Raw genomic sequence first — 57671 nt, forward strand, 5'->3', positions numbered from 1 at the left:
AATAGAAGTTGGGTTAGAAGTTGACTGTGATTGGATCTTTTTCATTGCACCAATGATTTTTGCTGGACCGGCTGCATAGCCAATACGCCAACCTGTCATTGCGTATGCTTTAGAAACACCGTTTAAAACGATTGTGCGATCATATAAATCAGGAGCAACAGTTGCGATGTTGTAGAACTCATCTTCCCAACGAATCGGTTCATACATATCGTCAGATGCAACAAATACTTGTGGATGACGACGTAAAACTTCAGCTAAAGCTTCTAATTCAGCTTTGCTATAAATCATGCCTGTTGGGTTAGATGGGCTGTTTAATACAACTAAACGAGTGTTAGGTGTAATAGCAGCTTCTAATTGTTCAGGAGTGATTTTGAAGCGTTGGTCTTCGCCACATTTCACAATGACTGGAGTCCCTTCAGCAATAATGACCATATCTGGATAGCTTACCCAGAAAGGTGCTGGAATGATTACTTCATCGCCTTTGTTTAATAGAGCAAGTGCCAAGTTAAAGAAGCTTTGCTTACCACCACAAGAAACCAAAATCTGGTTCGCTTGATAATCAAGATTATTATCACGCTTAAACTTAGCAATAATTGCTTTTTTTAACCCAGGAGTACCATCTACAGCCGTATATTTGGTGAAACCATTATTAATCGCTTCAATTGCAGCATCTTTGATGTGTTGAGGGGTATCAAAATCTGGCTCGCCAGCACCTAAACCAATCACGTTCTTGCCAGCAGCTTTAAGTTCAGCAGCTTTGTTTGTTACAGCAAGTGTAGGGGACGGTTTGATAGCATTGACACGATCAGAAAGACGTACGTCCACGGCAATATTCCTCTTATGGGATTAAAAAATAAAAAGCATACTATCTTATCGCAAAAATTAAGCAATTTGCGGATACGGGTATTTTTAGATGTAAAAAAGTTTAATTTAAGAAGGTTCTTGTTGCTGTTTTACTCAATTGAAGCTTTTTTGAAAAGAAATGATAAAAATCATTTATAATAGGTCGCAATCGAAATTTCGAGAATGAATCATGACTGAGCAACAGCCAAAACAGAAAAAGGCTTTGGTGAAATTGCCATTCCCAATGCCGAATGAAAGCAATCAAGCAGATGATGCGGTACACAACCAAGTGCGTCCAAAACCAGAGCAATACGCGGATAGAACATGGATGCCTCCACGTGGTACGCGTCGTTCTATGGGAAAACGCTAATTTTGAAAAACAGGCAATATGCCTGTTTTTTATTGATTGAATAAAATTTCTTGATAATAACTTTTTTTCTTTTGATACATGTGATGGTCTGCTCGTTTTAACATGTCCTCAATTTGTTCATTTGTTTGAGTGGTTGCATGTCCAATTGCAATACTAACTGGATGGCTTGAATAGTATTGATTGTCGATATTAAAAAGCTCCTGAATCGTTTGAAGCATAATTTGAACGTTCGCTTCATCTGCGCCTGGCATTAAGATCACGAATTCATCACCACCGATTCTGGATGCAGTATATGCTGTATTTGAAATAGCCTGACTTAAAATATTTCCAACACGGCGTAATAAACCATCTCCAATATCATGCCCAAACTGGTCATTGGTTTCTTTTAATCCATTCATATCTAAAAAAATTGAAGAAACTGGTCGAATAATACTTCGGTTTAAGCGATTAAGTTCCTCTGTAAAAAAAGCACGGTTATATAGTTTAGTAAGAACATCGTGTTGCCCTAAATATTCAAGATAGTTTTCCGCTTTTTTCCGGGCAGTAATATCTGTCAGCGCAACTTGCACTAATCCCCAAGTCTCTTCATATCCCGGAAAAACGGTAAATTGAAGCAAGACATTTCTTATTTGGCCATCTAAAGCGTAGTTAACGGCTTCACGTTTATGATGGATATTACCTTGCCATAACTCGATGAGTTGTTCTCGAAAGGTTTCAACCATTTCTTCAGCAAAAATCTTATGTGTATTCCTTAAAAGTGTCGACTTATCAGGAGCTTTAAATAAATCTATCGTGGCCTGATTAACATCTAAAATTAAAATATCTTCTACACACTGGCGGACAAACTCAGGATGAACATCTAGAAAAGTTCTGAAGTCTTCAATTCCCAATAGCCTAAGTTGATCAATTCTATTTTTTATACGGCTGAAATCCTCGACCCACAGCGAAGTAGGCGAGTAGATAAACATAGATTCAGCCAGTCGACGGTTTTTTTCTTCCTGACGGAGTGCATTTTGATAAGGGGTAATATCTTCGGTAGTAATTAATACCCGCTCAAAAGTAGATTCAGAACCAGGTAAAATAGACCCTCTTAACTGAACATCAATACGTTTGCCTGATAAGGTGTAATTCACGGTAGTGCTTGAAAAATGGGTTTTGCCATTCCATAACGCTTCAAGTTCATAAATATGTGATTCGAACATTTCCTTTTTAAAAATAAGATTCAAATTCGAATAGAGTTCCTCGCGCGTTGTTGCTTCAAAAAGTTCTAAAGTTTTTTGGTTAACACGAATAATTTTAATTTTATGAGCACATTCAATAACTAAGTGTTTATTTTGATTTAAAAATTCATGGAGGTTTTCAATGCCTTGCTTTCTCCATAAATCAAATTGTTGTTTAACTTCACTGAAATCCTCAATCCACATTGGAATTGGGCTAAGGTCAAAAATCGAAGAATCTAAAGTTTCCATATGTTTCTTTAAGTATTCAGTTTGCCTTAAAGTATAATGAGAAAAATTAAGATTTGGGAGGATAAAGAGTTTAAATATATTAGAATAATTAAAAATAAAAGGATTAAATGTAAGGAAAAATAAAATAATGAGAAAGCAGAGATTATCTGCTTAACTCATAAATTCATAAGAAAACTTAACGATTAATCGGGTGATCAATGTTTTTTTCACCACGCCATAACTTAATAAAATCTTGCTCATCAAAATCGTAAAGTTCCATCAGTGCAACAACAGCACTCACAAAAATCATGGCACCTTCAGAGTTTCCATGAAGATTGAAAATTTTACCGTTTAACTTCCCTAAAATATCACTAAGCTCATGATCACGGCCTCGTCCATAACGATCTCGTGGATACAACTCTTCATTTAAGACAATAAGAGCTATTGCTTTTTCAGCATCTGATAAATCAGTTTTATCTAAAGCTTCTTCAAATGATTCACTGCCATGATTAAAGTAAAAAATAACTTCATCATTAATGAAACTTTGTACCATCTTTTGAGTTAAAGTCGGAAATTGAGATACTGCATTATCTTCTACATAGGGTTTAAAAGATTCCGGAAAGATAACGTTGTGATAAATACCTTTAAAAAGAGGAGCGATTTCAGAAACTTTATAGCCTGCGATGCCACAACCTAATGCAGTAATGAAATATTTCATTTTAGGATGATTTTTTGTGTATATCTTAAAGTCTTCAACATAATGCTGAATTTGTGAAAGTGGCATTTGTTGAATGTGTTCATTTAAAGTTGGAATTGCAAAGCTTTGACCAGCCCAGCCACGACCTACACCTTCAACTGCTCCGAAGTGCTGACTTGCAACGCGCGCTGCACCACTACCGTGTTGTCCAGCAAGATTACTTCCAAATACAAAAACTGTATCTTCGGGAAGTTCAGTTACAATACTTTCATCATGATATTGATAGGTCATGGTTATACTTTTTGTTTAATGGATAGCTTCATGTTGCAACCGATTAGGGTATTGGTCAAGTGTTAAGATGCTTAATCTTTTACATTGAATTTCCAGCTCAATTTAGACTTTAAATTAAGATAAAAATCCCCATTAAAAGGGGAGACGTTAAATTCAATTTTTCATAAAGAGAGATAACTTTGAACGAAAATCAACCTTTTGATTTGGTCACTCATTATCAGCCAGCAGGTGATCAGCCACAGGCCATTGAAAAGCTGGTAAATGGTATCGAGCATGGTTTTCGTAATCAGTTATTGCTGGGTGTAACTGGCTCGGGTAAAACCTATACCATGGCGAATGTGATCGCTCAAACACAGCGACCTACAATTGTGATGGCTCATAACAAAACTTTGGCTGCCCAGCTTTATGGAGAGTTTAAAGCGTTCTTCCCTAATAATGCAGTTGAGTATTTCGTAAGTTACTATGATTACTATCAACCCGAGGCTTACGTTCCATCCTCAGATACTTTTATTGAAAAAGATGCTGCCATTAACGATCACATTGACCAGATGCGACTATCAGCAACACGTGCTTTATTAGAGCGTCGTGATGCAATTATTGTGGCCTCGGTTTCTGCAATTTATGGTTTGGGTGATCCAAATGCTTATATGCAAATGTTACTGCATGTGGTTGAGGGCGACCGTGTAAGTCGTGATGAAATTATCCGCCGTTTGGTTGAAATGCAATATACGCGTAATGAACTTGAGTTCTTACGTGGTACATATCGAATTCGCGGCGAAATTATTGATATTTTCCCTGCCGAATCTGATCAACATGCGATTCGTATTGAACTATTTGATGACGAGGTCGATTCGATCCGTTGGTTTGATCCGTTAACGGGTAAAATGGTTCGTAAAGTTCCACGTGTTACGATTTATCCAAAAAGCCACTATGTAACCCCGAAAGATCATCTGACTCGTGCAATTGATACAATTAAAGATGAATTACAAGATCAACTTAAATTCTTCCGTGAACATGACAAATTGCTGGAAGCCCAGCGTATTGAGCAGCGTACCCGTTATGATTTAGAGATGATGCAACAGTTGGGCTATACCAATGGTATTGAAAACTATTCAAGACATTTGTCTGGTCGTCCAGCTGGTGAAGCGCCTCCAACTTTATTTGATTATGTACCAGAAGATGCATTGCTGATAATTGATGAGTCACACGTTACAGTTCCGCAAATTGGGGCGATGTATAAAGGCGACCGATCACGTAAAGAAAATTTAGTGAATTACGGGTTCCGTTTACCAAGCGCACTTGATAATCGACCAATGAAATTTGAAGAGTGGGAACGCATTGTGCCGACGACTATTTTTGTCAGTGCAACACCTGCTAAATATGAGCTAGAAAAGTCTGACCAAGTGGTTGAACAAGTGGTACGTCCAACAGGACTAATCGATCCAGAAATTGAAGTTCGCCCAGTACTTACTCAAGTCGATGATGTTCTTTCTGAGATCAATATTCGTAAGAACCTAAATGAACGTGTGTTGGTGACCACTTTAACAAAGCGTATGGCGGAAGATCTGACTTCTTATTTAAAAGAATACGGGGTTAAAGTCGCTTATTTACACTCTGATATTGATACTGTTGAACGTGTCAAAATTATTCATGAGTTACGTACAGGTGTATTCGACGTTTTAGTCGGTATTAACTTGTTGCGTGAAGGTCTCGACATGCCAGAAGTTTCTTTAGTTGCTATTTTAGATGCAGATAAAGAAGGTTTTTTACGTTCAGAACGTTCACTCATTCAGACAATTGGTCGTGCCGCGCGTAACGTGAAAGGTAAAGCAATTTTATATGCTGACCGAATTACTGATTCTATGCAAAAAGCAATAGATGAGACTGAACGCCGTAGAGCTAAACAAATCGAGTTCAACGAGTTGCATGGTATTACTCCGCGTAGTGCTGTTCGTCAGGTCATCAAAGAAATTGATTCAGGCGAAGTGCTTTCAGACGACGAAATTGATGAGAAGGTGCTTGAACAAGCACAAGCTTTAAGTGCTGACGAAAGACATATTCTCTCTGATCCAAAATTGTTTAGTAAGCATATTACTAAGCTTGAAAAAGAGATGTTAAAAGCTTCGAAAGATTTACAGTTTGAGCAAGCAGCACGGATACGTGATGAAATCATTCGTCTGAAAGCGCAAATGTTGCAATAAACGAATACATAACGCTACATAATGTGTTTAAAAAACAAGCTACTGTAGATATTTGAGTTCTTTTGTATTCACAACTAATCGTTGAGGGCAACAATGGCATTTCGAAATAATGTTCCGCAAGCCAGCTGGCGTTTGGCTAAAATTGCGTTGGGCGGTGTCGTTCTGGCTGGTTTGGCTGTTGGAACCTATGTCTATGCCCAGCCGAAACCCTTACAAACTGTCTATAAAGTTGAACTAGACCGATATTTAGGTGTTTGGTATGAAGTCGCGCGTAAGCCTGCATTTTTCCAGAAAAAATGTGCTTATAATGTATCTGCAACCTACACCTTAAACGAAAATGGAAATGTAGTAGTAGATAATCGCTGCTACGATAATAGAAAACAATTACAGCAATCTATCGGGGAGGCCTTTGTGGTTAACCCGCCATATAACACCAAATTGAAGGTAAGTTTTTTACCGGAAGCTGTAAGATGGATTCCGGTAATCCGTGGGGATTACTGGATTTTAAAGCTAGATGAAGACTATCAGACTGTTTTGGTTGGGGAACCTTCACGTAAATACCTTTGGGTGTTATCAAGAGACCCTCATCCAGAGCAAGAGGTGGTAGATGAATATTTAAATTATGCAAAAACATTAGGTTTTGATATTCGAGATATTATTCGTACAGAACATAAAGAATAGTGGTATATGTCTGTTTAAGAAAAAACCATGTTTTTACATGGTTTTTTCTTTTTTATAGTGGATAAATCAAGTATTGTAGTGAGTTGTTTTTACTAAAGTCTAAGAGGTTTATGATGTTTAAGGGCGTGATCTTGTCTGTCATGGCATCATTCACTTTTGGTGTACTTTATTTTTATACTCAATTATTAAGCCAGCTAGATAGTGAGCAAACTTTTGGATGGCGGATTATTGCAACACTACCGTTCCTTACTTTATTTATGTGGTGGAGTGGTGATTTAGCTTATATCAAAAATATCTATCAACGTATTTTGGCTAAGCCTTCTTTACTATTATTATTAATCACAACCTCTATTTTAACCTCAGTACAACTTTGGCTTTTTTTATGGGGGCCGATGCATGGGCGTGGGTTACAAGTCTCTTTGGGATATTTCTTATTACCGCTGGTTCTTGTCTTAGCTGGAAGTGTGTTGTATGGCGAAAAAATATCAAAATTTCAATGGGTAGCAATTATTCTTGCAGTCATTGGTGTTAGCCATGAGATATGGCGTTTAGGAAGTATTGCGTGGGAAACTGCATTGGTAGCAGTTGGATATTCTGCCTACTTTTTATTACGTAAAAAAATTAAAACAGATAATTTAGGGGGCTTTTGGTGGGATTTGGTCATTATTATGCCCGTTGCGATTTATTTAACTCATACAGGTTTGCTGCCATACAGTAAATTTATAGACCAACCAAGTCTTTCTTTGATCATTATTGGGCTTGGAATTTTAAGTGCTATTGGTCTGGGAAGTTATATTCTGGCAAGTCGCTTTCTACCTTTGGTTGTGTTTGGACTCTTGGGGTATTTGGAACCTGTATTACTTGCTTTAGCTTCTTTAGTTTTAGGGGAGAGCATTGGTCAAGAAGAATGGTTCACTTATATTCCGATTTGGTGTGCTGTTTTTGTACTCGTTTTAGAAGGGGCAATTCATCTTTATCAACAACGGCAAAAAGCCCAAAATCTGCAACTTAATATCACGAAATATCAAAAAAGATTAAAAAATGATGAGTTCAATTAGCTCGTCAGAACCTAAAAAGTAAGAAAAAGCAAAAATTTAGCTGCTTTAAACAATAAGATAATAAAAAATAATTATAGGTATTTTATGAATTTATGATGAATTTTAGGAAAATCTAGTCACTAACGTCAGCTTTTGATTCATTCTTGCCAATAATTCCATTACAATTACGGGGTTTTAAAAATCACGCCTAGATATAATTAATTAGAGGACGTATCTGTGAGCAAAGACACTATCATCGCCCTGCACGCTGAACACCAAGGCCGTTGGAAAAACCGTGAAGAAATCGCGGAACGTATGATTGCATTAATCGGTCAATTATACCGTGAAAAAAATATTGTCGTATCTGTTTACGGTCGCTCTTTAATTAACCGTTCTGTTATCCAAATTTTGAAAACTCACCGTCGTACACGTGTTGTAGACGTTGAACTTTCTGTTGTAAACACATTCCCAATTTTAGAAGCTTTAGCAAAAGTTGAAAATATTGGTTCTGCAGAAGTTGATATCGGTAAACTTGCTGTTGAATATAAAGAAAAAGGCGGTGATGTTGATGCTTTTGTTGCTCAATCAGTTGAGTCAATCAAAGGTAGCGCAACTTCTGAACAACCTAAAGATGTAGTTCTTTACGGTTTTGGTCGTATTGGTCGTATCTTGGCTCGTTTAATCATTAGCCAATCAGGTTTAGGTCGTGGTTTAAGCCTTAAAGCAATCGTTGTACGTAAGTCTTCTGACGGTGACTTGGCAAAACGTGCTTCTTTACTTCGTCGTGACTCTATTCACGGTACTTTCGCTGGTACAATTTCTGTTGATGAAGAAAACGAAGCAATCATTGCTAACGGTAACTTCATTAAAGTGATTTATGCGTCTAGCCCAAGTGAAGTTGACTATACTGAATACGGTATTGAAAACGCACTTTTAATCGACAACACTGGTAAATGGCGTGATGCTGAAGGTCTAAGCCAACACTTGAAATGCCCAGGCGTTGCACGTGTTGTATTGACTGCACCAAGTAAAGGCGAAATGAAAAACGTTGTATTTGGCGTAAACAACACAGATATCTTAGATGAAGACAAAATCATCTCTGCTGCAAGTTGTACAACAAATGCAATTACTCCAATTCTTAAAGTATTGGATGACAAATATAAAGTTCTTAACGGTCATGTTGAAACTGTTCACTCATTTACAAATGACCAGAACTTAATCGATAACTACCATAAAGCAGATCGTCGTGGCCGTGCTGCTACTTTGAACATGGTAATTACAGAGACTGGCGCAGCTAAAGCAGTTGCTAAAGCATTACCTGCATTGAAAGGTAAATTAACTGGTAACTCTGTACGTGTTCCTACACCAAACGTATCTCTTGCAATCTTGAACTTAACGCTTGATAAAGAAGTTGATCGTGAAGAAGTGAACGAATACATTCGTCAAATTTCGATTAACTCTAACCTTCAAGGTCAAATTGGTTATACCAACTCGACTGAAGTTGTATCGAGTGACTTTATCGGTTCTCGTACAGCAGGTGTATACGATGCTCAAGCAACGATTACTTCTGGTAACCGCTTAACTGCTTACGTTTGGTACGATAACGAAGTTGGTTATAGCTGTCAGGTATTACGTATTGCTGAACAAATGTGCGGCGTAAGCTACAAAAAAATCCCAGCAGAATTGAATGCTTAAGATCATTTAACGATCTATAAAATATTTTCACAAAAAGACCCAGTTTAGACTGGGTTTTTTTACAACCGTACAAAATATATGCTGACTATTTTTTGTAAATAAATGAGAATACAAATTAAGGAAAAAAAGAAAATAGTAAGGGATAGGAATTGTCGCAGTTTAAACGTTTGTTGGTCGTTTTTGTATTCATCATTATTGCCAATTTATGTGGTGTACTCATTGCAATATGGGTATTTAAGCACTTTAATATTTATATTCCACTGAAAAATCAGGCAGTTGCTATTGATTTGCAAGAGCCTCTACAGGTTAAGGTTAAAGTACAAGATGCTTTAAATGTGGATGTAAAGGGGCGCGTAAATGCCAGTATTCCAATTGATGAGAAACTGAATATCCCTTTAACACAAACATTAACTCCGCGTGTTTACTTCGATAATATGGTGCCGATTAGCACAACCATCCCGGTCAAAGAAACATTAAAAGTTGAGCAAAATCTACCAATTGATACCAAGGTTCAGGTGCGTGTTTTGGGGCGTGATATTACGTTACCATTGAAAGGGACAATTCCACTAAAACTTGATGTGCCAATTGATATTAATGTTCCGCTTGAGCAAAAGGTTCATTTAAAATTTGACGCCCCAGTACGCACGGTATTAAAAGAAAATCTACATATTCCTTTAAAAGCAAGATTAGACACGAATATCCCAATTGAGGGTAATTTAAATGTACCTGTTAAAACTGCATTAAATGCTTCAGTTGATGTGAAAAATACTTTGCCTGTTAAGATTGCAAATGGTGAGTTAAAGATTCCTCTGTCCACTATGCGATTAAATCGAGTATTAGGTTCAGAAGCATCACAAAAGACAGCTGATCAATAGGGTGGATGCCAATGTTTCGTTCACTCAAGAGTATGGTAATCAGTTTCTTTTTAATGATGATTCTTGCGGCTATTATGTTTTGGGTGTATCTCAACATTCAGGCAAATTTAGTCGTTTCGGCTCATAATGCTGATATTAGTTTACCTGACTCTCTAGAAACAAAAATCCAAGTTGGCAATACTTTACAAGTTCAGTCTATTGGTAAACTTGATACAAGTTTAGATATAGACCGCCAATTAACTTTACCTTTAAAAGGCAAATATTTAGCAGATTTAAATTTTGCCGTAGAAACACCTATTACGGTAAGTGTCGATTATTCAACGACTCTAAAAATTGATCAGGTTATGCCTTTAGAAACCACCACAGATTTGGTTTATCAAAGTAAGTTTTTACCAAAATTTCCACTTAAATTAGATATCCCTATTAAATTAGATGTGCCTTTTAATTTAAAACGTAGTTATACCGTTCCCGTTAAAATTGTTTTTGATGGTCCTGTTTATTTTGAATTCGATGAACCTGTAAATTTATCGGTGAAACATCAGTTTAAACCAAGCCTAAACGTAAATGATCCTATGGAAATGGGGAATGTCTCGTCATTTAATGCCATCATGTATAATTCTGTGCCAAAAACAAAAGCAAATCTTGATATGCAAATGACCTTACCTCTGCGCAATGTTCATCCTTGATAATTAAATAAATTGGCTAAATTTTATTTTTTATAAGGATCCTATTTGCAAAACTAAAAGCATCTGCTGGATTAAAGATAAAACAGATCGTTATAAATGGAATTGTTCCATTTTCTATTCGAGAATTTTATGAAAATATGGCAGAATAGGCGGTTTTAGAGTTTTTAGAGGATTGGCAGATGCGCTTTGTTGATGAAGCAGTCATTACCGTAGAGGCTGGCGACGGTGGCAATGGCGTAGCCAGTTTTCGCCGTGAAAAATTTGTACCATTTGGTGGCCCAGATGGTGGTGATGGCGGACGTGGTGGAAGTATCTATATTCAAGCTGATGACGATACAAGTACGCTAGTCGATTACCGTTACACACGTAAATTCCGTGCTGAGCGTGGAAAAAACGGTGCAGGTGCTAACTGTACTGGACGTGGTGGTGAAGATGTGGTTTTAAAAGTACCCGTTGGTACAACAATTGTTGATACAGATTCAGGCGATATTATTGGCGATTTGGTTGAAGACGGCCAAAGAATTCTGGTTGCTGGTGGTGGTGAAGGTGGTTTAGGTAACACTCACTTTAAATCATCAACTAACCGAGCACCGCGTAAATGTACGACTGGTACAAAAGGTGAGTTCCGCGAAATTCGTCTTGAATTAAAAGTATTGGCAGATGTTGGTTTGCTGGGTATGCCAAATGCCGGTAAATCTACTTTCATTCGTGCTGTAAGTGCTGCAAAACCAAAAGTGGCAGATTATCCATTTACAACCATGGTTCCAAACTTGGGTGTAGTCGATGCTGATCGCCATCGTTCATTTGTAATGGCCGATATTCCTGGGTTAATCGAGGGTGCAGCAGAAGGTGCAGGTTTAGGAATTCGTTTCCTTAAACATTTGGCACGTACTCGTATTCTTTTACACATTATTGATGTACAACCAATTGATGGTTCAGATCCAGCGCATAATGCAAAAGCGATTATGAATGAGTTGGCTAAGTTCTCACCAACTTTGGCTAAATTACCAGTTGTTTTAGTACTCAATAAACTTGATCAGATTGCTGAAGAAAGCCGCGAAGAGTGGTGTCAGCACATTCTAGATGAACTAGAGTGGACTGGACCTGTCTTTAAGACATCGGGCTTATTAAGCGAAGGTACAAAAGAAGTTGTGTATTACCTGATGGACCAAATTGAACAACAACGTGAACGCGAAGTTGAAGATCCTGAATACGCAGCAGAAGTAAGAGCTTTCCGTGAACAACTAGAAGTTGAAACACGTGAACAAACCATTGCGGCAAAAGAAGCATATCGTGCAATGCGTCGAGCACAACGTCTCGAAAGCATGATGGACGATGATGATGATTTTGACGATGATGAAGACGACAATGATGTAGAAGTCATCTACGTTCGTGACTAGAAAACCGAGGGAAACATGATAGAAGTGGTCGATGGGCAACGTCAGCTCAGTGAGTGTAAACGAATCGTTGTTAAAATCGGATCATCTTTACTTACAGCTAATGGGCAAGGTTTAGATCTAGATGCTATTTCGCATTGGGCGAAACAGATTGCAGATCTACACAATGCCGGACACGAGATTATTTTAGTGTCATCAGGAGCTGTAGCAGAAGGTATGGTTCGTATGAAGCTTGCGAGTCGACCCACCGATCTACCCAGTCTACAAGCCTGTGCTGCGATTGGGCAGATGGGCTTAATTCATACTTGGTCTAGTGTGCTTGAAAATCACGGTATTCGTACTGCTCAGGTTTTATTGACTCATGATGATTTGGCAGATCGTCGTCGTTATTTGAACTCGTGTGATGCTTTGCAAAACTTGATTGATTGGCGTGTGATTCCTGTCATTAATGAAAATGACACGGTGTCTACCGATGAGATCCGTTTTGGTGATAATGATACCTTAGCTGCTATGGTGGCAGGTCAGGTTCACGCAGAATTACTGATCATTTTAACGGATCAGCAAGGCATGTTTGACTCAGATCCGCGTCATAATCCTGATGCTAAATTACTCTCTACTGTTCGTGCTATGGATGATGATTTATTCGATATGGCTGGCGGTGGTGGTGTGCTCGGGCGAGGTGGCATGGTCACTAAAGTTCGTGCTGCACGTTTAGCTGCTAAGTCAGGCTGTCCAACCCTCATCGCGAGTGGTGAAAGTGATAATGTCCTGTCACGTGCGATGGCTGGTGAGATGCTAGGTACTTTGTTTACCACAGATAAAGACCGCATGACTGCTCATCAACAGTGGCTTGCTGCTCATTTACAAACAGCAGGTCGTCTTGTGATTGATGATGGTGCCGTTGAAGCGATTAAATTGAAGCATCGCAGTTTGCTCCCTGTGGGAGTTAAAAATGTTGAAGGACATTTTGATCGGGGTGATGTGGTTGAATGTGTCGATAAACAAGGTAAACGTATTGCGGTAGGTCGAGTGAACTTTAGCTCACGATCAGCCGAAATTATTAAAGGCTTAGCCTCAGATAAGGTTTATCAAGTGTTAGGTGAAGCTCGTTCACTTGAAATGATTCATCGTGACCATATGGCAATTTATTAAGTTTTACTTAAATAAAAAAGCTCGCTTTATGCGAGCTTTTTTTCTGGCGTTAAACGAGGTAAAACACGGTCTTCACCTACCATATATGGATGTGTGGCAAGACTAAGCATATCTAGGTCTTCTGAACTATTACCATACGCATAAATCTGGTGGTAATGCTGTAGCGTATATTGCTGATGTATTCTTAACTTCTTTTGTTCACTACTACAGTCTGGAGTGGAATAGTAACCCGTCATCATGCCGTTTTTAATTTGAGTTTCGGTACAAATCAACTCGATATCTAGTAACTTGCAAAGTGGAGCAAGATAGACATCAATTGAAGCTGAAACTAATACGACCTGATCACCACGCAATTGATGGTGTTGTAACTGATTAAAAATTTCAGGCGAAAGCGCAGAGACTAACTCTTGTGCGTATTCTTCACCTAATTTTTGTAATTCAATTGCAGGCGTATTTTTAAACATGCTACGGAATAACTTGGCACGCATAGCATGGGCAGGATAAAAGTTAAGATAGTAGGCTTGAATCCATGGCAGAATTTTCAAGCCTTGCTTAACAATGTGACGCTTAGATAAAGCATAAAAGATAAACCCTGTAAAACTATCTTTACTACACAAGGTTCCATCAAAATCGAACAGGGCGAGACTTTTTATAGTCTTATTCGTTTCGCTCGTTGCATACATGTTTCATATCGTCCGTTTACGCGGGTTGCATACCAATTGGTATTATAATCACGACTTAATTTAGGCCCAGAAATCACCACTTGAGGCATAATTGCATAGAGCGGTTCTTTGCCAGTTTTTGTTTTATAAAGTTTAGTCAGCGCAATATAAGTTTGAGTACTTTCAAACTTTTTCTCTTTTTCTGATTTAAGATCATCACGAATTTGTCGTGGGGTAACCAATACATTGTTTTTTGCAAATACCGTAATCAGCTCTTTTTCTGACTCACTTTGAGTTGCGCGTGGATCACCATCTTTTGTATAAAGAAGTAGATCGCCATCAAGGCTTATATCTTTATCGGTAAGTTCTCGTAGCATTTTTTGAAAAGCTGCATTACGGCTAGAGTACATACCAGAGTTATAATCTGCAAAACGATAAATGGCTTTATCATAGTCTGCCGGATAAACCATTAAACGATGTATACCGTAATATAGCCCACCATATTCAGTATATAGGTCATCGCGGAGCGCAGCAGTACTCATACTCGAGCGTTTATTTGCTTTGGCATAGTTAATATGAACTTGCATCGAACCTAGCGTGGTAATAGGGTTCATTTTCTCGCCAATATCTTGACCAACCAATTTGGCTGCACCAGTTAAGGCACTCACATGATAGTGTTTAGCCATGAAGTCGAAAATTTCTCGGTAAAGTAAGTCGAGTTCTTTCTCGGTTTTAACTTTACGCATTTGACTCATATAGTTGTTATCAGGAGAAGGCTGAGTTCTTAGAACTTCTTCAAAATAACCAGCAATTGTTCCACCAACGGTTTTGCCAAGCTTATCTTCAAATTTTTCATTTAAACGGGTACTAATTTCCTCAACCGCTTTTTGTCCTAATCCAGGCACTTGAGGGTTAGCAACGAAGTTGGACTCCTGATCCACTACAGCCACAATACTACAGACATTTTTCTTGGTTTTAGGAATATCCAAGTCTTTCATAATGTCGTCAATATCTTTAGCCCATGACTCACGGTCATGCACACGCGATGGAATTAAACGTTTGATTTGTTGGCTTTCTAGTTCAGGCTCATCATTATTTGACCACCAAGCTTTATCACCACAAGCAGCTAAACTCATGCATACGGCAGCCATGCCGAATGATTTTAATAAAAAACGGGAAGACAACGGTTTGTTCATGGCGAGGAAAGCACCTGCATAAAAAGATGAGCCGATTAAGCGGATGAAGTATACTATGTTGATCATCAATTGTATGAATATATATGTATATTGGTCCCTATCAACTGTCAAATAATTTAATTGTTGCTCCTATGGCGGGAGTCACTGACCGTCCATTTAGAACACTCTGCAAGTATTTTGGCGCAGGCCATGCAGTCAGTGAAATGATGACTGCTGATAAAACTTTGCGGATGAGCAAAAAGAGCCTCTACCGTGCGAACTTTGACGGCGAACTTGCTCCCATCTCCGCTCAAATTGCAGGCTCTGATCCTGAGCAATTAGCAGAGGCTGCACGTTATCAAGTAGCAAATGGCGCACAAATTGTTGATATCAATATGGGATGTCCTGCCAAGAAAGTATGTAACAAACTTGCTGGTTCAGCATTATTACAAGATGAAGACTTAGTGGCTCGAATTCTTGATGCGGTTGTTGCTGCTGTTGATGTTCCCGTGACTTTGAAAACCCGTTTAGGCTTTTTAAATGGTCAGGAAAATATTTTAAGAGTGGCAAAAAGGGCAGAAGAAGCGGGGATTGCTGCACTGGCTTTACATGGCCGTACTCGCGAAGACATGTATTTAAATACAGCACGTTATGATTTGATCAAACATGTCAAAGAATTAATTAATATTCCTCTGATTGCGAATGGCGATATTGATAGTCCTGAAAAAGCAAAATATGTACTCGACTATACAGGGGCGGATGCAATTATGATTGGTCGCGCTGCTCAAGGTCGGCCATGGATTTTCCGTGAAATTGCTCATTATTTAAAAACTGGTGAACATTTAGCTGCACCTAATATTGAAGAGGTAAAGCATGTGTTATTGGGGCATTTATCAGAACTTTATCAATTTTATGGTGAATACTCTGGCTGTCGTATTGCCCGTAAACACATTGCTTGGTACACCAAAGGATTACGTTCGAGTAATGAATTCCGCCAAAATATGTATAAAGTTGAAAGTACCGCTGAGCAAGCACTAGTAGTTGAGAACTATTTTAATCAGTTATTGGCTGAAGGCAATTTGATGAGTGATGTTCAGGTTGAGCAGGTTAACTTATTAGAAACTCATTAAATAAAAAGCCAGTATCTGATTACTGGCTTTTTTAGATTTATTCATCTTCTAGCATTTCTACGACTAACTGGTTAACCAGATCAGCAGCATCTAGCTCTCGTATTTGAGAGACATTACTACCTGCCCAAAAAGCACCGAAGCCATAGTCTTTATTCTTGCTTGCAATGGCATTTAATTGCTTAGCTAAATCATATGCATATGGATATTCGGGTTGAGGAGGGCGATTAGGCAAATCAATTTGTGTGTGCCAATGGTTGAGCAGGCCACGGGCTGGACGTCCAGAAAGACTGGCGCTGATTTGTGTCACAGGCTCATTAAATAAAGCTTTACGATATTCGGCTGATGCATTTGATGTATGGCATTGAACAAATGCAGTTCCGAGTTGAACAGCAGTAGCTCCTAAGCTCAACATATATCGTGCTTGTGCGCCATTCATAATACCGCCAGCGGCTACCACAGGTGGTTTGCAATGCTTGACAATAAGGTGTACTAAATCACTCGTTTTAATTGCTGCATCAAAGGTTTTATTAAAGATTCCACGATGTCCACCAGCCTCAATACCTTGAGCAATAATAATATCTATATCAGCCGCTTCAATGGCTTGTGCTTCAACTAAGTTGGTAGCAGACACCATCGTGATAATTCCGGCATCTTTTAATGCCTGAATTTGATGGGAATGGGGAATGCCAAAATGAAAACTGACTGCTTTAGGTTTGGTTTCTAATACGACATTTAGAAAATCATCGTTATCAAGAAAACTTGGATAAATACAGTTTAAGTTTTGAGGAGGCTGTTCTCCAAACTTTTCAAATTGTGGACGTAAATATTCAATCCATTGTGTTGAGGTTTGAGACTTTAGTTGTTCGGGTTGATGGCAGAAAAAATTAACCTGAAATGATTTTTCTGTAAGTGTTTGGGTTTTTAAAATCTGTTCACGTGCACTTTGCGCCGTATTTGCACCTAGACCTAAGGACCCAAGACCACCCTGGTTAGAAACTTCTGCTGCAAGTTCAGGTGTAGACACACCTGCCATAGGGGCAAGAAAAATCGGATGTTTAATTTCAAGTTGTTGTAACAGGCTCATTTTATTCACCTCATTTCTTTCTCTTCACCATAACGTGAAATCAGAAGTAAGAGCAAATAATATTGGGCATTTAGTTTTTAAATATTTAGTTGTTAAACATTGATAAGTTCTGATTTTTTTAAAGTGGATTAACATGAAATAAAGAGCCGATCCAGCTTGAAAAAGCCATTGCTAAAATTCCCCACAAGGTAATGCGTAGGCTCCCTTTAAGTTTGGAAGTACCCGCGAAATGACTTGATAGCGCTCCTAAAAAGGCTAATGAAATAATGCCAAATATTAAGACTGTTTTTTCGATCCATATATCTGGACTGAGTAAAATAGCCAGCATAGGAAACAATGCCCCAAATGAAAATGAGCCAGCTGAAGCTAATGCGGCTTGAATAGGGTTTGCTGCGGTATTTTCATGAATACCAATTTCATCACGCGCGTGAGCCCCTAATGCATCATGATTTGTAAGTTCAGTAGCAACTTGTAGAGCTAAGTCAGGTGCTAAGCCTCTGGATATATAAATTTGGGTGAGTTCGTCCAGTTCACGCTGCGGATGCTTTTTAAGTTCTTGTTCTTCAAATTTTAAGTCGGCTTTTTCAATATCTTCTTGTGATTTTACTGAAATATATTCTCCTGCAGCCATAGAGGTTGCACCGGAAATTAAACCAGCAATACAGGCAATAAGAAGTGTATGAGCAGAGGCCCCACTTGCAGCCATTCCCATAATTAGACTAGTAACAGAAATAATTCCATCATTTGCCCCTAGAACGGCCGCCCTTAACCAACCTGAGCGGTGAATAAAATGATGTTCTGGATGCTGAGAAAAGGACATGTTTTCCCCTATTTGTAGTTATAAATTTTTATCTTATCCTATAAGATTATTTACAATAATACGATTAAAAAATGTGTCATTATAGGAAAAACAAACAGATAAGAACTTTTTTAAAACATAATATTAAAGGAGATAAAATGAACAATTTAAAGAACTCATCTACTTATATAAACAGTGTCATTTATGGGTTTAATTATCATACTTATTGATTAAATTTTAATTTGATTGCTACGCAAGCATTCTACCTATTTTACTCTAGAGGTCCCAATGAATAGCAAAACAATAAAATCTATAACCCGTTCCTTTATCGTTATTGGTTCGATCTATCCAGCTATAAGCCTCTTAAGTATTGAGACTACATTTGCCCAAGAGATTGTTAATCAAGAATATAAACCAGGTAATCCAATTTATGATAAATGGGATCAATTTTATAAAATTGAAAAGACTCAACCTGAAAATGCCGAGAAGTTATTATTAGAACTTGGAGAGATGACGCCACAAGATATTAAAGTTTGGAAAAGCTTAACTTATTTACAGATTAGGTTAGGGAAACAAGATGCAGCTTTGCAAAGTCTAAGAAAAGCAGAGGCATTAGATCCAGCAGATGATAATTTAAAACTCCAAGAAGCTTATCTACTGAATTCTCAAAAAAATAACAAAGAGGCTTTGATGGTTTTTAAGGAACTTACCCAGTCTAAAGATGCTGATATTGCGACTAAAGCGACACAGGCTGTAAAAAATCTGAGTGGAGGAGAGGTCAAAACTTATTTCCGTGATGTGTATTTTGCACCTTCATATGAATCACGTTACGACGATGTAATTTTCCCACTTAAAGCTCGTTATGGCAAGAACCTCGATAATGGTCGAGCGCAGGTGTATGGCTTTTTAAATCTAAACCGCGATACTCAATCTCAAGGTGGTGTACGACCTGAAATTATTGATGAAAATGCAGTAACTCTAGGTGTAGGCGCTAATTATCAACCTTGGACTTCTATACCTGTGCGCATGTATTTAGAAGTAGGTGGTAGCTATGATCTGATCGATCGAAATAGAGATAAATTTCGTGAAAGTGTTGTCGGTGGGGTAGCAGGTTATCAAGAGTGGTACTCTCAAAATAGTTGTAATCAGTCACTTTGTTTTAATGATTACTTCACTGATTTATATGGCAACGCAGCAACTTATTCTAGAGAAGATTATAACGTTATTGGTGACTTGCGATTACGTACGGGTTTGAATGTCTATAAGGGGGAAACGGGCACTGTACAGGCGTATGTGAAATTGCATGGCTTAGCTGACAGTAAAGATGAATATTACAATAACTTATTTGAATATGGCCCTGGCATTTCATGGCAGCCTTTTAATTATCAACCAATAAAATTACGTGTAGAACGACTATATGGCAATTACTTTAAAGATGTGCCAGTAAATACGAAAGATCATTACAACAATACTCAAGTAGAACTCGTTTTTTATAAGGATTTCTAAAATGAAGAAAATTTTTATATCTATTGTATTTGGAACCCGTCCTGAATTAATCAAACTTGCTCCTGTTATTTTATTGGCAAAACAAGATCCTCGCTTTCAAGTTGAGGTAATTTTTACTGGACAACATGACGAATTGGTCAGAGATGCGATAGATTTCTTTGGGGTTGAAATTGACCACCGTCTTAAAATTATGAATGCTGGACAAAGTTTAAATCAGCTCTTAATTCATGGTTTGAGCCAAATCGAGAATGTGTACACTGATGGACAAAAAAGAGATGCAATTGTCATCCAAGGTGATACAACAACTGTTTTAGCAGCTGGCTTAGTCGCGTTTTCAATGAAAGTTCCTGTTGCACATGTCGAAGCTGGTTTACGTTCTTATGATTTAGATCATCCTTTTCCAGAAGAGGGAAATCGTCAGTTAGTTTCACGTATTACCAGATGGCATTTTGCTCCGACTGAACAATCAAAAAGAAACTTACTCAATGAACAAATTCAGCCAGAGCTTATTACAGTTACAGGCAATACCGTTGTTGATGCGGTGTATTTAGGACGTAAATTAATTGCTGAAAAATCTGATTTGAAAAACCAGCTTGAACCTTATGGAATTCAATTAAAGCAGGATGACAAAGTTGTACTTATTACTGCCCATCGACGTGAGAACTTTGGCGGTGGAATTCAAAATATTTGCAACGCGGTTAAGCACTTAGCCCAAGCCCATCCTGATTTACATTTCATTTGGCCTGTACATTTAAACCCAGCAGTACATGATGTGGTGCATGATAAGTTTAAAGATCATTCTCAAATCCATCTTGTTAAACCATTAGACTACCCAAGTCTATTGGCAGTCATAGACCGATCTACTTTTATCTTGACAGATTCGGGTGGCTTGCAGGAAGAAAGTCCATCATTTAATAAGCCAGTTTTAATCTTGCGAGACACTACCGAGCGACCAGAAGTTGTTGAGGTGGGAGCAGGCGTTTTGGTGGGTACAAATCAACAAAAAATTATTGAAGAAGCTGAAAAGTTACTCACTGACCAACAGCACTATGAAAAAATGGCGCATGTAGAAAATCCATTTGGTGATGGGCAAGCTGCTCAACGTATTCTCGATCAAATTGCTAAATCTTATGAGTTGGCATAGTTATGATTTAAGGACTTTTTCTCACTTATGGCTTTGTTACCCCCATAAGTGAGACGGTACCATAAGCTCACAATATTAACGCACCAGCGGCTCATATAATGGGGGCCATCAAAAATATAAACAGTTTTACCTTCATATGCTTTTAGCTGAGAAATAATTTCCCAAGGGTAAGCAGCTCTAAATTGCCCATTTTTTTTCACTCTAAACGCTTCTAACACTATAATTACTTTGTCTTTTCCAAGTTTATGTTCAAGCTGGTCTAAAATATGTTTGGCCTGTTTAGGTGATCGAACTCCTACGCCAACACCATCTTGGAAAAAAACTCCCGTATGGTCAGGCAGCCAGCTTTTAACCCATAAATCATAATTTTCAGGCTCAGTTTCGCCACTATAAATACTCACCCAGACTGGTGAAGGAAGCTTTGATAACACATGACCTAAAGCACTGACTCGTAGCCAAGTTGGATCTGCTTCTACCGGAAAGTAATAACCTTTAAATGCTGTTTTTTGTTCTTTTATAATTTGGGCAGATTTTTCACCTAACTCAATGACATTAGCTCGAGCTTTAGGTTCATTATATTCGCCTGCTAAGCCCAATATTAAATTTTTTGCCCAAGGTTCTTGTTTAATTTTTTCTAAATTAATTGCTTTTTCCCATTGAGGAGAATTTGATTCTTTCCACCATGATTTAGACTCCACAATAGACCATTGAGGAACAAGGGTGTTGACACCTAAATAGTGCCAATTTCCATCTGGAGGAGTTGTCTTATTGTCAGGCTGCCAAAAAATACCTTCAATATGCGGGGCTTGACCTTGAGGTTTGAAAAGCCCCGCATATGCGATGACACTACATATAATTAAAATAATAAATGCAGCTATTTTAATTGGTATCTGTTTTTTCATTATTTCGTCGTAACCAGTACCACAAGAAGATAATTATTATCATAATTGCAGAGATAATCACAACTAGTAAGAAGAAAGAAGATTGTTGTACTAAAGGAGCTTTTTGATTCCCGACAATAAGTTTCTGTAAAACATAAATATTTCCATTTTCTGAAACCAACATTTTTGTCACGTTATTTGGAATTTTATGTTGTATCTTTTCCCAAAGATGCATGAAAGTTTTTGCGCCATTTTCGGAGTCGGTAATCACATCGAAACGCTTATTGTCATAACTCACAATAAAACCATTAGCGGCCGCAGGTGCATAAATAACATTTTGGTGCATGAGCACTTGTTGTTGGTAAATTTCTTTATTTACTCTCACATTAATAGACTGAGGTGCGCTTGGTGAATAACGGACTAAGTTGAGAGGCATAGGGGCTTGTGTTAAAAGCATTTTTTTCGCTGTTTGACCTAACACAATCGCGATATTTAACGCACCTGATTGATCATCAATCGCAATAGTCGGAGTCGTTGCTAAAGTCATTGAAATTGCGGCTACACCATTTTTGAGTTTATGAGGTAGCTTTACAGTAGATTTGGCTGTATCAATCCAAAGTGAACCATGTGCGTTAGGTAAACATTGGGAGTTAGCAATTACTGAGTTTTCTAGCTTTAGATTAAAATTTGTCGTATTTGAAATAGCTTTTGCAAAAATATTGAATTGACGGTTTACTGGATCGGAAGCTAGATCCGCCGTTTTCATACTTCCTGCAAGCCCACCATCAATCCACGCCGTAATATTGGAACCTTGTAATAAACCGCTTTGAATACGAAGTGCAATTTGTCCTTGTAAGATATCGGTTGGTTGCCATACCGCAGGAAAATCAAGGAATAAGTTCTTTTCAGCGTGACTTAATCTGAAGTCCTCAATCCCTAAATCGGCGAGGGTACTGATTTTTTTTAAATCAGCCCAAGTTGGGTTGGATATGCTATTTGGAAAAATTGCGCTTCCTGTACTTAGTTGTTGTACATAAGAAGGATTAATTAACCCATTTATTGCGCTCGTTAAATCTTGTTGAGTGTGATAAGTAATAGATAGAGTGCGCACCCCTTCTTCAGGTTTCATGATTTGTACTAATGCTCCACCTTTTAATGGTGTTGGTGAGCGAATAATTTCGATGATAAAGTTTGTTTCAGGATTTAAATTCGTCTGACCTGAATCGACCCATTCAACCGGCGTTATGGAGGTCCATGAACTTGCTAATCTAGCGAGCATAGATGCTTCAATAATCTCTTTACGATTGTATTTTAAAATGCCAACAAACGGAGCAGGGCGTCTCGCTTGTGGATTAAATAAAGCATCTGGCAAATCTCTTAATCGATATTCATTACGAATAGGGGTAAAATCGAGTTGAGAATTACTTAAATAAGTTAAATGATCAATATCTTCTGTACAGAATGTTTCTTTGGTTTGATTAAGCGTAGTTGGTTTCGCATATTGTTGAATAATAAAATCTAGACGGTGAAAACCGCTTTGACTTGCTGGGATATTAAATTTTAATTGACCATCACCACTTAGTGTAGTGTTATAAATGAGTTTATCATCATACTTAATCAATAACGTTGTATCACTTTCAGTAGAATAATCACTTGAAAATTGAATGTTTTGCCATTCTGAACCTTTTCCAATATAGAAAAAATGAGGTTCCACTGTATATTTGGTCGAAGTACTAATGTCATCCAGTTCCCATGTAATTGCATAACTAGGAGCCATAAACATGAAACTGGTGCTGGCAAGGAGTACTTGAACCATTCGGTTAAAATTAGAAGAGTATTTCATTTATTTTTTCTCCTTGCTACGTTCCGTTTTGTACCATTGAAGGGAATTACCTTGTATTTTATTTTTAAGCATGTCATATGCGGCTTTAAAAACAATAAATAGAAATATTTGTGAGTAACTTACGTAAGATAAAACAGAATAAAAGTAGAGTTCTGGTTTTACTTTTTCGAGTGAAAGGGTAAACCACATTTGTGCGACATATAGGCAAAATGAAAGGCCCCACAACGTGGTAAATGGACCCGGAACTGAAATACCTGCAATATCAAGCAACCCAAGGGTTAAAGTGATATGACTCCAGAATAACGCGGGTACAAAGAGTACGTAGCACATAATATTGTTAAGAATTTCAATGCCGATTGGAAAAGGCGTTCTTAATGCTACGGGTAAATATTTACGAGTTACATAAAAATTACCTTGAGTCCAACGTGAGCGTTGTTTAACAAATACACTCAGAGATGGGGGGTCTTGCTGCCAACCAATCGCATAGGGCACCCATTTAATTCGTTTTTGGCCGATAAAAATCCTAAAACTCATTTCAGTGTCATCCACCAATGACTTTTCATCAAAACCACCTAAGGTTTCTAAAGCATCACGCCAGATGACATAGTTAGTACCCATCAAGGTCGATAGTTCAAAACGTTGCCAACGACCACCTTGAAAAATCCATTGGAAAAAGATGAACTCGATTGCGATAAATCGGGTCAAAATACTATCTTGCCAATTACGTGTTCTTACTTTTCCATTAACGGCTACTAATTTTTTATCGGCAAGCAGGGTTTGAGCTAGCAAGCGGACACAATCGGGTTCAGGCGTACTATCTGCATCATAGACAACAATTAATTCACCTCGAGCATGGGGTAGGCCATTATTAAGTGTTCTAGATTTACCTTTACCGCCCATCCCCTTAGGTACATTAACAATCTTTATGCAAGGATAGATTTTTGCCAAACTTTCGGCAATTTCTAGAGTGTTATCCTTTGACCCATCATTAATAAGCAAAACTTCATATGCTTCGGCTGAGTAATCTTGTTGAGCAATTGCATGCAAAGTATCTTCAATTACAACGCCTTCATTATAGGCAGGGATCAAGACACTCAAAACAGGCCATTTCTCTGGTATAGGAAGGTTTTGTAACTCTTTTTCAGCTGTTTTTGAATATTTCCAAGCTTGATAACTTAACCATGCCCAAAATGCTTGTGGAATCCAAATCCCTAAAAAGCCGAATAAGAAGAGAATATCAATGGGAGCCATTTGATTTAACCCTCCTAATAATAGACGAGATGAGTAGCACTAATAAAATCAACCCAACTACTAAGGAGATCCATGAAATATAGCTGCCAAACGTACCAAGGAGATCAGGGTAAGTACTTGTGAGAATCAGATCGAGTGGAACTACAACCGTGCTTAACCCAATGAAAATGTAGCCAATAAGACTTGTCTCTACTTCTTCAGGTGTGCTTATGTAGCTAATTTTATTAAATTTCCAAGATATTCCGAGTTGAGGATACCGAATATTGGTTATGGGTAGATCAGCAGGAGGATTAATAATAATTTCATAGCCAGAAATATGACTGTTAAAAGGTTTAGCCGAATAAAATAGATGTTGTCTATGCTTAATTTCTCTAGAGGGGAGAGGAAGCTGTGACGGGTTGAATTGAATGATATAACTACCAGCAGCCTGTGAATTTAAGTTTTCATCCCAACCTGTTGAGACAAATGCAGCCATAGGCCGTAAACCAATTGCAGTAGAAAATGTGGCTTTTGCAGCAAAATATTGAGGCTGCTCTGATTTATAAAGTGCAATTGGGATTGCACCTTGACTGACCGCTTCTTTTAATAAGAAATAATGAGAAAAACTGAAAACTTCATCTGGCAATATAATGCCAGGTTTTATTCCTTTATGAATAAGTCGTTGAAAGCTATCCGAGCTGATCTGGTCAATTGTAAAAATAGGCCACCATGTATCCTGATATGGAAAAAACATGGAAAGATCATCGGTACTTTGAACTTCTGTTTTGGTGTATTCAGTTTTAATCTCACAATGATAATATTGCCGATAGAACTGCTGTAAAGTGGCATCAGGATACTGACTAGATGCAATAATAATTCCACAAATATTAAGAAGATTAGACATTAGGTCGTCTCCTCTTCAGGTGGAATCTGAATAATTTTATATTCTACATCAAGCCGCAGAGTCATAATTTCTCTAAGCTTTTTAATAAAATCAGGTTCTTCATCCGTTTTTTGCTTGCGAATTACAATGCTGTATATAGTTTCAAGATCATCATCAGCAAACTGGAAAACAATTTCTTGTGGGTGATGCTGGCTCAAAATTTTGATCATTTCATTTTGAGTGGTTTTCCATACATCCTCGCCTAACATTTCTTTAATTAAGCTTCGGTTGAGAATTCTAATTTCAAAGACTTCATAGTCTTGAATGTGATGATGATCAAGAAGCTTAAAAAAACTACGTTGAAAGTACTTGAGTGCGCTAAGCGGGAAAATATCACGGCGATAATTACGGTCATAACTTTGTATATCGCGGTATTTTTGGACATTAATTTCAATATTGTAGCGTACGGCACTCAGAAAAAGAGGAATGAGAGGAATAATAAAAAGTAGAAGAAGCTGACGCTCAATATGTGTCTGAGCGCTTAAGTCGAGTAGAAAATATACTGAAACACCGATAAAAGCGAGTAAACCAACGATTAAAGATGCGCCAACTTGTAAAAAAGCTCCAGAGACTAAAAGAATAAGAATAAAAATCCAGCTTCCTCTAAAACTTGCAGGCAACCACTCATATGCCACTATACCCATAAATAGATGAGCTGCGATAATCCATAAGACGAGTGTTTTTCCAGGGTTCTTTTGTTGCTGTTGCATGTGAGCTATGGCTACCTTCTTATAATGTTAATTTTTTTATACTTTTATTACTAAATGTGAGACGTTGCGAAGTTATTGTTGTTTATGGCCTTTTTAAGTAACTATTATGTTTATTTGTAGATCAAAGTCACTATTTAGTCAAATATTGTTGTTATTTTTTAATGAAAAATAAACAGATAAGACGCAACTCTTATCTAAATACTCTTGAAAGTTTCAATTGCTTTAAGACGAGTTTCCTTTAAATCTACAATTGGTTTTGGATAATTTAACTGAATATTCGTTTTAGTCGAGTAGGGCTCATGAATGGCTTTATTGTCTAGATGAGCTAATTCTTCAATCCATTGACGAATATAATCTCCATTTGGATCAAATTTTATTGATTGAGCAATAGGGTTAAAAATTCTAAAGTAAGGTACAGCATCAGTGCCGGTAGAAGCGCACCATTGCCAGCCACCATTATTTGCTGCTAAATCCCCATCGATTAAATGCTCCATAAACCATTGTTCACCTACTCGCCAATCGATGAGCAAGTTTTTACATAAGAACATAGCGGTAATCATGCGAACACGATTATGCATCCATCCCGTTTTTAAAAGTTGACGCATTCCAGCATCAATAATCGGTATACCTGTCTGGCCCGTTTGCCATGCAGTTAGGTGCTCTGGATTGTGATTCCACTTAATTTTCTGAGTGTCTTTTTTAAACGGAATATGTTTAGAAACATGGGGGAAATCAAATAAAATATGTTGATAAAATTCTCGCCAAATGAGTTCATCTAACCAAGTCTGCTGGCCTTCATTTGTCAAATGAAAGTTGCCATGTTCAGCCCTAAAAAGAGCTTGCAGGCACTGGCGGATAGACAAAATCCCAATGGTTAAATAGGGAGAAAGTTGGCTAGTTCCTCTTACATTGGGAAAGTCACGTTCTAATTTATAATCAGATAAATGATTTTTAATAAATATGTCGAGCTGCTCTAGAGCAAAATTTTCTCCAGCTGGCCATAAGTCTTGTTGCTCTTTAGAAACAGAAGGATCAAAAAAAGCTTCAATATCTTCTAGAGTTAAGCTGTTTATTTTTGAAAAAGATGTTGGATAGGCACTTTGCTTTTCAGGAATTGGATAGCATTGAGGTAAACCACTGATATCCAATTTTGAATAACATGCTTTTTTGAATGCACCGAAGACCTGATAGGGCTGCTGTGACTGATTGCGAATAGAGCGTAAAGGAAAAATCGTACGGTCATGGAATAAAAAGAGTTCTTTATCTTGTTGATTTAAAAAATCTTGTACAGTTTTATCTCTTTTTAATTCATTAACGCCGATCTCTATATTTGAATAGACATTTTCAATATTAAGTTGATTGCTAAGTTCACCAATATAATTAGCGATATCTTTCCAGTAAGGAATGACTTGGATAATAAGGGGAATGTTAAGTTGTTCTAGTTCTTTTTTGAGTTGTTGAAGTTGACGTAGATAGAAATTAATTTTTATAGGTGCATCGTGATGCATTTTCCATTGTTCAGGAGATAAAATAATTAACCCAATACAAGGCCCTTGTTGAGAGGCATGCCATAAAGCAGCATGGTCTCGAACTCTCAAATCTTGACGAAACCAAATTAGCTGATTTACGTTTGACATGAAAATTGGCCCTTTTAGAGTGAAGTGAGTTAAAGAATTATTATCAAAATATTATATAAAAATAAATACATAAAAAAAGCAAAGCCGAAGCTTTGCTCTTATCATCTTTAAAGATGAATTAGTGGTGATGACCACCAGCACCGTGTACGTGACCGTGATCTAATTCTTCTTGAGAAGCATCACGGATTTCTACGATTTCAACTTCAAAAGTTAAATCTTGACCAGCAAGTGGGAAGTTAGCATCAACAACAACGTTGTCGCCTTCAACCGCTTTAACAGTAACGATCTGTACGCCGTCATCTGTTTGAGCTTGGAATTGCATACCAGGTTGAATGTTCTCAACACCTTGGAACATTTGAGCTGGAACTTCTTGTACTAGGTCTGGGTTGTATTCGCCATAACCTTCAGCAGCTGGAACGTTAACAGTGAATTTTTCACCAACAGTTTTACCTGTTAATGCATTTTCTAAACCAGGAATGATATTGCCTGCACCGTGCAAATAGGCAAGTGGTTCACCTTGAGATTGATCAAGTGTTTCACCCTCAGCGTTTGTTAATTTGTAGTGGAATGAAACCACGTGGTTATTTGCAATAGCAGTCATGTTTTTGATCCATTCAATCAATTGAAGCGTACATCATAAAGTGAAAAATAAATTTTGTAGACTACAAAATCTTAATCTTTGGCACTTTTTCTGATGCGTTTTTATATAAATAGGGACGAACTTAAAAAATTCAACTTAATACAGCTTAATTTTTGGACGTACGCGTCTTGTAAGTAAATCTTTCATTGTGAGTAGTCCAGCCTGAGTATAGCCGTGAATCGTTGCTTGATGTAAACGATATAAAGAGACATACATGGTTTTTGCAATATAGCCTTGCACGCTTACATCTCCAAGTAATTCTCCAACGGCTTTATGACGACTTAAAGACACGAGAGAACCTTTGTCGTTAAATGTAAACATCGGCTGTGATCGGCCATTTAGTCGAGCAGCCATAGCATCGACTAAAAAGCTGGCCTGTTGGCTTGCAACTTGAGCACGGGGGCCAAGTGGAGGATGTCTTGCATCAAGTTGGCAATGAGCACAGTCACCAAACGCAAATACATTTGGATCAGAATAAGTTTGCAACGTTGCATAGACCATCAGGCGGTTAATGTTATCGCGTTTAAAATCGGTGAAACTTTCTAATACCTTTGGTGCTTTTACGCCTGCGGCCCAAACGGTAATATCACTTTTGAGTTGGTTGCTATTGCTAAAGTAGATGCAATGCTCATCAATTTTTTCAACACGGTGTTGAGTTAAAATTTCAACACCCATTTTTTTGAGTTGCCCAGCACTGTGTTCAGCAGTTTTATCACTTAGAGCAGGTAAAATACGCTCAGAAGCTTCAATCAGTGTAATTTTGACTTGGTTTGGATGAATCTTCTTTAAACCATATCGATAAAAGTTTTTAGTTGTTTCAATTAACTCAGCTGCCAGCTCTACACCTGTTGCTCCCGCACCAACAATTCCAATATTTAAAGTTCGCTGATTGGGTTGATTTTGAGCTTCAATATAAAGATGTAATAAATCTTGCTGGAAAATATCGGCTTGCTTTCTGCTATCAAGGAAATGGCAGTTTTCACGCACACCTGCTGTATTAAAGTCATTTGATACTGAGCCCAGCGCTAAAATAAGTGTGTCATAACTTAGCTCTTGCGGATGATTTTGTTGGTCTTTAGACACCTGAGGCGGAATCAACTCAATTAATTTTTTGTCTTTGTTTATGCCAACTAATGTTCCGAGCATAAATTCATAATGATGTTTTTCTGAGTGCGCAAAATAGTTAGTTTGTTCTTCGTGCGGATTTAAAGAACCAGCAGCAATTTCATGAAGCAATGGTTTCCAAATATGAGTAAGGTTTTGGTCAACCAATGTAATCTTTGCTTTACGATTTTTCCCAAAAGTTTCACCGAGTTGTGTTGCCAGTTCTAAGCCGCCAGCACCACCACCAACAATTACAATATGATGTAAATTTTGGGTCATTTTTTCACCTAATTATTTTTCTATAAAAAAAGATGGCTGAATTATGCCATCTTTTATTTATAAAAATTATTGTGCGTCTGTGCACAATTTGATGTTTTTAGTGCGAATTTATAGGGTAGAGTTTTGCAGCACTATGTTCACTTGATGAAAAAATAGAGAAGAGGCTAGAAAACCACATTGCGATTTTTTGGAAAATATTGGCTTCTTCAATATGTACGTTATCTTCAATTTGAAGACTACGGATAAGTTGATTATTTTGATAAATCGATACTGTTGCCAAACTTACGACTTTCATTAATGGCGCAGTTAGTTGTTTTTCATTGAGCTCAATGTTTACACGGGTTTGAGTCGTTTCAAGTGGAGCAATCACCTTGAGTTGTTGATTACTATCAAGTACTTGAACGCGTTGAGTTGCATTATCAAAAGTATTTAGGTCAATTGGTGCTGGGTCTGCATATAAAGATGTCGTTACAATTGTTGGTTGCTTTGTTTCAACCTTAAACATTTTTAAAGTCGACTTTACAACAGGTAGTTCAGCAATTAATTTCTGCTCAGGAATAATCACTTCATCACGTGTATAGGCGTAAGCAAGATTCATTAATTTATCTGCAATCTCAGCGCGTTTTACAGCACTCGGCGTACCTAAAACAATGACTAATAAACGTCTTTGAGTTAAGTCAGATGAGAATGAAGGACGTGAAGCTGTAAGTGCTAAGTTATAACCAGCTGCTTTGGTATATCCCGTTTTTAGACCGTCAACAGATGGGTCATATTTGAGCGCAAGGTTTGTTGCATGATGGAAGCGTTGGTTATAGCTAAAGCTTGGCATTTTTGAATAATGTAAATATTCAGGGGTTTGTTTAATTAATGCCTGACTTAATAAGCTAAGGTCGTGTGCTGTAGTGAAATGGTCAGGCATCGTAATTCCGGCAGGATTACTAAAATGAGTATCTTTCATACCCAAAGCTTGAGCTTCCTGATTCATACGTTGCACGAAGCGCGGAACATCGCCAGAGATTTTTTCAGCTAAAGTCACGGCTGCATCATTAGCAGACATTACGATTAGACCTGCCAATAACTGATCAACTGAAATTTGTTCACCAGCTTTAAGATACATTTGTGATTCATCCCACTGCACAACACTAACTACCGGAGTTGCAGTAATGATTTCTTCTTTTTTCAGTTTTCCAGCTTTAATCTCTTTTAGAGCAATGTAGGCAACCATCATTTTGGTTAAAGATGCTGGTGCACGTTGAACATGGCTATTATGCTCAGCAATAATTTGACCCGATTGAGTATCTACAATAGTCCATGCAGCAGCTTCAACACTTTCAGGTGCAATATTGAGTAATGCAGCATTGGTTAGGGTAGTACAAAAAATACTAAAGAGGGTAAAAAGAGATAGAAAAAATTTCACGGATGACCTTAACTTCACTGGCAAATATGGGACACAGATGCACAGCATGCTATGCCTTTTTTTCATGGAAGGCTAGTAGGAATTGTTGCCAAAAAATACATGTACGCAAGACGATACAAAAAAGTGATAATCTAATGCGAAGCCGTTCTTATTTTAAATTGAAGAATTTATGTTGCATTATCAAATTGAGTTCGATGATTACAAACAGCACCTTGTTCACGTGACAATTCGTTTTTTAGCCAACCCAAATCAGGAACTTTGGCTACCAACGTGGATTCCAGGTAGTTATCTAATTCGAGAATTCTCAAAACATATTGAATCCGTTAAAGCTTATGATGAAGCTGGTCGTCTGCTGGACATTAAAAAAACCAGCAAGAATCGCTGGCGTTTATTTAATACAGATCATGAATTAATGACGATTGAATATGATGTATATGCATATGATTTGTCTGTCCGTGGTGCGTATGTAGACCAGACTCGTCTATATATTAATCCTGCGTGTGTATGTTTGGCTTTAGAGGGGCAGGAGCAGTCTGCTTGTGAAGTCGAAGTTTTCTTGCCGGATGAATTAAGGCATTTTCAGTTAGCAACGGGCTTAGCTTCAAAAAGCTTAGTTAAAGGTCGATTTACTTTAAAAGCAGATCACTACGATCAACTGATCGATAGTCCATTTGAATTGGCTGATCAAACACGCTTTAGTTTTGAGACGAACGGCATTGAACATGAGTTCGTAATTTCTGGTTCGCACAATACCAATATTGATCGCCTAAAAGCCGATATTGAAAAAATTTGTGCAGCTGAAATAAATATGTTCGGGTCAGCACCATTTAAAAACTATACCTTTATGACCATGGCAACAGGGAATAGTTATGGTGGATTAGAGCATTGTAATAGCACAAGCTTGATTACACCGCGTGAGGATTTGCCAAAATCGAATGAACCCACTGAACCTTCTAAAGATTATCAACGCTTTTTAGGCTTATGTAGTCATGAATATTTTCATTCATGGTTAGTCAAGTTTATCCGCCCAGAAAACTTTACAAACTATAATTTGCATCAAGAAGGCTACACGTCTTTATTGTGGATATTTGAAGGCTTTACTTCATATTACGATGACCTGATTTTATTACGTAGCGGCGTGATTTCTCAGAAGTCTTATCTTGATTTACTCAAAGCACAAATTGACCGTTATTTGCAAAACCCGGGCCGTTTTGTTCAAACAGTTGCAGAGTCAAGTTTTGACGCGTGGATTAAATTTTATCGCCAAGATGAAAACTCGAATAATGCGGGCACCAGTTACTACAATAAAGGTTCGTTAGTTGCGTTATGTCTAGATTTAGGTTTACGTCTACGTGGTTCTAGTCTTGATGCTTTAATGCGTCGGTTATATGAAAACACTCAAAATGGTATGCAAGTAAATGAAAGAACCATTTTTGATTTATGTAAAGAACTGACGGGTGATAGCTGGATTGAACAAATTAATCATTTGATTAATACCACTGATGAATTGCCACTTGATCAACTGTTCCCTGAGTTTGGCTTAAGTTATAGAGTTAAAACTGACAAATCTTTGCCACTTGGTTTGAAACTTGTTGATAAGCCAGAAGGCGTACTCGTGCAAAGCGCTCGCCGTGATAGCGCAGCTGCTAAAGCAGGTATTTCTGCCAATGATGTAATTATTGCAATTGATAGTTTAAAAGCGACCACTAAACTTGTTGAGAAGTATGCAAAGCAGGGCGGTACTTATACTGTGTTTGCTTTCCGTCGCGATGAGTTACTATCTTTTGAAATTGAGTGTGCTACATCTGATTTAACTGAAATTGAACTTATTGTTGAAGATCAGGCTAAAACTGAAAAATGGTTAAAAGCTTAAATAACAGTTAAATAGTTTATAAAAAACCGATGTTTTCTACATCGGTTTTTTATTTTTAAGTGCTACTAAATGATGAGATTCGTTTTATCTTTGAGTTTGTTTTGAATGAAAAGTATAATAATTGTCAGAACTCTGAAAGATATCTCATGTAATTTAATCGTATTCAGTCCATAAAAAAGTAATGATGAATTATGTATTACTTAAAGTTGGGTATAGGAATATTATCAATAGATTTAAATTATGTATTATTTCGCTGCGAAATGTCGTTATCACTGGATATTTCGTTGACTGGAAGACAATGAGAGCCGATACTCTCAGGGTTTTATTTAAGCATATCGGTTCGTAGGCACTGGGCCACAAGCTCGGTCCTCAACACTCAATCAAACGGAAGGGGCTATATATGGCTGGTGAAAAGTCAACTATTATTTACACACTGACTGATGAGGCGCCATTATTGGCGACCTATTCGCTACTGCCGATCATTGAGACCTTTACCAAGCCAGCTGGCATCGAGATTATTAAAAGTGACATCTCTGTAGCTGCACGTGTGCTCGCAGAATTCGCTGATTACCTAAGTGAAGAGCAAAAGGTATCCGACAACCTTGCAGAGCTAGGTCGTCTTACACAAGATCCAGATACAAACATTATCAAACTCCCAAACATTAGTGCATCTGTTGCGCAATTAACTGCATGTATCAAAGAGCTTCAATCAAAAGGTTACGCAATTCCTGATTATCCGGAAAATCCAACGACTGAAGAAGAAAAATCAATCAAAGCTCGTTATGGTAAGTGCCTTGGTTCAGCAGTAAACCCTGTCCTTCGTGAAGGTAACTCTGACCGCCGTGCTCCTGCAGCAGTTAAAAACTATGCGAAAAAACACCCTCATTCAATGAGCGAGTGGAAACAGTGGTCACAAACTCACGTTTCACATATGGAAGAAGGTGACTTCTACCATGGTGAAAAATCAATGACACTTGATCGCGCGCGTAATGTGAAAATGGAACTTATCACAAATAGTGGTAAGAGCATTGTTCTTAAGCCAAAAGTTGCGCTTCAAGAAGGTGAAATCATTGATTCAATGTTCATGAGCAAGAAAGCACTTTGTGATTTCTATGAAAAAGAACTTGATGATTGTAAAGAAGCGGGAATTTTATTCTCTTTACACGTAAAAGCGACAATGATGAAAGTTTCACACCCGATCGTTTTCGGTCACTGTGTGAAAATTTACTATAAAGAAGCTTTTGAAAAACATGGTAAGTTATTTGATGAATTAGGCATTAACGTTAATAACGGTATGGCTGGGTTGTACGAGAAAATCGAAACTCTTCCAACTTCATTACGTGAAGAAATCATTGAAGACTTACATGCTTGTCAAGAACACCGTCCTGCACTTGCAATGGTTGACTCGGCAAAAGGCATCACAAACTTCCATTCACCAAACGACATCATCGTAGATGCTTCTATGCCTGCAATGATTCGTGCCGGTGGTAAAATGTGGGGTGCTGATGGTAAGCAATATGATGCTAAAGCTGTTATGCCAGAATCAACATTTGCCCGTATTTACCAAGAAATGATCAATTTCTGTAAATGGCATGGTAACTTCGATCCGAAGACTATGGGTACAGTACCAAACGTTGGTTTGATGGCTCAAAAAGCTGAAGAATATGGTTCTCACGACAAGACTTTTGAGATTTCAGAAGCTGGTATTGCAAACATTACCGATCTTGACACTGGTGAAGTGTTATTGACTCAAAATGTTGAAGAGGGTGATATCTGGCGTATGTGTCAGGTTAAAGATGCTCCGATTCGTGACTGGGTTAAACTTGCAGTAACTCGTGCACGTAACTCAGGCATGCCTGCAATCTTCTGGCTTGACCCGTACCGTCCACACGAAAACGAATTGATCAAGAAAGTACAAAAGTACTTAAAAGATCATGATACGACTGGTCTTGATATCCAAATTATGTCTCAAGTACGTGCAATGCGTTATACACTTGAGCGCGTAGTACGTGGTTTAGACACGATTTCTGTGACTGGTAACATCTTACGTGACTACTTAACTGACTTGTTCCCAATTATGGAACTTGGTACTTCTGCAAAAATGTTGTCTATCGTTCCGCTTATGGCAGGCGGTGGTATGTACGAAACTGGTGCAGGTGGTTCAGCGCCTAAACACGTACAACAACTTGTTGAAGAAAACCACTTACGTTGGGATTCACTTGGTGAGTTCCTTGCGCTTGCAGTATCTTTAGAAGAAATGGGCATTAAAGAAAATAATGCTCGTGCTAAGTTACTTGCGAAGACACTTGATGAAGCGACTGGTAAATTGCTTGACAATGACAAGTCTCCATCACGTCGTACTGGTGAAATCGACAACCGTGGCAGCCACTTCTACTTGTCACTTTACTGGGCTGAAGCGCTTGCTGCTCAGAACGAAGATGCTGAGTTGAAAGCTAAATTTGCTCCTCTTGCTAAAGCTTTAGCTGAAAATGAAGAGAAGATTGTTGCTGAACTTGCTCAAGTACAAGGTAAACCAGCGGACATCGGTGGTTACTACGCAATTGACCCAACTAAAGTAAATGCTGTAATGCGTCCAAGTGCTACATTTAATGCAGCTCTTGCAACAGTTGAGGCTTAATTACTAACTCGTTAGTAAATAGCTTAAGAGCCGGTGCATATGCACCGGTTTTTTTATTGCCTAAAAATAAAAGACATTAAAAAAGCCCACTGATGTGAGCTTCTAAAAGATTAAATCTTATCGACCATTGCGGCCACGACCACGTGGTGCTTTGGTATTTGGACGAGTTGTACCATTAGTCTTACGACGTGGTTTCTCGCTTTCATCCATTTGCCAAATACGTTTTGTACCAGACTTTTTAGCAGAACCATCTTTGTTTTTGCGAACCATTGGTTTGCCACCAGTACCGCCTGGCTTTTTCACATATGAACGTGAGCGATAAGGCTGTTCAGCTGGAACATCTTTAAAGTCAGGGTAAAGTAATGGTTCAATTTCTTTTACATCACCCGGTCTTAAACCAAGTTGAACTAAGTCAATTGAGCCAATTTTAGTACGAATTAAACGTAAAGTTGGAAAACCTACCGCAGAAGTCATCCGACGAACTTGGCGGTTACGGCCTTCACAAATTGAAATCTCGATCCAAGATGTTGGAATATTTGCACGGTAACGTACGGGTGGATTGCGTTCCCATAACCATTCAGGTTCACTGACTTTAATGGCTTTGGCAGGAAGCGTCATACCATCATTCAGTTCTACACCTTTACGAAGTTGCTCAAGCGCTTCTTCGGTTACATCTCCATCAACTTGAACTAAATACGTTTTGTATTTTTTATTTGCAGGGTTGGTAATGAACTGATTCAGACCACCATGATCGGTTAAAAAAACTAAACCCTCAGAGTCCATATCAAGACGGCCTGCCAAGCGCAAAGTCGGGTCATCAACAAAGTCAGAGACGGTCATGTGCGCTTCGTCTTTACGAAACTGGGAGAGAACGTCATAAGGCTTGTTGAGAATCACAATTTTCATAAAAAATGGCTTCTTCTTTCAAATAACTAGAGAAAACATTGAGCTATATTTAAGTGCGAAATTTGCTTATTTCCCACATAAATCTCAAAAAGAATTAAATTCGATTAAGCTATTATGCGTTAATAAAAGTTGAAAGTATTGTTTATCGATAATTATTTTTAGTTAATTAAGTATTATAAAAGGGAGAATCTACACAATGGGTTATCAGAAGATCGTGGTTCCTGCCGACGGCGACAAAATCAAAGTAAATGCAGACCTATCACTGAACGTACCAAATCATCCAATTATTCCTTTCATTGAGGGTGATGGTATTGGTGTAGATATTACGCCAACCATGAAAGCAGTCGTAGATGCTGCTATTTTAAAAGCTTACGGTGGCAAACGCTCGATCGAATGGATGGAAGTGTATTGCGGCGAAAAAGCCAATAAAATTTATGGCAACTATATGCCCGAAGAAACGTTCGAAGCACTTCGCGAGTTCGTTGTATCAATCAAAGGTCCTTTAACCACACCAGTAGGTGGAGGCATTCGTTCACTCAACGTTGCTTTGCGCCAAGAATTAGATCTATATGTTTGCGTACGTCCAGTACGCTGGTTTGAAGGCGTTCCATCACCGGTTCAACACCCAGAATTAACCGATATGGTGATTTTTCGTGAAAACTCGGAAGATATCTATGCAGGGATTGAATGGAAAGCTGATTCTGAAGAGGCAAAAAAAGTCATTAAGTTCCTTCAAGAAGAAATGGGTGTCACAAAAATTCGCTTTCCTGAAGGATGTGGCATCGGAATTAAACCTGTTTCAAAAGAAGGAACACAGCGTTTAGTCCGTAAAGCCATTCAGTTTGCAATCGAAAATGATAAGCCTTCTGTGACGCTGGTTCACAAGGGTAATATCATGAAATACACCGAAGGTGCTTTTAAAGAATGGGGCTATGAGTTGGCTCTTGATCGTTTCGGTGGAGAGCTAATTGATGGTGGCCCATGGGTTAAAATTAAAAACCCTAGAACTGGTAAAGACATCATTATTAAAGATGTCATTGCAGATGCGTTTTTACAACAGATCCTCATGCGTCCAGCCGATTACTCTGTGATTGCCACCCTAAATTTAAACGGTGATTATATTTCTGATGCTTTAGCAGCAGAAGTAGGCGGCATTGGTATTGCACCGGGTGCAAATATTGGTGGTGCAATAGCGGTTTATGAAGCAACTCATGGTACTGCTCCTAAATATGCAGGTCAGGATAAAGTAAACCCTGGTTCTATTATTCTTTCTGCGGAAATGATGCTGCGTGATATGGGATGGACAGAGGCTGCTGAACTGATCATTAAAGGAATTTCTGGGGCGATTGCTGCCAAAACTGTAACTTACGATTTTGAGCGCCTAATGCCAGGTGCAACCTTGTTACGTTGTTCTGAATTTGGTGATGCGATTATCAAACATATGGGAGAGTAATCTTCTATTAAAAAGCCCTCAGTTGAGGGCTTTTTTTATTGCATAAATTCGGGATGTTTCGGAGTTTTAATAAAACCAGTTTTCTTTTGATAACTCTGGTCTAGGGCTTGAATAATAAGAACGAAAGCAACTAGAAATAAAGGAAAGAGCAGAGTTTTCACGATTTGGTTTCTCCGAGAGTTGAGGTGAAAGAAGGGCGTAGGGGAATTAAAAGGCAAACCGCAAAGAGAAGAACGGTTCCACCCAAAAGAAAGAGATGGGCATAAGACCAATGCAAATGATGCAAAGTACTAATGACAACACCACCCAAAAGTTGAGTACTGGCAAAGCCAATGGTGGCAAGGCTCCAAAGCTTTTGATAACGGTGCTCATAAATCTGTAGCAGACTATAAGAACTAATAAATACGGTTGCGGGAGTCAGTAAGCCTGTCAGAAGCGAAGATAAGGCCAGTAAAGAAGCGGTATGTGAAAGGAACGGCAAAACAACGGCTAAGCAGTAAATGGTATATAACCATTTAATGGCCTGTAGATATCCGATTAGTCTGCTTAAGCAATAAGCGACAAGTGCACCAATGCAGCTTCCCACTCCATAGAGAACCCAAAATAGATTTCTTTGCTGTAGGGGAAAATGCAGAGTTCCAGATAAATAATCCATCCAAAACAAAGAGTGTGGAATATAGGCAAAGGCACTACACATATAGGCAATAATAATGACAAGGCCTAAACGTGATTTTTGTAAGGCTTGTAGAGAGGTCGATTGCGGTTTAATAATCTGGGCAGTATTACGAGTTAATAATCGATAAAGAGTTAAACTTCCTAATAGAGAAAGACCCGCGAAAATATTCCAAACATAATGTACGGGCATATTTTTAAGTAGAGGAATAATAATAGTGGCGGATAAAACGCCGACACCAATCCCGCTAAAGCCTAAAAAATTAACTTTTAATCTTTGCGTGGTAGGAATGTATTTCATCGCATAGCTAGGCGCCAAAATCATAAGTAAGCCGCCAGCAATACCTGAAATCGTACGCCAGACAATGAACCACACCAAAGGCATATCCATGAATGAACAGCCTAGTAGGCTGAGGCTACCCGCTATAGCTGAAAATACGATGATGGGTGAGATGTACTTTTCTTTAATAGTTAACAGCGCCAATAAGGCACCAATCAGATATCCCAATAAATTTGCGCTCCCTAAGTAACTGGAAAAATCGTGAGTCCAGTGGTATTGCTCAATCATGATGGGCATCAGCGCAGTATAGGAAAATCTAAAAACACCAATTCCCAAACAAGTTGCCAAAAAGACAATTAAGCTCATTCGATAAAACGTAGGCATGAGAGGACGCTCAATTTTTTTATTATTAAAAGCGAGTTTTTAAATCTTTAAAAATGATTTAATATGATAGTAATTATCTTGTTTTGAGATAGTGGTATGTTGCTTAAGTCTCTAGAGTTTTTTTTAGCTGTTGCAGAGAGTGGAAGTTTTTCCTTAGCTGCACAAAAAATGTATACAGTTCAATCGAATATCACGAGCCATGTGAAAAAGCTTGAAGAAGAGTTAGGAGTTATTTTATTCAATCGTAATAACCCAGTGACCTTAACCAATGCCGGACAACAGCTGCATAGTTATGCTGTTCAAATGATTGCTCTACATAATAAAGCGAAAAAAATTTTTCAAGAGGGTGATATTGACCCGAACGAAACCATTCGTTTGGGCAGTATGGAAACGACAGCAGCAATACGTCTACCTCAATTACTCAATCAATGTATGCAGCAATATCCGAATTTGCCGATCGAGCTACAAACTCACCCGACACGATATTTGTTAAGCGCTGTGCAGCAAGGAGAGGTCGATTGTGCTTTTGTTGCTTCTAAATATTTAATTCCAGAGTTGTATAGTTTACCTGTTTGGCAAGAACAATTGGTTTTGGTTTGTCCGAAACAGCAAACTCACTTTCCAGACATTGCCAAGCTTGCAAAGACCCGATTTATTGCATTTCGGCAGGGATGTTCTTATCGTCATGCAATTGAGTTGTTTTTAAATGATCACAGTGTCCCGCCTTCACAAATTATGGAAATGGGCAGTCTGGACGGGATTGTAAGCTGTGTGGAATTAGGTGTTGGTTTTGCTTTATTACCAAAGTCATATCTAACCAAAGTGGTCGATAAAGTATCGTTAAGTTGTTTTGAACTTAATACTGAATCCGCTCATTTTACTACCTACTTGGTTGCCCAGTCGCCCGAAACATGGGGAACTAATTTAAAGCAGTTTATTCATTTTATTGAGCAACAATTTGAATTAAAGGTTGCTTAGGTTGTGATTGATTTTCATACGTAAATATCCAACTTAATTTATAAATTAAAAGTGATATATATGTATGAAAAAGTCATTTTATATTCTCACAGAGGTTTGTAATCATCTTGATGCTATAAAATTGTGGAAAAGGGTAGTTTATATAGGCTGGCTATGGTCAAATATGCCCCCTTGAAAGATGACACAAGCAATAATTTGGAGTTTGGGAATGAATATACCCTTAATCATCAATATTGTGGTTTTTGTCGGGTTAATATTTTTACTCGCCCAAACACGTAAAACAGACTGGAGCTTATCAAAAAAAGTTCTGGCTGGCTTAGTTCTAGGTGTGGTGTTTGGTTTAGGACTACATTTGATTTATGGCGGTGGCCATCCGATTCTTGCTGAATCTATTAGCTGGTTTAATATCGTTGGAAACGGCTATGTAAAACTTTTACAAATGGTCGTGATGCCTTTGGTATTTGTGTCTATTTTGGGAGCGGTTGCAAAATTACACCAAGCCTCATCTTTAGGCAAAATCAGTTTTTATACGATCGGTACATTACTATTTACAACACTGATTGCTGCACTGGTAGGGGTATTTGTTACTAACCTGTTTGGCTTAACTGCAAAAGGTTTGGTGCAAGGTGCGGCTGAAACTGCACGCTTAACTGCCATTAATACGGACTATGTAGGCAAAGTTACCGATTTAAGTGTACCCCAGTTTATTCTTTCCTTTATTCCAAGTAACCCATTTGCTGAATTAACTGGTGCAAACCCAACTTCAATCATTAGTGTAGTTATTTTCGCCGTCTTTTTAGGGATAGCAGCGCTTAACCTAATGAAGGATGACGCTGAAAAAGGTCAACGTATTCTTACTGCGATTCAGACGTTGCAGTCGTGGGTAATGAAGCTCGTTCGTCTCGTGATGACACTTACGCCATATGGCGTATTTGCGCTTATGACCAAAGTCGTGGCAAGTTCAAACGTCGCAGATATCTTAAATCTAGGCGGGTTTTTGGTTGCATCTTATTTAGGTTTGGCGATTATGTTTGTCGTACATGCCATTATTTTGACGCTTACAGGTGTTTCTCCTCTTAAATTTTTTAAGAAAGTTGCTCCAGTTTTAACGTTCGCATTCACTAGCCGTTCAAGTGCAGCAAGTATTCCACTGAGCATTGAAACACAAACTCGTCGTTTGGGTGTGCCTGAATCTATTGCAAGTTTCTCTGCTTCTTTTGGTGCCACCATTGGTCAAAATGGCTGTGCGGGTTTGTATCCTGCAATGCTCGCGGTAATGGTTGCACCTACAATGGGTATTAACACCTTAGACCCAATGTGGATTGCATCGTTAGTCGGTATTGTGACCTTAAGTTCAATTGGGGTTGCAGGAGTAGGTGGTGGTGCGACTTTCGCTGCACTGATTGTGCTTCCTGCCATGGGTTTACCTGTAACTTTGGTTGCACTGCTTATTTCAATTGAACCCCTCATTGATATGGGACGTACTGCATTAAACGTAAATGGTTCAATGACTGCTGGCGTAGTTACGAGCCAATTGATGGGCCAGACTGATAAAGAAATACTAAACAGTGAAGATGAAATTGAGTTAACTCAACATCATTAAGAATGAGTATTAAACGGCTCTCCACTCTGGATGAGCCGTTTTTTTATATGCATAAATTGCCACTGTGATGTTAATTTTAAAAAAACTGTATCTGTTTTTCTTTTAAATAATTTTCGAAAATAGGCCTATTACAAAAGAGAGCACTATCATGAGAATGTATCAAGTCGATGCTTTTACAAAAGAGTTATTTCGTGGAAATCCGGCCGCTGTCGTTGTTGAAAAAGAGTGGTTAGATGTAGATTTAATGCAGAAGATAGCACTTGAGAATAATTTGTCTGAAACTGCTTTTGTAAAAATTATAGACTCTGAAAATTATGAAATCCGTTGGTTCACTCCAACGGTTGAAGTTGATTTCTGCGGGCATGCCACACTTGCCAGCGCTTTCGTATTATTTAAAGATTTTACCGAGAAAAAGACGATTAATTTCCATGTACGAAATTTGGGCCTTTTTGTGGTTCACCAAGATGAAGACGGTAAAATCAGAATGGATTTTCCAATTCGCAAAGCTCATCAAGTTGAAGATTATCCAGCTATTTTACGTCAAGCATTAACAAAGCCTTTTAAAGCGGTTTATCAAAATGTTCAAGCCTACATTGTTGAGTATGAATCAGTGCAAGACGTGTTAGATGAGCAACCTGACATGAACTTACTTAAAGCCTTAGGTAAACGGACTGCGATTACTACTGCAGGGATGGATGTTGCCATCACCTCAAAAGCCGATCAACAATATGATTGTGTATCGCGTTATTTTGCACCTGTCGCGGGCATTGAAGAAGACCCAGTTACGGGTTCAATTCATACAGCAATAGCGCCATTATGGGCAGAGAAACTCGCTAAAAATAATATTATTGCTTATCAGGCTTCTAGCCGTGGTGGCGTTTTATATTGCAATGTTCTGAATCAGGAACGTATTGAAGTTTCAGGGTATGGGAAGCTTTATATGCAAGCTGAAATTTTTCCTTAAAATATAAGGCCGTTTAAATAAACGGCTTTTTTTTCAAAACTTTACTATGAAAATTAGTTCAAATTTCCTACTATAGTCCTACAACTATTGATTTTTTATTATTCAAATTAATTGGTATTTATATGTTTATGCAGTTTAAACAACTGACACTCTCCCTATGTATTCTTGGTTTAAGTGCTGCGTCTTGGGCACAAACTACACTAGTAAAAAGTAAGCAAAATATTGAGGAATATAAATTAGATAATGGTTTTCGGATTGTGCTTGCACCGAATGACAAAGAAAATAAAATCTTTATTAATACCATTTATTTAACAGGCTCATTAAATGACCCGCAGGGTAAAAGTGGCTTAGCTCATTTGCTTGAGCACTTGGCTTTTAAGGGGACACAAAATGTTAAAGGGGAAGAATTCCAGCGTCGTTTAGATCAATATACATTGATGACAAACGCCAGCACTGATTATTATTCAACAAAATATACAAATATCGTTCGTCCAGAAAAAACTGCGCTTGATCAGGTACTGTATCTTGAATCTGAGCGTATGGATAAATTAGTTCTTCAAGAAAAGTTTGTTCCTTCCGAAATTGAAATCGTAAAGCGTGAACGCGAAGTTCGCATGGATCAGCCATTTGCTGTGCTGATGGATCAAATGTGGAAGTCAGCTTATGGTAATCAATATTTAGGACGTTTACCGATTGGTGATTTGCCTGAACTTAAATCTATTAAAATGCCTGAATTGAGCCAGTTTTATCGTAGCTGGTATGCACCTAATAATGCTGTTATGGTCATTTCAGGTAAATTTGATAAGACTGATGTCTTAAAAACAATAGATCAATATTTTAGTCCAATTGCGGCAAGAGCGGTTCCTAAAACTGTACAGATTCCTGTGCTTGACTCTACAAAAATAAAAAATCGTCAATTCATGGTGAAAAAGGGCAGTGATCTGGCTAAATTCCATATCTATATGAATGGTAAAAATACCAAAATTCAGCCGACACTCGCTTTAGCTCCTTTGTTATACACCATGCAACCAAGTGGTCACCTATACCAAAATATGGTGGAAACAGGTATTACCACAAATGTTGAAGCTAGTACTTGGTTAGACCAAGATTTTAATGTGGTGTTTCTAGGCGCTATTTATTCACCAAGTAATGACCCTAAAAAAGTTGAAAGTTCTTTGTTAGCAGGCATTGAAAAAGGGAAGCCGTTTACTGAGATTGAATTAAATCGTGTTAAAAGTTTAATGAAAACTCAAGGTGATCTAATCACGAAAGATGCGGTAGCACTGGGGTCACGTTTAAGTGATTACACCGTCGCTGGCGGGCAATGGGATCAATATTTTAAAGATTTAGATTCTGTAGAAAAAGTTAAGCTAGATGATGTGAATCAAACTTTAAAACAGTTCCTTGTGGCTGATCATCGTATTGATGGCGATATTTTGCCAACATCTGAAGACCAGAAAAAAGCGCAACAGCAAAATTCAAAAGAGACACCTAAAACTCTAGATCAGGTCGAAGCAAAGGCTGAACCTTTAAAAGATCCGAAGATATATCAACAAGAAGTTGCTGAGTTTTTAAAAACTTCAAAGCAATATGTTGAAAGTAATGAGAAGAAGATTATCCGTGGAAAACTAAAAAATGGAATGAAGTATGCTTTATTCCCAGTTGAAACACGCGATGATCGTACTTATGCAACGATTACGATGGACTTCGGAACAGAAAAATCTTTATTTAATAAAGGTACGGTAGTTGATTTAACGTCATACTTATTGCTTCGTGGTTCTGATAAATACAGTTTGCAAGATATTGCTGATAAATCAATTGATGCAGGCGGTGCGGCTTATGCAAGTGCTGATGGCAATGGCATGACCATTAATATTCAGTCTAAATCAGAAAAATTTGATGAGTTTTTCAAGTTTGTTCTTGATGTGATGAAAAATCCGAAATTTGAACAATCTCAATTTGATTTAATTAAATCGCAAAGCTTATCAAGCCTTGATCGCCCTTATACTGAGCCAGATGTAGTGGCGGGTTTAACACTTTCACGTTTACTTGAAGAATATCAACCGGGTGATTTGCGTTATCACTTCGAACCTGAACTGGCAAAACAGCAGTTGAAAAATGCAACTCAAGAGCAAGTGAAAGAGTTATATGAGCGTTTCTTTGCAATGAACCATGCTCAAATTGCTATTACAGGCGAATTTGATGCAAAAAAAATGCAAAAATTACTGAATCAGGAATTTGGTCGTTGGAACGGTAAGCAGCCATATCAAAAAATCTTGATTGATCACGTTGATTTTCCAGCACAGCAAGTTCATGTTTTATCTGAACAGCGTGAATTTGGTAGCTACCAAAGTGTGCTTTCAATTCCAGTTGGGAAAAACCATCCAGATGCATCTGCTCTCATTTTAATGAACTATATTTTAGGTGAGTCTCAAATTTCATCACGTTTAGCTCAAGAGCTTCGTGAGAAAAATGCGCTGGTGTATGGTTTTGGAAGTGGGCTACAACTTGACCGTGATACGAATGTAGGGGCCTTAAGCATTAGTGCAAATTATACTTCAGGTCGCTCAGCACAAGTGTCTGCTTCAATACACAAAGTGTTAAATGACTTGGTTAAAAATGGGGTAACTGAGCAAGAGCTTGAAGCTGCTAAAGCAGATATCATGAAGAAACGAGTTACGGCACTAGAAGATGAACGTAATATTCATGGCATGTTAAATCTACAGCTTGAAACAAACAAAACATTGCAAGACCGAATTCGTCATGATCAAGAGTTAACTAAGTTGACTGTTGCTGACGTTAACAGAGTAATTAAGAAGTATATTAAACCTGAACATTTGGTTGAAGTAATGGCTGATCAATATGGTCAGGCAGCAAAGAAATAAAGTCTTCTCGCAAATAAAAAGCCACTCAAATGTGGCTTTTTATTTAGGTATTTAAATCATATTAATGATCATGTTTATGCGCGTGAAAATCTTCATTTTTACGGAAACGTAAATAATTTTCGAATTGTTCACAATATTCATCGAAGTTATCTTCAAGCATCATCTGAAATTGCTGAAGAAGGTAAGACATAACCTGATCTTTTGCATCACGCATTTCATTACCATCTTTAAAGTTATTTGCTGCTACCCATGTATTGAAGCGGGCAGTAGCAAATAACATTGCAGCACTCACTTGACCACGTAGCTCAGCTGGATCAACTTTTTTATCTTTTGGCGGGCGACAAAAATCATTAGCTTGTTTAATAAATTCATCCGCACGCTCAAAGAAAACAGCATTTAATGCTTCTTCTTCAGTAATATCTGTTGCATTAATCTTTTGAGACATGACTTATTCCCGCAAAAATAGAGCTGCTTATTATAGGCAAACGCTTGCGGAAACAAAACCTTTGACTTAGTCTGTAAATAGCCTAAGTATTGGTAGGAGAAATTAATATGCAAGATGCAATTGCGATTCAAAGTTTAAAGACAGATATTGCTTTATTACGCCAGCATGTTTTCCCACCTCAATATTTAGAGCATGTTGAAGGACTGCCGATTTATTATGGCTTGCAAGAAGAAGTCGAAAATTATTATCAACAATGGCAGGGGCTAATTGAACGGGCGCAAGAGCTTTTTCAGCCATTTATGGAAGATGAATTACCAGATGCGATTCATTTGCCAAGCCATTTAAATTTACCGCTATTCTTTTTTCACGTAGACCGGATTCGGATTAATAAAACACGCGCAAAAGAATCTAAAACTTTTCGCGGTGTTGCGAGTCTTATTGAAAAATGCGGGCAGTTTGAAACAGACCAGATATTTACGATGCAAGAATGGTTGCAAAGTGATGATACCGCGGCTTTGGTTGCTCACCGTGAATTCATTGATTTAAGAACTTATGTATTCCAGCATGGACAAAGCGAATATACACGTTCACGGTTTTATACCAATGGTATCGTGCTAGGGGTTGAGCCACATTTTAAACTGGTCGATGCTCGTGATAAGCCAAGAAAGCAACGCAGCGATAGCTATAGTGATCCGTTAGCAGATAACGGCATATGGAAAGTATTTGGTAAATACCGATAAAAGTCGCTGCACGTTTACAGCGACTTTTTATAAATTACCAGAAAGTTTCAGCCTGACTAAAAGCTTGTAAAGCTTTTGCTGAGCGCTTTTGTAATTGTGGCTGTTTGGCTTTGACCCAGCCTAGAGCAAACCAGAAAGACGGATCTTGTTCCACCACATTGTTAAAAATACCTTCTGCAATAAACAAATCGTTATATTGACCTAGAGTATTTTGCACAGGTTGTAGCTGTTTTAAATATTGCTGTACTTTTTTATTTGGATAAAGACTCGAAATAAACTCAACACAATAACGTAACTGTTTAGCTTGCTTTCTTATTTTGTGCTGTTCATTCACTTCAAGCTCAGAGAAGTGTTCAGCATTATTAATCACTTTATGATGTAACTTATCTAAACTCTTTTTAATGTGTTTTTTTAATCCACCTGTTTTGCTGTCTGAATCTTCTTCTGAATAAGCAAATGCTAATAAATCGAGTAATAGCTTAATCGTGTCCGCAGAGGTAAAGATTGTTGAGAGTTCTTTTGAGGGCTGGGCTGAAACTGGTAGTAAAAGTTCAGGTGATCCATGTTGTTGAATAATAGGTAACACTTCGGTGCGAATCGCATCTTCATCACGAGTGTCTCCAAGTTTACGGAAAAGTTCGGCAATTTGTTCTTCCCAAACAGGATTTAGCTCGCTTGACCAACCTGCAAAATGCTTAAGGGCACTACGTAAACGACGTAAGCTCACACGTGCTTGGTGAATATGCTCAGCTTCAGCAACCCCATCGGCAATGACAGCCATATTTGGTAAGAATTGCCCTAAACAGTTTTCGACAATCTTTTTTAGAGCCTGTTCAGCAGTAATATCTTTATTTAATGTCAAAGTTTTAGCATGAACAGCAGGTGAGGCAGCTTGCCCTAGTGCTAATAAGTTGCCACGTTCGGCTTTACTTCTTACATCAAGCCAAAGTGAGTAACGATTAATCCATTGCTGCGCAAATTGAATAAGCGTTTTCACTGCACCCTGCTTGAGTTCAAATTCAACTTCGCAAATTACACTTTGTGCATCCGCTGTTTTTACGACACCATCATCTAAGCAAACCTCAATCGCTGTATTATCTGCTTCAAACACATGGTAGGTGCGCTGTACATCAGTCTCAAACTGCAAACTTAGTTTTTCAGCTTCTGTTCCTAAAGCCGTATTAATTAAATCAGTTACCACTTTATTATCTTGATATAACTCAAGGTTTAAGTCAGGTTCTTGGTCACACACACCTAAATGAATTTCTTCTTCAACACGGTGGAGATGGCTTTGACCTGCAGCTTTAAATGTTTGTACCCATTGATCATCTTCTTTACGTAAACGTAAGGCCATACCGTTTTTTGCAAGCAGTCGATCAGGAGTATCGTAATACTTTGCCTGTAAGTGAATATTCTTTGCTTTGTGTTTTTTTAAGTATTGCTGGACAGTTTTTTTCTTCGATTCAGGTAACTGAAACTTTAGTTCGACTTCGACCATAATATATCTCCCTGAATCAGGTATTTAGACTATCTTGAATAAGTATAATAGCTTAGCTCTAAAAATAATGGTTTTGATAGAGAAAGTTACAATCAAACATATGACGCTACACTTTTATTTAGGTGTACAATCAGGTGATGTTTTGATCAAATAAAAATCAGGAAGATGATCGTGAATGCACCAGTAAACTTTAGCCATGAAGCTCAGCCAGAGTTTGAATTGCCGATTAAAAATTATCAGGAATTTTATCGTTTTTATTTAACTGAACACCGTAACATTATGAGCAGACGTTTGCATGTGGTGGGTAGCAGTATTGGCATATACTTTTTTTCAAAAGCAATTCGTAAGAAACAACCCAAATATGTACTTTATGGTTTGGTAGCGGGTTATGCAAATGCTTGGGTTGGACATTTTGTGTTTGAAAAAAATAAGCCTGCCAGTTTTAAACAGCCTTTCTATAGTTTTATTTCTGATTGGCGAATGTTGTCTGATGTTGTACGTGGCCGTTTGAGTTTGGTTGATCGTAAGCACGACAAAATTCCGAGTTAATTTTTACTTTCTCTTTTAAATATCCGATTGGTACTGGTAAGCCTATATCAATCGGTACTTATGATGATCTATAAATCCGTTATACTAGCGAAGTTTTTTAAAGCGAGAGTAGAGTATGCGCGGTTTATACCTCATTACCAACGATGACCCAATCCAACTATTATTAGAAAAACTAGATGCCGCGCTCGCAACTCGTCAGGTCGCAATTTTACAGTATCGCCGTAAGAAAATAGACAAAGCAGACCAACCCGCTGAAGTTGAACAGATCAAATTATTGTGTGAAAAATATCAGGTTCCTTTTGTCATTAATGATGACTTAAAACTGGCCGCTCAGTTTGGTTTAGGTGTGCATTTAGGTCAAAGTGACGGTGAAATTACTGATGCAAAATCGCAATTACCAGAAGGCGTGATTATTGGCCGTACTTGCCTGAACTCATTAGAACTTGCGCAAAAAGCAATTGCAGATGGCGCGACTTATATTGCATTTGGTGCAGTCTATGCGACCTCTACAAAACCTGAAGCAGGTAATGTGGGGATCGAAGTAATTAAGCAAGCAGCAGTTCAATATGATTTACCAATTTGTGCGATTGGTGGTTTAACTGTTGAAAACTCAAAACCTGTGATTGAGGCTGGGGCTGACCTCTGTGCAGTCATTAGTGATATATTAGACCGATCAACTGCTGAAATTCCTGCCCGTGTACAGGCGTGGGCACAATTATTTTCTTAAGCTTTCAAAATTATTTTTAGATATTTAAGACGAGCATTTCCATGAGTTTATCTCCAAAGCAAGAACAGTTATTTAAACAAGCCAGCAAACACATTCCAGGTGGTGTGAACTCTCCGGTACGTGCCTTTAATGGCGTTGGAGGAACACCTGTTTTCATTGAGAAAGCAAAAGGTGCTTATTTATGGGATGTGGATGGGAAGCGTTATGTTGATTATGTTGGTTCTTGGGGACCAATGATTTTAGGTCATGCTCATCCAGAGATTATTAAGGCTGTACAAACAGCTGCAGAAGATGGCTTAAGTTTTGGTGCACCAACCGTACACGAAACAACGTTGGCAGATATTATCTGTGAAATCATGCCATCAATTGAATTGGTGCGTATGACTAACTCGGGTACAGAAGCGACCATGACTGCTATTCGTTTAGCACGTGGTTACACTGGCCGTGACAAGATTGTGAAGTTTGAGGGTTGTTACCATGGCCACTCAGACTCACTTTTAGTAAAAGCAGGTTCAGGTTTACTCACGTTAGGTGAAGGTGAACCGACTTCGAAAGGTGTTCCTGTTGATTTTGCTAAACACACTTTAACGCTACCTTACAACGATATTGCTGCATTAAAAGAATGTTTTGCTAAGTTCGGCCATGAAATTGCGGGTGTCATTATTGAGCCTGTCGCGGGTAACATGAATATGGTGAAACCAATTGATGGTTTCTTACAAGCCATTCGTGATATTTGTGATGAATATAAATCTGTATTCATTATTGATGAAGTGATGACAGGCTTCCGTGTTGCTTTAGGTGGTGCTCAATCGGTTTATAACGTTAAACCTGATTTAACGACTTTAGGTAAAATTATTGGTGCGGGCTTACCTGTTGGTGCATTTGGTGGTAAGCGTGAAATTATGGAATGCATCGCACCTTTAGGCGGTGTATACCAAGCAGGTACATTATCTGGTAACCCACTTGCTATGCGTGCTGGTATTGAGATGTTTAAACATTTACGCCAACCTGACTTTTACAGCAAATTATCTGTTCAACTTGAAAAGTTACTTGCAGGCTTACAGGCTGCAGCTGATGAAGCGGGTATTCCATTTAAGACTCAGCAAGCTGGCGCAATGTTCGGTCTTTACTTTACCGACCAAGAAGATATTACAAGCTTTGACTCTATGTTGGCATGTGATATTGAAGCTTTCAAAAAGTTCTTCCATGGTATGTTAAAACGTGGCGTAAACTTGGCACCTTCAGCATTTGAAGCAGGCTTTATTTCATCTGCACACTCTGATGAAGATATAGAATTTACGATTCAGGCTGCAAAAGAAACATTCGCTGAAATGAAGTAAGCAAAAAAGCCCGTATTAAACGGGCTTTTTAATTTGAGCTATTTTTATATTTACAGAGAACAATGTTTTATCCCTTACCTCGAAAAATCCAGTTAGCCGCAAGTACTTCAAATTGGTCAATTGAGTCAGCGCAAAGTATTTTGCTCATGGTTGGGCTCAATGAGCTTAAACTACGACCAGATTGGTCTGAGCAACCATTGGCGAACCATTTAGAACTGTTGATTAAGCGCGCTCAATCACTCGAAATTCCAATTATTTTTATTGAGACATCTCAGCTTCAACAAACCATGTTGGAGCTTGGTCAGCGTTTGTCATCAAATACTAAAGCCCAAGTTATGATGGCAGGTGATTTATCTCCTCTGTTTAAACAAGTCATGCAGCTTGTTTTATCGATTACAGATCAGGTCAGTGTTGTAAATGATGCGATCTTGGCGGCTAATCTAGAGCAGCATATTCAATGGGTTGAAAAGATCAGCTTTGACCATATAAAACATTTAAATACGCAGAGCTTAATAGGCTTATGGTCTTTAAGTGCGCCGTCCTCCTATATCTTGTCGGATAAAGGAATTTTATTGGCAATTGCTGAGCAGGTGGGGCGGCATCCTATGGAGATCCATCCTGAAATTGATTTAAGAAACTACGGACTAGATGAGTCTGTTGTTAATTATCTGGTCGATCTATGGCGTGCAAATGGTGCGAGCTTAAGCGTTGAAGAGATAATGCAAACACCGACATTGCAACATATTATGCAGTTATTGAAGCCTTAACTGACTATAGACCTCAAGTGATCCATAATATTTGCAAATTCTGCTGTTAATTTACCCGAACGGCATTGTAATTCGGACGTAAGCTTTTTATTATTGCCCGCTTGTTTTTCATCTTACCTTGGGAATACAACTTTGAGTGATTTTCTAAGTGAACATCTGATCTATCGTGATGATGATTTTATGGTGATTCATAAACCTTCGGACATCTTGAGTGTTCCTGGTAAGGGTGATTTACATGATAGCGTTTTGACAAGGTTGGTTGCGATTGAACCTAAAACCTTGCTCATTCATCGTCTAGACCGAGATACCTCAGGTATTTTAGTATTTGGTTTATCAAAGCGCGGTCAAAGTGCAATTGCACGTCAATTTCAAGATCGTCAGACTTCAAAAATATATGAAGCGCTTGTCGCAGGTCATTTAGAGGGCGAGGGAACTGTAGATATTCCTGTAATCTATGACCCAAGCCGACCGCCTTTACATATTGTCGACGCTTCTCACAACAAGCCTGCTTTAACACATTGGCAGGCCATAGAACATTTTCAGATTCAGGGACAGCCTGTAACTCGTGTGAAATTAACACCAATTACGGGCCGATCTCATCAACTCCGTGTACACATGCAATATCTTGGGCATCCAATTGTAGGTGACACGCTGTATGCAACACCGGAGCAGCAACTTGTTCCGCGTTTATGTTTGCATGCCAAGCAGTTAAGTTTTAATCATCCTGTCACAGCAGAAACATTAACTTTTGACTGTCCTGTACCGTTTTAATGTAAAAATTTTAATGCGTGATTTTTTGTAGCAAAGCGATTTAATTGGTTTTTGCTTCAAAATTTTGCTTTAAAGACTACATAAAAAGATGCAAAAATAAGCTAATTTGCATCGTACAATATGTAGTGCGAACTTGAGAGAAAGGTGGAAAAATTGCAGCAGTATGCTATTGGTCAACGTTGGCTATCAGACACAGAAACTGAGCTCGGTTTAGGTGTTCTTATTGATGTAGATGAAAGATCTGTCAGCATTTTATTCCCCAAAAGTGATGAGACACGTGTCTATGCACGTAATAATGCTCCACTATCTCGTATCATCTTCAATACGAATGATGAAGTTCAAGATCAAGAAGGCCAGAAGTGGATCGTTGAGTCTGTTGAAGATCGTCATGGCGTTTTGCGTTACAATGTTGTTCGTACTTTAGAAAATGGCGAGCAAGAGCGTAAAGCACTCAATGAAACACGTATTGGTGCGCAAATTCAATTATCTAAACCTTTAGATCGTTTGCTTGCAAGTCAAGTTGACTATAAAGAGTGGTATGACCTGCGTATTGAAGCGATGCTCATGCAAGCACAAATGCAGACCAGTCCTCTACGTGGGATGGTCGGTGCACGTGTTGGCTTGATTCCTCATCAGCTTTATATCGCACATGAAGTTGGTAAACGTTTTGCTCCTCGTGTTTTACTTGCCGATGAAGTGGGCTTGGGTAAAACAATTGAAGCTGGTTTAATTATCCACCAACAGCTTAAAACTGGTCGTTCAGAACGAATTCTGATTTTAGTCCCTGATTCTCTACAGTATCAGTGGATGATTGAAATGCGTCGCCGTTTTAACTTGCAATTCTCTCTGTTTGATTTAACGCGTACAGCATCTATTAAAGAACATGATCCAGAGCTTAACCCATTCTTGACTGAGCAATGCATTATTGCCAGTGTTGACTTAATGGTTGACCATGATGATTTGCGTGAGCAAGCCATAGAAGCTGGTTTTGATTTGCTCGTCGTCGATGAAGCACATCATTTGATGTGGAGCGAAGAAGAAGGCGGGAATGATCGCTACGATTTAATTGAAGAGCTCGCTGAAAATACAGCAGGGGTACTATTACTCACTGCAACACCTGAACAATTAGGTGTAGAAAGTCATTTCGCTCGCTTACGTTTACTTGATCCACAGCGTTTTAGTAGTTTAGAGCGCTTCTTAGATGAAGAGACTCAATATCAGCAGACTGCAAAAATTGCTGAAGTACTCATGTCGGATCAAGCTTTAACCCCAGAGCATTTATCTGCTTTAGAAGGTTTGTTAGGTCACAGCATTGAAGACCAGCCTGACCAACGCTTTAGAGCAATTCACGAATTATTAGACCGTCACGGTACTGGACGTATTTTATTCCGTAATACACGTGAAGCCATTCAAGGCTTCCCAGGTCGTGATTGTCAGCCAGCACCATTACCAGCACCAGAAGATTGGTCAAAAGATGGCAAACTGCGTGAGCAAATGTGGCCTGAAGAAGCACAGATTGATGGTTCATGGATGCAAAATGATCCGCGTGTGCCATGGTTAATGGAAATTTTACGCAAAGATCTTAAGCATAAAAAAGTGCTTTTAATTGCGCGTAGCGGACCAGTAGTTGAATCTTTAGAAAATGTGTTGCGTTTGCATGCAGGTATTCGTACCGCAATGTTCCATGAAGGCATGAGCTTACTTGAACGTGACCAAGCTGCTGCTTATTTTGCTGAAGAAAGCTATGGCGCTCAGATTCTATTGTGTTCGGAAATTGGTTCGGAAGGCCGTAATTTCCAATTCGCCAGTGATCTAATTTTATTTGATCTACCAGCTAACCCAGATGTTTTAGAGCAACGTATTGGACGTCTAGACCGTATTGGCCAAGAAAACCGTATCCAAATTCATGTGCCATACCTTGTGGGAACAGCTCAAGAGCGTATGTTCCGTTGGTATAATGAAGCACTGAATATTTTCAGCAATATTTCTCCGACAGCGCAAACGCTGCAAGAGAATTTTATTGTTGAATTAAAAGACTGTTTACTTGCAGACCAAGGTCAAACATTTGAAGATTTGCTTGAAGAGGTGAACGTTCAACGTCAAGCCTTGGAAGCTGAACTTCAAGCTGGCCGAGATCGTTTACTTGAATATAATTCATGTCGTCCTATTGTGGCACAAGAAATTGTTCAAGCTCTTGAAGACTATGACGACAATACAACGCTGCCAATGTTTGTGAAGCGTTTCATGTCATCAACCAATATCGACTTTGATGAGCAAAGTAATGGTACGGTGATTATTAAACCAACCGACCAAATGCAAGTGCAAGGTTTGGCATTAGACGAAGAAGGGATGACCGCAACGTTCTATCGCGATCAAGCTCAGCTTCGTGAAGATGCTCAATATTTAACTTTAGAGCATCCATTCATTGAAAGTGTTATGGAAATGATCCGTACGCAATCATTTGGTAGTACCAATGTTGCTGTACTCAAATCTAACGCTTTAAAGCAGGGTTCGGTGTTAATTGAAGTCTGGTTTAAAGTAGATGTTATTGCGCCGAAGTCACTGAATTTACCATCAAGCTTACCTAAGCAGCTTATCCGTGTATTGTTAAGTGAAAATGGTCAAGATTTGTCTGAAAAGATTGATCCAGCAATTTTAAAACCTTATTTGCACCATTTAGATGGCAATAGCTGCCGCCAAGTAGTTAAAGCTCGCCGTGATATCATTGAGCAGCGCTATAAACAAGCGTTAGAGATTGCGAAAGTTGATTTACCGCAGCTTCAGCAACAAGCAAAAGAGCATTATGGCAATAAATGGCAATATGAAATTGACCGTTTAACTTATCTCAAACAGTTCAATCCAAGTATTCGTCAAGATGAAATTGAGCGTTTACAGAAACTGCAAAAAGAAGGCTTGAGCTTACTTGATGGTTTAACTGTTACACCAGAAGCGATTCAAGTGTTAGTTGTGGTTAAGCCATAATGAACTCAAATGAAAAAAGCGCCTAGAAGGCGCTTTTTTTTATACATTGATTTTAAATTAGATTAAACCCGCATCTTTTAGTTCTAATTTTAAATATGCATAGAAAATCGGAGCTGCGATTAAACCGCCTAAGCCAAAGATTGACTCAAATACTAGCATTGCTAATAAAATCTCCCATGCATTTGCATTGATTTTATGCCCAATAATTTTAGCATTAATAAAATATTCAAGTTTATGAACCAGAACGAGATAAAGTAATGCTGCTCCTGCTAGCCCTAGGGAAATCGTAAGAGCTGCAATAAACGTTAAAGTGTTTGAAAGTAGATTCCCTAAAATTGGAATGAGACCAAACATAAAGGTCAAAATAGTTAAGGTTTTGGCAAAAGGAAGGTGAACTCCCCAAAGTGGCAACAAAATAAACGCGAATAAAATAAAGAGCAGGGTGTTAATCGCTGAAATTTTTATTTGGGCAAAAACAACATTTTTAAATGAAATTGATAATTTTTGAATACGTTGGATAAGCAGTGACTTAAAAACAGGCTGAGGCGTACGGCGATGAAAACCATGTATCGCCACCAAAATACCAATAATTAATCCCATGACCATAGTCACGAAGTTATGCAAAATATCGGAACTGGTGTTTTTTAAGGTGGTGACGTTATCTTTCATAAATGCAAAGATTTCGTCTTTTAGATCTGTCACGCTATCAGGAATATAACCTGGAAGATACTTTGTGATCTCTGCTTGTAAATGAAGTAAGGTTTGATCAACCTTGCTATTAATACTATGTAAGCCGACACCTTTTAGATCGTATACAACGAAACTAATTAGACTCGTAATGAAAAAACCAATAAGTGAAATGGTGACGATACTGAGTAAAATACTAATAAAAATACGGGCTCTTTGGCCATCAATATAACGTTCTACAACCGAACTTAAACTAATAATAATTTCATAAATGAGAAAGCCTGCAAAAAAACTTGCTAATAGATGTAATGGGATAACCGAAAGCAAAAAGATGCCCATAAGAATGTAGCTTGCAATCAGACTTTGACGATTATTCAAATTTTGCATGTGGATCCCTGACTGAGATCGTTGGGAATATAGGAGAAAGAGCAAACGGAATGATTATTTATACTCTGGCAAGCTATTCGCTTCAATCAGTGAATTATATTTTTATTGGAAAATAGGGGAGTTAGATGTAAAAATGGCCTGTTCATCAACAAGCCATTTATTAGATCATTTTAGCGGATTTTTGCTTCATCTAGATGACGTGCGCCTTCTAAAATCATCCGAATCATAATCATGGTTTGTTCAGCAACTTCTGCACGTTGATTCATTGGTAAATCAATCACTTTAGCACCCATGTGAAACACAAGTTGAGTAATTGCTTTTGCAACAAGGTCTGGGTGATACAGATGATTGTTATTTAAGCGTTCAAGACGAATTAAATCTTCTTGTAGCTCTTGCTGAAAAAAGTTGAGCTGGCGGTCTACGGCAGCTTTATAAGAAGCAGAACCTGTAAAACTTTCACGTAGTAATAAACTTAAATTACCTTCATCGGCATCGAGTTGTTGAAGGAAAATATCTACAGAACTACGAATAATACTTTCTTGTAAGGAAGCACGTAGGCGAGCCTGACGGATGATTTTGCGTAAA

Annotated in this window: 49 protein-coding genes (2 of these 49 running past the window's edge); 26 read left to right on the top strand and 23 right to left on the bottom strand. The window is 38.2% G+C overall.

The window, feature by feature from the left end; all coding sequences use genetic code 11:
- Window positions 1-825 carry the 5' portion of a pyridoxal phosphate-dependent aminotransferase gene (aspC, locus tag MKX14_RS00795; protein ID WP_002118408.1) on the bottom strand. The gene continues 411 nt to the left of window position 1, outside the view, so 825 of the gene's 1236 nt are visible here — the first part of the coding sequence; the start codon lies at window positions 823-825; its stop codon lies beyond the left edge, outside the window.
- A 208-nt stretch (window positions 826-1033) separates the two neighbouring features.
- Between aspC and MKX14_RS00800 the strand changes: the two genes are divergently transcribed.
- A complete protein-coding gene (locus tag MKX14_RS00800; RefSeq protein WP_002118942.1) occupies window positions 1034-1213 on the top strand; it encodes a hypothetical protein in 180 nt (59 codons plus the stop codon).
- Between the two features lie 29 nt (window positions 1214-1242).
- Here the strand turns inward: MKX14_RS00800 and yedQ are convergent, their stop codons facing one another.
- Complete coding sequence (gene yedQ / locus MKX14_RS00805) at window positions 1243-2682, bottom strand: sensor domain-containing diguanylate cyclase (RefSeq protein WP_039759574.1); 1440 nt, start codon at window positions 2680-2682, stop codon at window positions 1243-1245.
- A 175-nt stretch (window positions 2683-2857) separates the two neighbouring features.
- Entirely contained in the window at window positions 2858-3649 is a 792-nt protein-coding gene (locus tag MKX14_RS00810) for an A1S_2505 family phage non-structural protein (protein WP_002118650.1), read from the bottom strand.
- 179 nt (window positions 3650-3828) lie between these two features.
- Here MKX14_RS00810 and uvrB point away from each other — a divergent pair, with 179 nt between their 5' ends.
- From uvrB to proB, 8 genes are all read left to right on the top strand, one after another.
- Window positions 3829-5850, top strand: coding sequence for an excinuclease ABC subunit UvrB (gene uvrB / locus MKX14_RS00815; protein WP_002118463.1), 2022 nt, complete (start codon window positions 3829-3831; stop codon window positions 5848-5850).
- 93 nt (window positions 5851-5943) lie between these two features.
- Entirely contained in the window at window positions 5944-6531 is a 588-nt protein-coding gene (gene blc / locus MKX14_RS00820) for a lipocalin family protein (protein ID WP_017402788.1), read from the top strand.
- 110 nt (window positions 6532-6641) lie between these two features.
- Window positions 6642-7589 (top strand): EamA family transporter RarD, encoded by a 948-nt coding sequence (gene rarD, locus MKX14_RS00825; RefSeq protein ID WP_014207355.1) that lies wholly within the window; start codon window positions 6642-6644, stop codon window positions 7587-7589.
- Between the two features lie 216 nt (window positions 7590-7805).
- Window positions 7806-9263: a glyceraldehyde-3-phosphate dehydrogenase gene (gene gap, locus MKX14_RS00830; RefSeq protein ID WP_002118702.1), complete on the top strand. Its 1458-nt coding sequence runs from the start codon at window positions 7806-7808 to the stop codon at window positions 9261-9263.
- Window positions 9264-9412: 149 nt separating this feature from the next.
- Window positions 9413-10138 (top strand): hypothetical protein, encoded by a 726-nt coding sequence (locus tag MKX14_RS00835; RefSeq protein WP_046811702.1) that lies wholly within the window; start codon window positions 9413-9415, stop codon window positions 10136-10138.
- Window positions 10139-10149: 11 nt separating this feature from the next.
- Window positions 10150-10824: a hypothetical protein gene (locus tag MKX14_RS00840; RefSeq protein WP_046811701.1), complete on the top strand. Its 675-nt coding sequence runs from the start codon at window positions 10150-10152 to the stop codon at window positions 10822-10824.
- A gap of 179 nt (window positions 10825-11003) precedes the next feature.
- A complete protein-coding gene (gene cgtA / locus MKX14_RS00845) occupies window positions 11004-12224 on the top strand; it encodes an Obg family GTPase CgtA (protein WP_002118576.1) in 1221 nt (406 codons plus the stop codon).
- A gap of 15 nt (window positions 12225-12239) precedes the next feature.
- Complete coding sequence (gene proB / locus MKX14_RS00850) at window positions 12240-13373, top strand: glutamate 5-kinase (RefSeq protein WP_002118789.1); 1134 nt, start codon at window positions 12240-12242, stop codon at window positions 13371-13373.
- A 26-nt stretch (window positions 13374-13399) separates the two neighbouring features.
- Here the strand turns inward: proB and cicA are convergent, their stop codons facing one another.
- Both cicA and MKX14_RS00860 read right to left on the bottom strand, forming a co-directional pair.
- Window positions 13400-14056 carry an HAD-IB family hydrolase gene (cicA, locus tag MKX14_RS00855; RefSeq protein ID WP_032035916.1) on the bottom strand — a complete coding sequence of 219 codons (657 nt, stop codon included), beginning with the start codon at window positions 14054-14056 and terminating at the stop codon, window positions 13400-13402.
- Window positions 14023-15231, bottom strand: coding sequence for a DUF1615 domain-containing protein (locus MKX14_RS00860; protein ID WP_046811751.1), 1209 nt, complete (start codon window positions 15229-15231; stop codon window positions 14023-14025). The genes cicA and MKX14_RS00860 overlap by 34 nt, the downstream gene beginning before the upstream one ends.
- A gap of 83 nt (window positions 15232-15314) precedes the next feature.
- Here MKX14_RS00860 and dusB point away from each other — a divergent pair, with 83 nt between their 5' ends.
- Entirely contained in the window at window positions 15315-16340 is a 1026-nt protein-coding gene (gene dusB / locus MKX14_RS00865; protein ID WP_199992075.1) for a tRNA dihydrouridine synthase DusB, read from the top strand.
- Between the two features lie 37 nt (window positions 16341-16377).
- Here the strand turns inward: dusB and MKX14_RS00870 are convergent, their stop codons facing one another.
- The gene (locus MKX14_RS00870) at window positions 16378-17424 is read right to left on the bottom strand and encodes an NAD(P)H-dependent flavin oxidoreductase (protein ID WP_240281525.1); all 1047 of its coding nucleotides are present in this window, start codon (window positions 17422-17424) and stop codon (window positions 16378-16380) included.
- Between the two features lie 118 nt (window positions 17425-17542).
- Window positions 17543-18244 carry a VIT1/CCC1 transporter family protein gene (locus tag MKX14_RS00875; protein WP_101663012.1) on the bottom strand — a complete coding sequence of 234 codons (702 nt, stop codon included), beginning with the start codon at window positions 18242-18244 and terminating at the stop codon, window positions 17543-17545.
- A gap of 267 nt (window positions 18245-18511) precedes the next feature.
- On the opposite strand from MKX14_RS00875, the gene MKX14_RS00880 reads away from it, so the two are divergent.
- Window positions 18512-19729 (top strand): tetratricopeptide repeat protein, encoded by a 1218-nt coding sequence (locus tag MKX14_RS00880; RefSeq protein WP_240281526.1) that lies wholly within the window; start codon window positions 18512-18514, stop codon window positions 19727-19729.
- A gap of 1 nt (window position 19730) precedes the next feature.
- Entirely contained in the window at window positions 19731-20873 is a 1143-nt protein-coding gene (wecB, locus tag MKX14_RS00885; protein ID WP_046811695.1) for a non-hydrolyzing UDP-N-acetylglucosamine 2-epimerase, read from the top strand.
- Here the strand turns inward: wecB and MKX14_RS00890 are convergent.
- The 9 genes from MKX14_RS00890 to dacD form a co-directional block, all read right to left on the bottom strand.
- A complete protein-coding gene (locus MKX14_RS00890) occupies window positions 20858-21775 on the bottom strand; it encodes a hypothetical protein (protein ID WP_240281527.1) in 918 nt (305 codons plus the stop codon). The two genes, wecB and MKX14_RS00890, sit on opposite strands and share 16 nt — an antisense overlap.
- Window positions 21753-23597, bottom strand: a complete 1845-nt coding sequence (locus MKX14_RS00895; protein ID WP_240281528.1) for a hypothetical protein — start codon at window positions 23595-23597, stop codon at window positions 21753-21755. The genes MKX14_RS00890 and MKX14_RS00895 overlap by 23 nt, the downstream gene beginning before the upstream one ends.
- Window positions 23598-24848, bottom strand: coding sequence for a glycosyltransferase family 2 protein (gene icaA / locus MKX14_RS00900; protein WP_240281529.1), 1251 nt, complete (start codon window positions 24846-24848; stop codon window positions 23598-23600).
- Window positions 24835-25731, bottom strand: a complete 897-nt coding sequence (locus MKX14_RS00905; protein ID WP_046811691.1) for a hypothetical protein — start codon at window positions 25729-25731, stop codon at window positions 24835-24837. Before MKX14_RS00905 ends, icaA begins: the two co-directional genes overlap by 14 nt.
- Complete coding sequence (locus tag MKX14_RS00910; protein WP_240281530.1) at window positions 25731-26480, bottom strand: hypothetical protein; 750 nt, start codon at window positions 26478-26480, stop codon at window positions 25731-25733. Before MKX14_RS00910 ends, MKX14_RS00905 begins: the two co-directional genes overlap by 1 nt.
- A 194-nt stretch (window positions 26481-26674) precedes the next feature.
- A complete protein-coding gene (gene phrB, locus MKX14_RS00915) occupies window positions 26675-28117 on the bottom strand; it encodes a cryptochrome/photolyase family protein (RefSeq protein ID WP_240281531.1) in 1443 nt (480 codons plus the stop codon).
- Between the two features lie 118 nt (window positions 28118-28235).
- The gene (gene slyD / locus MKX14_RS00920; RefSeq protein WP_002118581.1) at window positions 28236-28718 is read right to left on the bottom strand and encodes an FKBP-type peptidyl-prolyl cis-trans isomerase; all 483 of its coding nucleotides are present in this window, start codon (window positions 28716-28718) and stop codon (window positions 28236-28238) included.
- 135 nt (window positions 28719-28853) lie between these two features.
- On the bottom strand, window positions 28854-30140 hold the full coding sequence (gene ndh / locus MKX14_RS00925; RefSeq protein ID WP_240281532.1) for an NAD(P)/FAD-dependent oxidoreductase: 1287 nt from the start codon (window positions 30138-30140) through the stop codon (window positions 28854-28856).
- A 97-nt stretch (window positions 30141-30237) separates the two neighbouring features.
- Window positions 30238-31557 (bottom strand): D-alanyl-D-alanine carboxypeptidase PBP6B, encoded by a 1320-nt coding sequence (gene dacD, locus MKX14_RS00930; RefSeq protein WP_240281533.1) that lies wholly within the window; start codon window positions 31555-31557, stop codon window positions 30238-30240.
- A 169-nt stretch (window positions 31558-31726) separates the two neighbouring features.
- On the opposite strand from dacD, the gene MKX14_RS00935 reads away from it, so the two are divergent.
- A complete protein-coding gene (locus tag MKX14_RS00935; RefSeq protein ID WP_240281534.1) occupies window positions 31727-33430 on the top strand; it encodes a M61 family metallopeptidase in 1704 nt (567 codons plus the stop codon).
- A gap of 400 nt (window positions 33431-33830) precedes the next feature.
- Window positions 33831-36068 carry an NADP-dependent isocitrate dehydrogenase gene (locus tag MKX14_RS00940; RefSeq protein ID WP_002118624.1) on the top strand — a complete coding sequence of 746 codons (2238 nt, stop codon included), beginning with the start codon at window positions 33831-33833 and terminating at the stop codon, window positions 36066-36068.
- A 117-nt stretch (window positions 36069-36185) separates the two neighbouring features.
- Here the strand turns inward: MKX14_RS00940 and rluE are convergent, their stop codons facing one another.
- Complete coding sequence (rluE, locus tag MKX14_RS00945; RefSeq protein WP_005067912.1) at window positions 36186-36974, bottom strand: rRNA large subunit pseudouridine synthase E; 789 nt, start codon at window positions 36972-36974, stop codon at window positions 36186-36188.
- Between the two features lie 196 nt (window positions 36975-37170).
- On the opposite strand from rluE, the gene icd reads away from it, so the two are divergent.
- Window positions 37171-38427, top strand: a complete 1257-nt coding sequence (icd, locus tag MKX14_RS00950; protein ID WP_240281535.1) for an NADP-dependent isocitrate dehydrogenase — start codon at window positions 37171-37173, stop codon at window positions 38425-38427.
- A 35-nt stretch (window positions 38428-38462) separates the two neighbouring features.
- Here icd and MKX14_RS00955 read toward each other — a convergent pair whose 3' ends face one another.
- Window positions 38463-38588, bottom strand: coding sequence for a hypothetical protein (locus tag MKX14_RS00955; protein ID WP_075383506.1), 126 nt, complete (start codon window positions 38586-38588; stop codon window positions 38463-38465).
- Window positions 38585-39763 (bottom strand): YbfB/YjiJ family MFS transporter, encoded by a 1179-nt coding sequence (locus tag MKX14_RS00960; RefSeq protein ID WP_240281536.1) that lies wholly within the window; start codon window positions 39761-39763, stop codon window positions 38585-38587. Before MKX14_RS00960 ends, MKX14_RS00955 begins: the two co-directional genes overlap by 4 nt.
- A 96-nt stretch (window positions 39764-39859) precedes the next feature.
- Here MKX14_RS00960 and oxyR point away from each other — a divergent pair, with 96 nt between their 5' ends.
- The 4 genes from oxyR to MKX14_RS00980 all read left to right on the top strand — a co-directional run bounded on the left by oxyR (window position 39860) and on the right by MKX14_RS00980 (window position 46193).
- Window positions 39860-40741: a LysR family transcriptional regulator gene (oxyR, locus tag MKX14_RS00965; protein ID WP_240281537.1), complete on the top strand. Its 882-nt coding sequence runs from the start codon at window positions 39860-39862 to the stop codon at window positions 40739-40741.
- Between the two features lie 208 nt (window positions 40742-40949).
- Window positions 40950-42344: an L-cystine transporter gene (gene ydjN, locus MKX14_RS00970; RefSeq protein ID WP_240281538.1), complete on the top strand. Its 1395-nt coding sequence runs from the start codon at window positions 40950-40952 to the stop codon at window positions 42342-42344.
- Window positions 42345-42492: 148 nt separating this feature from the next.
- Window positions 42493-43308, top strand: coding sequence for a PhzF family phenazine biosynthesis protein (locus tag MKX14_RS00975; RefSeq protein WP_240281539.1), 816 nt, complete (start codon window positions 42493-42495; stop codon window positions 43306-43308).
- A 122-nt stretch (window positions 43309-43430) separates the two neighbouring features.
- Window positions 43431-46193 (top strand): M16 family metallopeptidase, encoded by a 2763-nt coding sequence (locus MKX14_RS00980; RefSeq protein ID WP_240281540.1) that lies wholly within the window; start codon window positions 43431-43433, stop codon window positions 46191-46193.
- A 61-nt stretch (window positions 46194-46254) separates the two neighbouring features.
- Here MKX14_RS00980 and MKX14_RS00985 read toward each other — a convergent pair whose 3' ends face one another.
- Window positions 46255-46638: a DUF3144 domain-containing protein gene (locus tag MKX14_RS00985; protein WP_002118682.1), complete on the bottom strand. Its 384-nt coding sequence runs from the start codon at window positions 46636-46638 to the stop codon at window positions 46255-46257.
- Window positions 46639-46745: 107 nt separating this feature from the next.
- Here MKX14_RS00985 and MKX14_RS00990 point away from each other — a divergent pair, with 107 nt between their 5' ends.
- Complete coding sequence (locus MKX14_RS00990; RefSeq protein WP_240281541.1) at window positions 46746-47378, top strand: hypothetical protein; 633 nt, start codon at window positions 46746-46748, stop codon at window positions 47376-47378.
- A 34-nt stretch (window positions 47379-47412) separates the two neighbouring features.
- Here the strand turns inward: MKX14_RS00990 and ygiF are convergent, their stop codons facing one another.
- Window positions 47413-48876, bottom strand: coding sequence for a CHAD domain-containing protein (gene ygiF, locus MKX14_RS18265; RefSeq protein WP_345892598.1), 1464 nt, complete (start codon window positions 48874-48876; stop codon window positions 47413-47415).
- 165 nt (window positions 48877-49041) lie between these two features.
- Here ygiF and MKX14_RS01010 point away from each other — a divergent pair, with 165 nt between their 5' ends.
- The 6 genes from MKX14_RS01010 (at window position 49042) to rapA (ending at window position 56012) form a co-directional block, all read left to right on the top strand.
- Window positions 49042-49425 (top strand): DUF962 domain-containing protein, encoded by a 384-nt coding sequence (locus MKX14_RS01010; RefSeq protein WP_240281542.1) that lies wholly within the window; start codon window positions 49042-49044, stop codon window positions 49423-49425.
- Window positions 49426-49540: 115 nt separating this feature from the next.
- A complete protein-coding gene (gene thiE / locus MKX14_RS01015; RefSeq protein ID WP_240281543.1) occupies window positions 49541-50152 on the top strand; it encodes a thiamine phosphate synthase in 612 nt (203 codons plus the stop codon).
- Window positions 50153-50193: 41 nt separating this feature from the next.
- On the top strand, window positions 50194-51492 hold the full coding sequence (hemL, locus tag MKX14_RS01020; RefSeq protein WP_240281544.1) for a glutamate-1-semialdehyde 2,1-aminomutase: 1299 nt from the start codon (window positions 50194-50196) through the stop codon (window positions 51490-51492).
- A gap of 62 nt (window positions 51493-51554) precedes the next feature.
- On the top strand, window positions 51555-52259 hold the full coding sequence (locus MKX14_RS01025; protein WP_240281545.1) for an acyl carrier protein: 705 nt from the start codon (window positions 51555-51557) through the stop codon (window positions 52257-52259).
- Between the two features lie 132 nt (window positions 52260-52391).
- Window positions 52392-53030, top strand: a complete 639-nt coding sequence (locus tag MKX14_RS01030) for an RluA family pseudouridine synthase (RefSeq protein ID WP_005307342.1) — start codon at window positions 52392-52394, stop codon at window positions 53028-53030.
- Window positions 53031-53174: 144 nt separating this feature from the next.
- Window positions 53175-56012, top strand: coding sequence for an RNA polymerase-associated protein RapA (gene rapA / locus MKX14_RS01035; RefSeq protein ID WP_108011362.1), 2838 nt, complete (start codon window positions 53175-53177; stop codon window positions 56010-56012).
- Between the two features lie 57 nt (window positions 56013-56069).
- Here rapA and MKX14_RS01040 read toward each other — a convergent pair whose 3' ends face one another.
- Together MKX14_RS01040 and fabR are read right to left on the bottom strand one after the other, a co-directional pair.
- Window positions 56070-57086 (bottom strand): AI-2E family transporter, encoded by a 1017-nt coding sequence (locus MKX14_RS01040; protein WP_005067939.1) that lies wholly within the window; start codon window positions 57084-57086, stop codon window positions 56070-56072.
- 170 nt (window positions 57087-57256) lie between these two features.
- Window positions 57257-57671: the 3' portion of an HTH-type transcriptional repressor FabR gene (fabR, locus tag MKX14_RS01045; RefSeq protein WP_032053128.1), read on the bottom strand. 281 nt of this gene lie beyond the right edge of the window; only the last 415 of its 696 coding nucleotides appear in the window; the start codon falls outside the window, past its right edge; its stop codon occupies window positions 57257-57259.

It is taken from the genome of Acinetobacter pittii (assembly GCF_022449185.1).
Taxonomy (GTDB): Bacteria; Pseudomonadota; Gammaproteobacteria; order Pseudomonadales; family Moraxellaceae; genus Acinetobacter; species Acinetobacter pittii_I.

What these genes read in the sequence shown, in the direction of transcription:
- MKX14_RS00800 (WP_002118942.1), top strand. Translation starts at nt 1,034, where the DNA reads ATGACTGAGCAACAGCCAAAACAGAAAAAGGCTTTGGTGAAATTGCCA.
- yedQ (WP_039759574.1), bottom strand. Translation starts at nt 2,682, where the DNA reads ATGGAAACTTTAGATTCTTCGATTTTTGACCTTAGCCCAATTCCAATG.
- MKX14_RS00810 (WP_002118650.1), bottom strand. Translation starts at nt 3,649, where the DNA reads ATGACCTATCAATATCATGATGAAAGTATTGTAACTGAACTTCCCGAA.
- blc (WP_017402788.1), top strand. Translation starts at nt 5,944, where the DNA reads ATGGCATTTCGAAATAATGTTCCGCAAGCCAGCTGGCGTTTGGCTAAA.
- rarD (WP_014207355.1), top strand. Translation starts at nt 6,642, where the DNA reads ATGATGTTTAAGGGCGTGATCTTGTCTGTCATGGCATCATTCACTTTT.
- MKX14_RS00840 (WP_046811701.1), top strand. Translation starts at nt 10,150, where the DNA reads ATGTTTCGTTCACTCAAGAGTATGGTAATCAGTTTCTTTTTAATGATG.
- cgtA (WP_002118576.1), top strand. Translation starts at nt 11,004, where the DNA reads ATGCGCTTTGTTGATGAAGCAGTCATTACCGTAGAGGCTGGCGACGGT.
- proB (WP_002118789.1), top strand. Translation starts at nt 12,240, where the DNA reads ATGATAGAAGTGGTCGATGGGCAACGTCAGCTCAGTGAGTGTAAACGA.
- cicA (WP_032035916.1), bottom strand. Translation starts at nt 14,056, where the DNA reads ATGTATGCAACGAGCGAAACGAATAAGACTATAAAAAGTCTCGCCCTG.
- MKX14_RS00860 (WP_046811751.1), bottom strand. Translation starts at nt 15,231, where the DNA reads ATGAACAAACCGTTGTCTTCCCGTTTTTTATTAAAATCATTCGGCATG.
- dusB (WP_199992075.1), top strand. Translation starts at nt 15,315, where the DNA reads ATGTATATTGGTCCCTATCAACTGTCAAATAATTTAATTGTTGCTCCT.
- MKX14_RS00870 (WP_240281525.1), bottom strand. Translation starts at nt 17,424, where the DNA reads ATGAGCCTGTTACAACAACTTGAAATTAAACATCCGATTTTTCTTGCC.
- MKX14_RS00875 (WP_101663012.1), bottom strand. Translation starts at nt 18,244, where the DNA reads ATGTCCTTTTCTCAGCATCCAGAACATCATTTTATTCACCGCTCAGGT.
- MKX14_RS00880 (WP_240281526.1), top strand. Translation starts at nt 18,512, where the DNA reads ATGAATAGCAAAACAATAAAATCTATAACCCGTTCCTTTATCGTTATT.
- wecB (WP_046811695.1), top strand. Translation starts at nt 19,731, where the DNA reads ATGAAGAAAATTTTTATATCTATTGTATTTGGAACCCGTCCTGAATTA.
- MKX14_RS00890 (WP_240281527.1), bottom strand. Translation starts at nt 21,775, where the DNA reads ATGAAAAAACAGATACCAATTAAAATAGCTGCATTTATTATTTTAATT.
- MKX14_RS00895 (WP_240281528.1), bottom strand. Translation starts at nt 23,597, where the DNA reads ATGAAATACTCTTCTAATTTTAACCGAATGGTTCAAGTACTCCTTGCC.
- icaA (WP_240281529.1), bottom strand. Translation starts at nt 24,848, where the DNA reads ATGGCTCCCATTGATATTCTCTTCTTATTCGGCTTTTTAGGGATTTGG.
- MKX14_RS00905 (WP_046811691.1), bottom strand. Translation starts at nt 25,731, where the DNA reads ATGTCTAATCTTCTTAATATTTGTGGAATTATTATTGCATCTAGTCAG.
- MKX14_RS00910 (WP_240281530.1), bottom strand. Translation starts at nt 26,480, where the DNA reads ATGCAACAGCAACAAAAGAACCCTGGAAAAACACTCGTCTTATGGATT.
- phrB (WP_240281531.1), bottom strand. Translation starts at nt 28,117, where the DNA reads ATGTCAAACGTAAATCAGCTAATTTGGTTTCGTCAAGATTTGAGAGTT.
- slyD (WP_002118581.1), bottom strand. Translation starts at nt 28,718, where the DNA reads ATGACTGCTATTGCAAATAACCACGTGGTTTCATTCCACTACAAATTA.
- ndh (WP_240281532.1), bottom strand. Translation starts at nt 30,140, where the DNA reads ATGACCCAAAATTTACATCATATTGTAATTGTTGGTGGTGGTGCTGGC.
- MKX14_RS00935 (WP_240281534.1), top strand. Translation starts at nt 31,727, where the DNA reads ATGTTGCATTATCAAATTGAGTTCGATGATTACAAACAGCACCTTGTT.
- MKX14_RS00940 (WP_002118624.1), top strand. Translation starts at nt 33,831, where the DNA reads ATGGCTGGTGAAAAGTCAACTATTATTTACACACTGACTGATGAGGCG.
- rluE (WP_005067912.1), bottom strand. Translation starts at nt 36,974, where the DNA reads ATGAAAATTGTGATTCTCAACAAGCCTTATGACGTTCTCTCCCAGTTT.
- icd (WP_240281535.1), top strand. Translation starts at nt 37,171, where the DNA reads ATGGGTTATCAGAAGATCGTGGTTCCTGCCGACGGCGACAAAATCAAA.
- MKX14_RS00960 (WP_240281536.1), bottom strand. Translation starts at nt 39,763, where the DNA reads ATGCCTACGTTTTATCGAATGAGCTTAATTGTCTTTTTGGCAACTTGT.
- oxyR (WP_240281537.1), top strand. Translation starts at nt 39,860, where the DNA reads ATGTTGCTTAAGTCTCTAGAGTTTTTTTTAGCTGTTGCAGAGAGTGGA.
- ydjN (WP_240281538.1), top strand. Translation starts at nt 40,950, where the DNA reads ATGAATATACCCTTAATCATCAATATTGTGGTTTTTGTCGGGTTAATA.
- MKX14_RS00975 (WP_240281539.1), top strand. Translation starts at nt 42,493, where the DNA reads ATGAGAATGTATCAAGTCGATGCTTTTACAAAAGAGTTATTTCGTGGA.
- MKX14_RS00980 (WP_240281540.1), top strand. Translation starts at nt 43,431, where the DNA reads ATGTTTATGCAGTTTAAACAACTGACACTCTCCCTATGTATTCTTGGT.
- MKX14_RS00985 (WP_002118682.1), bottom strand. Translation starts at nt 46,638, where the DNA reads ATGTCTCAAAAGATTAATGCAACAGATATTACTGAAGAAGAAGCATTA.
- MKX14_RS00990 (WP_240281541.1), top strand. Translation starts at nt 46,746, where the DNA reads ATGCAAGATGCAATTGCGATTCAAAGTTTAAAGACAGATATTGCTTTA.
- ygiF (WP_345892598.1), bottom strand. Translation starts at nt 48,876, where the DNA reads ATGGTCGAAGTCGAACTAAAGTTTCAGTTACCTGAATCGAAGAAAAAA.
- MKX14_RS01010 (WP_240281542.1), top strand. Translation starts at nt 49,042, where the DNA reads ATGATCGTGAATGCACCAGTAAACTTTAGCCATGAAGCTCAGCCAGAG.
- thiE (WP_240281543.1), top strand. Translation starts at nt 49,541, where the DNA reads ATGCGCGGTTTATACCTCATTACCAACGATGACCCAATCCAACTATTA.
- hemL (WP_240281544.1), top strand. Translation starts at nt 50,194, where the DNA reads ATGAGTTTATCTCCAAAGCAAGAACAGTTATTTAAACAAGCCAGCAAA.
- MKX14_RS01025 (WP_240281545.1), top strand. Translation starts at nt 51,555, where the DNA reads ATGTTTTATCCCTTACCTCGAAAAATCCAGTTAGCCGCAAGTACTTCA.
- MKX14_RS01040 (WP_005067939.1), bottom strand. Translation starts at nt 57,086, where the DNA reads ATGCAAAATTTGAATAATCGTCAAAGTCTGATTGCAAGCTACATTCTT.